The sequence below is a fragment of the Paenibacillus sp. JT22N12 genome, assembly GCF_056269365.1.
The window spans coordinates 1-57671 of record NZ_JBWDNU010000020.1 but is presented as its reverse complement, the minus strand read 5'-3'; the positions used below and the strand labels follow the sequence as shown (position 1 = coordinate 57671).

Below are 57671 nucleotides of genomic sequence, written 5' to 3'. Positions count from 1 at the left end.
GAGCTCTGGAGATCGGGCCGGGCATCGGAGCCTTGACCCAGCAGCTTGCCGAGCAAGCCGGGCGCGTTGCCGCAGTGGAAATCGACAACAGGCTTATTCCGATTCTAAGGGATGTGCTCGCTGATCGCCCTAATGTTCATGTTGTGCATGGAGATGTGCTGAAGCTGAACCTGGGCGAGCTGATTGAGAAGCATTTTGCGGGGTTAAGCGGAGTCAGCGTAGTGGCAAATCTGCCCTATTATGTGACAACGCCGATTCTTATGAAGCTGCTTGAGGAAAAGCTGCCGCTTGAGCATATTGTGGTTATGATTCAGAAGGAAGTGGCGGAGCGGATGGCTGCAAAGCCTGGCGGCAAAGAGTACGGCAGTCTCAGTGTGGCGGTTCAGTATTACTGCGAGCCGGAGCTTGTCTGCATCGTGCCGCATACGGTATTCATCCCGCAGCCCAATGTGGATTCCGCTGTTATCAAGCTGACGGTGCGCAAGCAGCCTCCTGTTGATGTGAAGGATGAAGCCCACTTCTTCCGAACTGTCCAGGGCAGTTTCGCTCAGCGGCGCAAGACAATCTATAATAACCTGACAGCCTTGGTGGGCAAAGAGAACAGGGAGCTTCTGGGACCTCTTCTGGAGAGCTGCGGCATTGCTCCTGCACGCCGCGGCGAGACGCTGTCGCTGGATGAGTTTGCCCGCCTTAGCCACGCTTTGCTGGAAGCCGGACTGCCAAGCTAAAGATCTTCGGACGGCTTAAAAACGCACCATTGACGTTGCTGGCCCATAGGATAGACGAAGAGGTGATTTGCCCATGAAGCAAGGGGACCTGGTCGTCCGCAAATCGTATGGCGGGGACGTCCTTTTTCGCGTTGCCATTCTAGACTCAGAAATAGCAATACTGAAGGGTACGGACTACCGGCTGCTTGCAGACGCTCCGATTCGCGACTTGACAGTTGTTTCCCATCCGGAATCCACCGGTGCGGCCAAAGAGGTTCGCGTTAAGGTAAATGAGTCGATGCGGCGCATGAAAGAGCAGCGGGAGAAGCTGGTCATTCATAATGCAAGCGAGCTGAGGAGGGCGACAAACGAAAGCCAGCCCTACTTTGAAGTGCCCGGCAAAGTGCTCCATCTTGATGGAGACGGCAATTACATGAAGAAAAGCATGCAGCTATACACGCAGATGAAGGTTCCTGCACATGGCCTGCATGTGCATGAGTCGCAGATGCCTGAGCTGGTACAGCGTCTGCTGCCGCAGCTTAATCCGGATGTTATTGTAATTACCGGCCATGACGGGGTTTTTAAAAATACGCCGCAGCATGAGCTGATGAGCATCAACAGCTACAAAAACTCCCAGAACTTCTGCAATGCGGTGCGCATTGCGCGGGAGTACGAGAAAAGCCGTGACGGCTTGATTATCGTTGCCGGCGCCTGCCAGTCCCATTATGAGGCTCTGCTGCAGTCCGGTGCCAATTTTGCAAGCTCACCAGGCCGGATCCTTATTCACGCCCTGGATCCTGTTTATGTTGCCATCAAAGCGAGCTATACGTCCATCAGGGAGACGGTCAATCTTGCTGATGTGATTCACGGCACAATCAGCGGGATCGATGGCGTGGGGGGGATTGAAACGTTAGGAAAATACCGCGTCGGACTTCCCAAGCCCAAAACATTGACGGGTATCAAGCCAACCGTATAATATTCCACTTCGCAAAATATATTATGCATCCGGCCCAAAATTAGACTTTTCATTATTGACAATTTGTTTGCCGCACTGTTATAATTATAATTTTTTGACAAACCACCTCTTTTTAGTTATAATGGACAAGGAAAGAGGTGGTAGTGGACAATGGCTAAAAATGCACTGATGGAGATCAAACGCAGTTTGGAAATCCATGTCGGCTCCAAAATACGTCTTCGCGCAAACGGTGGTCGACGAAAGACCATTGAACGAACCGGAGTGTTGGAAGAAATCTACCCTTCTGTATTCATTGTCAAACTTGACGAGGAGCAGCATGCGTTCAAGCGGGTCTCCTACAGCTACGCAGATATTTTGACTGAATCGGTTGAAGTGACTGTAGATAGCGATGATGGCCAAGTTCGCATTACGTATATGCAATAAAAGAATAACAAGCCTGATCGAGTACGGAGACCCTTCAAAAGTCCGTACTCTTTTTTCTGTCCATCAAGCGTCATACCCCAAGCGAATCTCCAAAAACAGCCTGTTTGCCCGCGTGCATGAAGAATTTAAATTCAAGCATACTAACGGTAACTTACAGGTCGAAGGAGGATTCTATTGGGATGAGCCGCAAACGCCGAAGCTTTATGAGCGAGCAGTTGAAGAATGAACTGGCGAAGGACCTTGGATTTTACGATACGGTGCAGCGCGAAGGCTGGGGCGGCATTAAAGCCAAGGATGCCGGGAATATGGTGAAACGGGCAATTCAATTGGCTGAGGAGGCTGCCGCCAAACAATTCACCGCGCTCCAAGCCGCGCCAAACGTGCAGCAGCGCTTCTCAGCATCCACGCCGCCAGTCGCCGTTTATGTGCCGCAGGGACAACCGGAAAGAAGCGCAGGCAGTTCTTTCTCGCCGGCTTTGGTGCAGACCATGCAGTCGCGGCAGCCATATCAACCACGCCATTAGCCGATTGGATTTCGGGAGATGAACTCCCGGGATGACCGGATATATTTTATCCAGGAGCTAAGATGCCTGAGCGGACATAAACGCCGCGTAAAGGACATCTTAGCTTTTCTTATGGCCTTTTGTTAGAATATAAAAAAAGATTCTATTTTTCTATATATAACGAACGGGTGACACAAATGAAGATTTATGAAAAAGCGCCGGCTAAAATCAATCTGATGCTCGATGTATTGCGTAAACGGGACGATGGCTTCCATGAAGTGGAAATGATTATGACGATGGTGGATCTGGCAGATCGTCTGGAGATGGAAGAGCTTCCCAGGGATACGATTATTATTTCGAGCCAGGCTGGCTACATACCGCTGGACGAGAAGAACCTTGCATTCCAGGCGGCTAAATTGATCAAGGACCGGTATGACGTCTCAAGAGGGGTTTATATCCATTTGGACAAGAAGATCCCTGTTGCTGCGGGGCTTGCAGGGGGCAGCAGTGACGCTGCGGCTGCGCTCAGGGGCTTGAACAGGCTATGGGAGCTCGGAATCTCTGAGGACGAGCTGTGCACGCTTGGCGCGGAGCTGGGCTCGGACGTACCGTTCTGTGTGACGGGAGGAACCGCGGTTGCGCGCGGCCGTGGCGAGAAGCTGGAGCCGATCGGCAATCCGCCGCAATGCTGGGTCGTGCTTGCCAAGCCGCCGATCAACGTGTCTACGGCTGACGTATACGGAAAGCTGCGGGCGTCGGAGCTCAAGCAGCATCCTTCAACCTCGGCGATGTTATCTGCTATTGAGCGGGGTTCCTTTTCCGATATATGCGCAAATCTCGGCAATGTACTGGAGTCGGTTACGCTTCATGCCTATCCGGAAGTGCTTCAGCTCAAGGAAATCATGTACCGGTTGGGTGCCGACGGGGTCTTGATGTCGGGCAGCGGTCCTACAGTCTTTGGCCTGGTCAGCAAAGAAGCCAAAGTATCACGGATATATAATGGTCTGCGTGGTTTCTGCAAAGAAGTTTACGTGGTAAGAATGCTGACATGATAAAGACGTTTTTCTTGATTAAATCCGTATAAAAATGATATATTATCATTATAATATTCGGATTTAGCGAGGGGGACGATGCTGTGAAGAAATTAAAACGAAGTGCTAGGTTAGTTGAAATGACGCAGTACCTTCTTACCCGGCCCCATACGTTAATTTCTTTGACAGCTTTTGCTGATCGTTACCAGTCTGCCAAGTCCTCCATCAGTGAAGACCTTGCCATTATTAAAGAGGTATTCGAGGAAGAAGGACTCGGTGAACTGCAAACGCTGGCAGGTGCTGCGGGCGGAGTCAGATATACACCCAAAATGGGCAAGGCAGAAGCATTATCCATTATGAATCATATTTGCCGCCAGCTGGAACAGCCCGAGAGGGTGCTTCCAGGCGGTTACTTATATATGACAGATATGCTGGGCTTGCCTGGTCTCTTGGCCGATGTGGGCCGGATGTTTGCAACCGCATTCGCATCCGCCGATATCGATGTAATCATGACTGTAGAAACAAAGGGCATTCCGCTTGCCTATGCAACAGCATCCTGCATGAACCTTCCCGTTGTGATTGTAAGACGCGACAACAAGGTAACGGAGGGTTCGGCCGTGAGCATTAACTATGTGTCGGGCTCCAACAAACGGATTCAGACGATGTCTCTTACCCGCCGGGCGCTCAAGGAGCAGTCCCGGGTGCTCATTATTGATGATTTCATGAAAGCGGGCGGCACGGTGCAGGGAATGATGGATCTGCTGCATGAGTTTAATGCCAAGGTCGCCGGTGTCGGCGTCTTCGTGGAATCAGGGGAGCTTGGCACGGAAGAGAGGCTGCTGGAGGATTATGTATCGCTTGCCAAGCTGACGGCGGTGGATATGAAGACCAAGCATACGACGATTGTTCCGGGTAATTTTTTTGATGCCAAATAGATCAGAGCTGCACCAAGGCCAATTAAATTCACAAACACCTTCAGGAGGTACCTTTCAAAAATGAAGCATATTCCAAACATTGTATCTACAGACAAGGCGCCGGCCGCAATCGGACCTTATTCGCAAGCCATTACACTGGGCAATTTATTGTTTACGTCCGGACAAATTCCACTGGATGCAGACGGTCAGCTGGTGGAAGGCGGAATCGAAGAACAAACCCATCAGGTATTCCGCAATTTGCAGGCGGTCCTTGCGGAAGCGGGAGCGACCTTTTCCGATGTGGCGAAAGCGACGGTTTTTATCAAAGATATGAACCAGTTCGCCGCCCTCAATACGATTTACGCCTCTTATTTTGGTGGTCACAAACCTGCCCGCTCCACGGTTGAAGTGGCCAGACTGCCCAAAGACGTACTTGTCGAAATTGAGCTTATTGTATCGATAAAAGTCGAATAAAAGTCGAATTAAATCGAAACAATGGAATTGGAAATATTTATTTTAAAATAAGGCATTAATTTTCCAAAAACATGAAGGATTTTGCATTGCAGTGTGGAATTATACACCAAGTCTTTGATAGGCAAAGGTGGTGAACACAAGTGCAAATTACCGATGTCAGACTCCGCCGTGTAAATTCCGAAGGTCGCATGAAGGCTATCGCTTCCATCACCATTGACAACGAATTTGTCGTTCACGATATTCGTGTGATCGACGGCAACAATGGGATGTTTGTGGCAATGCCAAGCAAACGGACTCCGGATGGAGAATTCCGCGATATCGCTCATCCGATTTCTTCTACTACCCGTGAGAAGATCCAGGCTGCAGTTCTTGCTGAGTATGAGCGTGCCGCTACGGAGGAAGAAGAAGTGATTGAAGAAGGAGCGTAATTGACGAAATTGGGGAGAGTGCAAATCAGGGTGCAGGATACTGAAGCCCTTTTATCAACCCGATTTGCGAAGAAAAGGGAGCCTTTTGGGCTCTCTTTTCTTTTTGCCTTGAATACGCTATATTCATTAGAGAAATTTACAAGAACAAGAATAAACAAAAAAGTTCATAGAGGATCCAGATAGACATCATAAAGCCGGGAGGAATTTACATTGGGAAAAATAATGGCAGTCATACTCGCCGCGGGACAAGGCAAACGAATGAAATCGAAATTATATAAAGTGCTTCATCCGGTATGCGGCAAACCAATGGTCGGCCATGTGCTGCAAACGGTGAGGGAAGCGGATTGTCAGCGCACCGTTGTTGTTGTGGGACACGGGGCGGAAGCGGTGCAGAGCTACGTCGGCGACGGCGCGGAATTCGTGCTGCAGGAGCAGCAGCTTGGCACCGGTCATGCGGTCCTGCAAACAGAGGGGCTGCTTGGCGCTGAAGAAGGCACAACTGTGATTCTGTATGGGGACACGCCTCTGGTCACGGCAGAGACCATTACAGCGCTGTTGGAGCTGCATACGCGTACGCAGTCGGCTGCAACTGTGCTGACGGCTGTAGTGCCCAATCCGCAGGGTCTGGGACGGATTATCAGGAATGAAGCGGGAGCGGTCCAGCGGATCGTCGAGCAGAAGGACTGCACGCCCGAGCAGGCTGCCATTAACGAGATCAATACCGGCATGTACTGCTTTGACAACCGCAAGCTGTTTGAGGCGTTGAAGCTGGTTACAAACAACAACGCGCAGGGTGAATACTATTTGACGGACGTCATGGAGATTATCCGAAAATCAGGCGAGGTTGTGGAGGCTTACTGTGCGGCGGATTATGCCGAAGGAGTCGGCGTGAATGACCGTGTCGGCCTCGCAGAGGCTGAGCAGCTCATGCGCGCGCGCATTGTCCGCAAGCATCAGCTTGCGGGTGTGAGCATTATCGATCCCGCCGCCACTTATATAGAAGCGGATGTCGTCATCGGCCCCGACACCGTTCTTTTGCCCGGTACGATTCTGCGGGGCAGCACGGTAATCGGGGAGGACTGCATCATCGGGCCGCAGGCGGATATCACGGATACGGAAGTTGGCAACGGAGTCACAGTCAAGCATTCCGTAACGACGGAAGCTGTCATCGCCGATGAATGCTCGGTGGGTCCATACGCTTACCTGCGTCCGGGTACCAAGCTTGGAATCGGCTGCAAGATCGGGGATTTCGTTGAAATCAAGAACGCCGAGCTTGGAGCCGGCAGCAAGGTTTCCCACCTAAGCTATATCGGGGACGCCAAAGTAGGCACAGACGTCAATATCGGCTGCGGAGCGATTACCGCCAACTATGACGGGTATAATAAATCGCTCACGGAGATCGGCGACAATGCTTTTATAGGAAGCAATGTGAATTTGATCGCACCGGTCAAAGTCGGCAACGGCGCCTATGTTGTCGCAGGGTCTACAATTACACATGATGTGCCTGATGGAGATCTTGCGATTGCCCGCGAGCGTCAAGTCAACAAACCCGGTTATGCGGATAAACTCCGTGCCCGGGCAAAAGCGAAGAAGGCAAACAAATAACTCTTGGTCCAATCAATGGGCAAGCAGCATGTGGATGTCGGCGGTTATTCGTTAATTGGGTGCCGTTGCACTCCTCAATTGCAAGCAGTATGCTTCGGTTCTCAAAGGACCGAAGCATACTGCTTGTTTAATTTTTTGGCGGAGTGGGTAATATGAATATACTATGTACGAATATGAATAAAGCACGAATAAGTACAAACCCAGGAGGTTCCAATTTATGGCTATAACATTCAAGGCAGAGGAACGTGCGTCAGGATCACAGGGACAACTGCGAAAGCTGCGTCATACGGGCAAGATCCCCGGAGTCGTATACGGCAAAAAGCTGGAGAACCCCATCAGCATTTCGGTCGATGAGAAGGAACTGCTTGCCATTTTGCGCTATCATCCCAATGCACTGCTCGAAGTGGATGTACCAGGTGCCGGCAAGCAGCCGGTCATGATGGCCGAGGTTCAACGGGATGCCTTATCTCGCAGCGTTATGCATATTGATTTTCATCAGGTGAATATGAATGAAGAGATTAAGGCGCAGGTCCGCATCGATTTGGCGGGCGAGGCTCAGGGCGTGAAGGAAGGCGGTATCCTGCAGGTGCTGCTGCATGAAATCGAGGTTCATTGCCTGCCGAATGCGATTCCGGATGCTATCGAGCTTGATGTTTCCGCACTGCTTGTAGGGGAGAATCTGCTGGTGAGCGACCTGAAGCTGCCTAAGGATGTTTCTACCCGCGTCGATAGCGATCAGGTAGTGGTTGCCATTCTTGCACCACAGAAAGCAGAAGAAGGTGATTCCGAAGCTGCCGAGGGTGAAAGTGCCGAAGCTTCCGAGGAGAAGAAGGACAGCGATAACGAGTAAAACCATAGCGGTGGCAAGGGGAGAAGATCTTTGTCATCGGGGAGAAAATATAGTAAGGTGGAGAGGGCTGCGCCACTGCAGCCCTCTTTCCTGTGTGGCATAACCCTACTTCCTGCTCACAGGCTGGCGATCGGTTTAACTTGTCCTGAATTTTTTCAATATCCGGGACGGGAAACAAAGGTAAACTGCCTTCTGTTGTAGAACACATTATTAACCTTGATATACTGCGGACTGCACTGTTCGACGAAGCCGATGTCACTATGCTCGTTGCCCCAATAGATCTGGACTGGAACCTGATGCTCCGAGTGATCCAAGAAATGAGAATCATCATAAATCAGCTGACCGTTCAAATACATCAAAGTCGCTCCTTTGTGTTCAATTTCGCATTGCCTCGGCAGTCTGCCGCTTATATAGATATGACAATTTACAAGGATGATTCGTTGCATCATTACAAAAACTTTACAGCAAACATTTTTCGCCTATGTAACAATGTCTGAGTAAAAACGTTTAGGAGTTGAAGGCACGCACATGAAATGGATTGTCGGATTAGGAAACCCCGGCACGGCTTATCAGGGGACGCGGCATAATATCGGATTTATGGCGGTCGATGCGCTGGCCAAGCGGTGGGGAATCAGTGTAACGCAAAGCAAATGCAAAGGGCTGCTCGGTGAAGGGAATGTGTCCGGCACGAAGGTGGTGCTGGTCAAGCCGATGACGTATATGAATTTGTCCGGGGAGACGGTGCGCGGGTTCATGGATTATTTTAAAGCCGATCTGGAGGATGCGATTATCGTCTACGATGATCTGGATACGGAAATCGGTAAAATCCGGCTCCGTTATCAGGGCAGCGCGGGCGGTCATAACGGGATCAAGTCCATTATTGGACATACCGGCACCCAGATATTCAATCGGGTAAGGATGGGGATTTCCAGACCGCAGCCGGGTATGAATATTGCAGACTATGTGCTGGCCAATTTCCCAAAAAGCGATGGAGACAAAGTGTCTACCATGATAGAGGACACCTGCGATGCGGTCGAATTTGCGCTCAAGCATCCTTTTGATCAGACCATGGCCAAATTCAACCGTTAAATATTGGCCCGTCCGGGCATACTGAGGGTATAACAAACCTTCAGGAGGCATAATATGGCTGTACATTACATTTGTCGTCACTGCAAGTCCGCTATCGGGACCATACACAACAGCTCCGTATCGGAAATGCAGCTCGGGTTCCATTTCTTGACCACCGAAGAGCGCAGCGATATAATAGCGTATAATCCAAACGGCGATGTGACGGTCAAAGTCGTTTGCGACTACTGCCGCGAGGCGATTGAGAATAATCCGGAACTCGTGCTTATGAATAGTCCCCTGCAGTAGGGGGCTCCCACTCGGATCAGGATTTGAAGAGCCTTGGCGCACGGCTGAGGCTCCTTTTGTGAACTGATTTTTAAAATTTCAGGTTCAGCGGCAGGGACTGTTCTTCTTTTGGCATCTCTTGCGCAAAAGAAGGCAGGGTGTTTCCGTTATGGATGCTATTTTCCTGAATTTTGATTTGTAACAGTTGGTATTCCCTATTTTATCTATATCGTTCCGCTAGGATAACGCTTGACGCTCGCCCAGGAAACAGGGGTCATGGTGCATATTATGGAACCCGGGTCTCACATCGGGGCAGAGCAGCAAGTCATTATCTTTGGTGGAATGAAACGAGGTGCAGTAAACGTTGAAAGCATTACTAGAGGCTTACGCCGCGGATATGGATTTTCAGTCAGTCGTGTCCGGATTGCGAAAAGGGATGCGGGAACAGTTGATATCCGGCCTGGCCGGATCGTCGCGGCAGGTCATGATTGCTGCTCTCTCCAAGGAAATGAACCAGCCGATGCTGGTGGTTACGCACAATATGTTCGCCGCGCAGAAGATCGCGGAGGATCTGGTGGAATGTCTCTCGCCAAATGAAGTGCTGCTGTACCCCGCCAACGAGCTGGTCGCAGCGGAAGCAGCCATATCGAGCCCGGAAACGCTTGCCCAGCGGATGGATGTTCTGATCCGTTTGTCGCAAGGCTTTCGCGGGATTGTTGTCGTGCCCTTCTCCGGTGTGCGCCGCTACCTGCCGATCAGCAGTGTGATGGCTAAGGCGCGGATTGAGATAAAAGTAGGCGATACACTGCCTATGGAAGCGTTTTTACGGCAAATGGTAGAGCTTGGTTATGTCCGGGCCGATAAGGTAGAGGCAAAGGGCGAAATGAGCGTGCGCGGCGGAATTGTCGATTTTTACCCGCTGACTACCGCGAACCCGTACCGGATCGAGTGGTTTGACGATGATATCGATTCAATCCGCACCTTCGATATTGCCGATCAACGATCGGTAGAGAAGCTGGAGCAGTATATGGTTCCTCCCTGCCAGGAGCTTCTTGCCGAGGCCGGCCGCTTCGATAATGCGGCTCAGCATGCCTCGGAGCTGTTGGAGCAGCAGCTTCAGAAGATGAATGACCGTTCGGCCAAGGACCGGCTGCGCTCGGAGATGGGCGCTGAGATCGAAAAGCTGCGCGAGCATCAGTATTTTACGGAAATTTATAAATATATCTCGCTGCTCTATCCGGAGAGGCAAACGCTGTTCGACTATATGCCCGAGGATACGCTGCTTATCTATGACGAACCGACCCGTCTCATTGAGACGGGCCGTCAGCTCGAACGGGATGAGTCCGAATGGGAACTGCATCTGCTGCAAAGCGGAAAATCTATTCCTGGGCTTGTGCTGGCCCGCCCCTCTGACGAGATTCTGTATCATCGTCCGTTCCCGACCTTGTTTCTCTCTCTTTTCTTAAGGCAAATTCCGCATACACAGCCGCAAAATATCCTTAATGTCGTCTGCCGCTCAATGCAAAATTTCCACGGTCAAATGAATGTGTTGAAGGCGGAGATGGAGCGTTGGCGCAAATCCGGCGCGAGTGTCATGATGCTGGCCGGCAGCACGGAGCGTATGGACCGCATCAGGCGGATCCTACACGATTACGGCATTGAGCCGCCGACGCTGATCGAAGGCAATTTGCAATCCGGATTTGAGCTGCCATCCATCCACCTGATTGTAATTACCGAGGGCGAGATGTTTTCACAGAAGCAGCGCAAGGCGCGGCGGGTGGACAAAAAAATCGACAATGCCGAACGGATTAAAAACTATTCCGAGCTGAAGGTTGGCGATCACGTCGTCCACCAGAACCACGGAATCGGCAAATACATCGGGATCGGTACGCTTGAGATTGCCGGCATCCATAAAGACTATATTCATATTTTGTACGCAGGCGGTGACAAGCTGTCTGTTCCGATCGAGCAAATCGACCTGATCCAGAAGTATGTCGGTTCCGAGGAGAAGGAGCCGAAGGTCTATAAACTGGGCGGCAGCGAATGGACGCGTGTCAAAACAAAGGTCCGCTCCTCCGTCCAGGATATCGCCGATGAGCTTATCAAGCTGTATGCAGAGCGGCAGGCTACCAGCGGATTTGCCTTTGGAGGCGACACTTCCTATCAGCAGGAATTTGAAGCGATGTTCCCTTATGACGAGACGCGGGATCAACTGCGTGCGATTGAAGAGATCAAGAAAGACATGCAGACACCGCGTCCGATGGACCGTCTACTGTGCGGCGATGTCGGCTACGGCAAAACCGAGGTTGCGGTGCGCGCGGCCTTCAAGTCGGCGATTGAGGGAAAACAGGTCGCCATTCTTGTTCCTACGACGATACTTGCCCAGCAGCATTATGAAACGTTCCGCGAGCGCTTCTCGGGGTTTCCTTTCAATGTGCAGGTGCTGAGCCGTTTCCGCTCCAAGAAGGAGCAGACTGATACGATGAAAGGTCTCAAGGCTGGAACGGTGGATGTCGTTATCGGTACGCATCGGCTGCTTTCGCAGGATATTATCTTTAAGGATCTGGGCCTGCTTATTGTGGATGAGGAGCAGCGCTTCGGCGTCTCCCACAAGGAGAAGCTGAAGCGGCTCAAAACCAACGTGGATGTGCTTACGCTGACGGCAACGCCAATTCCGCGCACCCTGCACATGTCCATGCTCGGAGTCCGGGACTTGTCGGTTATCGAAACACCGCCGGAGAACCGCTTCCCGGTGCAAACCTATGTGGTGGAATACAGTCCGTCGCTTGTACGCGAGTCCATCGAACGGGAGCTGGCGCGGGGCGGTCAGGTCTATTACCTGTTTAACCGTGTGCAGGGCATCCATCAAATGGCGGAACAGATTCATGCGCTGGTTCCGGATGCCCGCGTTGCGGTCGGGCACGGCCAGATGTCCGAGCAGGAGCTGGAGAAGACGATACTCGATTTCCTCGACGGGGAGTCCGATGTGCTTGTCAGCACCAGCATTATTGAGACGGGTGTGGACATCCCCAATGTCAATACGCTGATTGTTCATGATGCGGATAAAATGGGGCTTTCCCAGCTCTACCAGCTGCGCGGACGCGTGGGGCGTTCCAATCGCATCGCTTACGCTTATTTCACCTACCAGCGGGATAAAGTGCTGACCGAGGTTGCGGAGAAGCGTCTGCAATCCATTAAAGAATTCACGGAGCTCGGCTCAGGCTTCAAGATCGCCATGCGCGACCTGGCTATACGCGGAGCGGGAAACCTGCTTGGAGCGGAGCAGCATGGCTTCATCGCCTCCGTTGGCTTTGATCTGTATTCCCAAATGCTTGCGGATGAAATAGCCCAGCGCAAGCTTGATATGGGCGGAGAAGCCGTCGAGCCGGTGAAGGAAGTCAGTACGGTGATTGATATGAGTATAGATGCGTACTTGCCCTCGGCTTATATTTACGATAGCATACAGAAGATAGAGATATATAAGAAGGTGGCAGCTTTGCGCTCCCTTGAGGAAGCGGAAGATCTGCGCGAGGAGTTGGTGGACCGGTTCGGCGATTTGCCGCAATCGGTGGACAATCTGCTTTCCGTAGCCAGGCTCAAAGTGCTCGGCGCAGCATGCGGGATTGAGCAGATAAGCGGCAAGGGCGATGATATCAGCTTGCGGTTCGCCGAACAGGAGAAGCGGCGGTTTGACACGAAGAAAGTCGACCGGTTGTGTCTGCAGTTCGAGAACCGGATCAAGCGTTCAGCCGGCAACGAGCCTTATCCGCTTGTACAGCTGAGAGGCAAAGGGCTTGAAATGGATCAAAGGCTCGAAGTACTGGAACGTTTTTTGCTTCACTATAAAGAAACCATACAATCGAAAGGGGAACTACAGGATGTTGCGCACTAATTATTGGAAGAAGGGGGTCTTGCTTGCATTGGCGGCCATGTTGGTCGTTGTTTTGGCAGCAGGATGCGGCAAGAAGAATGACTCCGAGGGGACAGCGCCCGGAGCAGGGGAAGGCAAAGCCGTTGCGACGTATAAGGACGGAACGGTAACGGAGACGGAGTTTGCCAAATATTCGACCTTCTTTGGCATCGTACAGCCGCAAACGGAAATGTATTTGAGCATTCCGCAGCTTCAGGAACAATTTCTGCGTGAGTATGTGGGATACAAGATTCTGAAAACCCGTCTTGGGGACAAAGAGGACAAGGCGATGGAAGAAGAAGTAAACAACTTCTATACCCAAATCAAGCAGCAAATTGATGCAACCCCGGAAGTGAAGGCAAAAGTGGACAAAGTCGGCCTTACCGAGGCGGATATCAAATATTTCTATACAATGATTACCTCTATCATGAAGGATGAGGAAAGCAAAGTTAAAGATGCTGATGTACAAGCCCAATACGATAAAACCAAAGACGACTACAACATGATCACGGTTCGTCATATTCTGGTCGGAACCGTCAACCCCGAGACAGGCGAAGAGACGCGCAAGGACGAAGACGCGCTCAAGATTGCCCAGGAAGTGAAGAAGAAGCTGGATGCCGGCGGCGACTGGACAGCACTGGCCAAACAATATTCAGACGATGCCGGCTCCAAGGAGACGGGCGGCTTGTATGAGAATCAACAGGCAAAAGTCTGGGTGGCGGAATTTAAAGATGCCGCAAACAAGCAGGAGGTCGGCAAAGTCGGCGATCCCGTCAAATCCTCTTACGGCTATCATGTCATGAAGGTGGAAAAGCGTGAGCCTACGGCTTTTGACAAGCTGTCCGCCGAGGACAAAGAAGGTCTGAAGCAGGCTGCAGCTTCCGAGATCCTCAATACGTTTATGACCAAAGAGCTCCCGGGTCTGATTACGAAAGTTGATCTGCCTGCACCTCCAGCTGATCCTAACGCTGCTGGCGGAGCAACGAATGGTGCGGCTGGTGGCGCAACGAACGGAGCAGCCAATGGTGCTGCCGCTCCGGATTCGACATCGACTGATAAAAAAGAAGAACCTGCAACGAAGTAAGCAGCGGTTTTTGCCATCAACGCCCGAGGATTGCGGCAGCTTGAAGAAGCTGATCCGCCGCCAAAAGTCGAAGCAGCCGTTTCAGCTATACGGACAAGCTCGGCTGTAAAGCCGGGCTTGTTTTATGCCGGGAGCCGGTAATGTAAAGGCCTAGTATGAGTTGTACGCAGTGGGAAGAGGAGATCGGGGAGGGATTGGCTTTGGGGAAAATGCAGGTGGTTGTCGGATCCTATTCGAGCAAGGAAGCAGAAGGAATTGCTGTCATTGAATTAAATACCGGGAGCGGGGAGATGAGAAGGGTCTCTGGTGTCACAGGACTGGTTAATCCTTCCTATCTGACAATGAATGCAGCACGGACGCGCTTGTACGTGGTCAGCGAGACAGGGGATCAGCCCGGGAAAGTAATTAGCCTTGCTGTTGACCCGGCTGATGGGTCCATGTCTGTGATGAACGAGCGCTCGACACTGGGTAATGCGGCTTGTCATATCACGCTGGATCGGGATGAGCAATTTATTACGGTTGTCAATTACAGCGGCGGCAATGTATGCCTGTTTCCCGTGGAGGATGACGGCTCCATAGGCCCAATGGCCGATAATGTGCAGCATGAGGGAACGGGACCGCGCGAGGACCGCCAGGAAGCGCCGCATCCGCACTCTTCCATCATCGACCCGACGAATGAATATGTGACGATCGCGGATTTGGGAACGGATGAGCTAGTGCAGTACCGGATTGACAGGGAAGCAGGGAAGCTTGTGCGCGTACGGCAGACTGCGGCAGTCCCCGGTTCGGGTCCAAGACATATGGCTTACCACCCGAACGGGCAGCAGCTGTATGTTGTAAACGAGCTGGACAGCACGGTCTCGGTGTATCAGGTTCACCAGGAGGATTTGCGGCTGGAATTGCTGCAAACGATCGGGACGCTTCCGGACTCCTTTACCGGAAACAGCACCTGCGCCCATATCCTGGTCAAAGGCTGCGGGCGTTTCTTATATGCCTCCAACCGAGGGCATGACAGCATTGCCATTTTCCGGATCGCGGAAGACGGCAAGCTTGAGCTCGTGGATGTTGCCACAAGCGGCGGACGTGAGCCGCGGAATTTTACGATCACGCCGGATGAGCAATATCTGCTTTCCGCCAATCAATTATCGGATAGTTTGATTAGCTACCGGATTGATCAGGATTCAGGACGTCTGCTTTCCACCGGTCACCAAATTGAGCTGTCTACACCGGTTTGTGTGTTCGTAAAATAGACTTTTTCCATCGAAAAACGAAAAGCGTCAGGATCTCACCTCGTAAAGGGGAAGAGACCTGACGCTTTTTTCGTTGACCGGATCTATTTCATGTTAGGTATAAGAAGGGAATCGACAAAATCATCTTCCTTTACATAACATTAACATAACATTAAAGTGACTTTTTTATCATATAATGCAGGAAAAAGGAACCAATTATGTGTGATTAAAACTTTTATGGAAACTATATTGACATGAAAGCTGACATGAATCTATAATGAATTCACGAACGATACAACGTTTAGAGAGCGGATCGTTCGGATTATAGGAGAAAATGGTTAGGGGAGTGGGAAAATGAGGGGAAAAGCATGGAAAAGCACAATTTTTATGCTGGTTGCGCTCTGCCTGGTATTAGCGGGCTGCGGGAACAATGGAGGAAGCACAGAAACAACTGCCAACGGGGAAGCCAATACAAGTAATGCTGCAGGAAACAGCGGAGGTGACAGCGGAGAAATAAAAGTCGGCATCCTTCATTCGCTCAGCGGCACTATGGCCATCAGTGAAGTATCGGTTAAAGATTCGGAGATGATGGCCATTGACGAGATCAACGCCAAAGGGGGCGTGTTAGGGAAGAAGCTTGTGCCTGTCGTTGAAGACGGTGCTTCCGATTGGCCTACATTCGCAGAGAAAGCGCGTAAGCTGATATCCGAGGATAAAGTCGCAACCGTGTTCGGCGGATGGACATCCGCAAGCCGGAAAGCGATGCTGCCTGTATTTGAAGAATTAAACGGGCTTTTATGGTATCCCGTACAATACGAGGGTTTGGAATCCTCCCCGAATATTTTTTATACCGGAGCAACAACCAATCAGCAGATTGTACCGGCGGTAAGCTGGCTGCTGGAGAACCGCGGCAAGAAATTTTATCTTCTGGGCTCCGATTATGTATTTCCGCGTACCGCCAACAAAATCATTAAAGAACAGCTGAAAGCCGAAGGCGGCGAGCTGGTAGGCGAGGAATATACACCGCTGGGTCATACGGATTACGCAACGATTATCAGCAAAATCAAGGAGGCGAAGCCGGAGGTCGTGTTCAATACGCTCAACGGAGACAGCAACGTAGCCTTCTTCAAGCAGCTTAAGGATGCGGGAATTACCGCGCAGGATATGACGACACTCTCGGTTTCGGTGGCGGAAGAGGAAATCCGCGGCATCGGCGTGGATGTGCTGGAAGGGCATCTCGCAGCATGGAACTACTATCAGACGACAGATACGCCCGCCAATAAAACGTTCGTTGAAAACTACAAAAAGAAATATGGCGATGACCGTGTAACGGCAGATCCGATTGAAGCGGGTTATGATGCGGTTTATCTGTGGGCTGCTGCTGTAGAGAAAGCGGGATCCACAGATGTGGCCAAGGTCAAGGAAGCGGCCAAAGGTCTGGAATGGGATGCGCCAGAGGGTAAAATCACAATCGACGGCGAGAATCAGCATATATACAAAACCGTTCGAATCGGTGAAGTGCAGTCCGACGGGCAATTCAAGGAAGTATGGAATTCCGGCGAACCGGTGAAGCCGGACCCTTATCTCAAGGGCTATGAGTGGGCGAGCAGCTTGAGCTCCGGAAGTTAAATTAACGAAAAACGTCATAACAACCTCGTATGAAACGCGGCAAAGGAAGTATTCGCCGAGCGTCAGCGCTTCTTTGGATACTTCCTTTGCCGACTGCAAGAAGTCTGACGCATGAGGGGTGAAATAATGGATGTTATTGTGCTTCAGCTGTTTAACGGAATCAGTATCAGCTCGATTCTGCTGATGATCGCGCTTGGGCTTTCCATTACATTCGGACTTATGAAAGTCATCAATATGGCGCATGGGGAACTGATTATGATCGGGGCTTACACCGCCTATGTCGTCCAGAATATGTTCACCTCTTATTTTCCCGCATCGGCGTTCGGCTGGTATTTTGTGCTGGCCATTCCGGTCGGCTTCGCCGTGGCTTTCGTGTTCGGTCTTGTGCTGGAGATGACGTTGATCCGGTTTCTGTACGGAAGGCCGCTCGACAGTCTGCTTGCGACCTGGGGCGTCGGTCTGATGCTGCAGCAGCTGGCACGCACCATATTCGGAGCTCCGAACGTCGGGGTAACCAGCCCTTCCTGGCTCAATGGCGGGATGACGGTTATGGGAGATGTTGTACTGCCGTACAAACGGCTGTTTATTATTGCGCTTGTGCTGGTTTGCTTGTTCGCTATGTATCTATACATTTACCGCAGCCACTCGGGACGCAGAATGAGGGCCGTTATGCAAAATCGGGAGATGGCGGCATGTGTGGGCATCTCCACGCGCCGCGTGGATGCCACGACGTTCGCCATCGGATCGGGGATTGCGGGAATTGCCGGCTGTGCGCTGACCTTGATTGGTCCGATCGGTCCTTCCATCGGCACCTACTATATCGTTGACGCATTCATGGTGGTTGTGCTAGGCGGCGTGGGCAAGCTCGTGGGCACTGTATTTGGCGCATTCGGGATCGGCATGTCCAATACATTGTTTGAGTACTGGACGACAGCTTCGCTGGGCAAAGTACTTGTTTTCTTGTGTATCGTTGCTTTTCTGCAGTGGAAACCGATGGGGCTCGTCGCCATGCGGACGCGTTCGCTGGATTAACGTTAAAGGGTGGGATTGGCATGCAAAGGCGAATGATGACATCCAGGCAGTGGTGGCTGCTGGCGGGTTATGCGGCTTGCGCAACCGCGCTCTTCTGCGCGCCGCTTGTGCTCAGCGACTTCCGGCTTAACCTTCTTGCCAAATTTCTGGCTTATGCCATAGTTGCGCTCGGGCTGGATTTAATTTGGGGGTATACCGGAATTCTGAGTCTGGGGCATGGCGTGTTCTTCGGTCTGGGCGGATATGCCATGGCGATGTATCTTAAGCTCGATGCCGGCGGCGGCAGGCTGCCGGACTTTATGGATTGGAGCGGCTTGACCGCGCTGCCGTGGTTTTGGAAGCCCTTCGGGAATTTCGGGTTCGCCGTGGCGGCGGGGATTCTACTGCCTGCGCTGATCGCGCTTATACTTGGCTATTTTACCTTCCGCAACCGGATTCGCGGTGTTTATTTTACGATTCTGACGCAGGCGCTTGTTATCATTACGACTACACTGTTCATCGGCCAGCAGGCTTTTACGGGCGGAACCAACGGGGTGACCGGATACAGCCAGCTTTTCGGCAGTTCGCTGGCATCGCCGGACACGAAGCGGACGCTGTACTTCGTGACCGTTGTGGCGCTTATCGCGGCGTACGCGCTATGCCGTTTCCTGGTGAAGAGCCGCTTCGGGAAGGTGCTTCGGGCAATCCGGGACGGGGAGAACCGGGTTCGGTTTATCGGCTATAACCCGGCGCTTTACCAGATGGTGGCCTTCAGCATCTCGGCGGGCCTTGCCGGGCTTGCCGGCATGCTGTTCGTTCTCCATGTCGGCATTATTTCGCCGTCGATGATGGGTATTGTGCCATCGATTGAGATGGTGCTGTGGGTGGCGATAGGCGGCCGCGGCACGCTCTATGGAGCGGCGCTGGGCGCGATTTTGCTCAATTCAGCCAAGAGCGCATTCAGTGAATCATATCCGACAATCTGGCTGTTCTTTATGGGTGCTCTGTTCGTTGTCGTTGTGGTCTTCCTGCCGAAGGGAGCAGCAGGTCTGTTTGGCCAATTCAAACGGTTGATAAGAAGGAGGACGAAGCATGAAGGGGCAGATGGAGTCCGTCATCCTGCAGTGTGATGAGGTGACCGTGGATTTTGACGGTTTCAAAGCAATCCAGGGCATGAACCTGAGTCTGGAGCGCGGTGAGCTCCGATTTCTGATCGGGCCTAATGGAGCGGGAAAAACGACAATGCTGGATGTGATCTGCGGGAAAGTGAAGCCGACGGCAGGAAAAGTGGTGTTCAGCAAAACCATCGATATTACGAGAAAAAAAGAACATCAGATTGCGGAGCTTGGCATTGGGCGCAAGTTTCAAACCCCTTCGATTTTCCCGACGCTTACCGTCTATGAGAATCTGGAAATCGCCATGAAGCAAAAGCGTGGGGTATTTGCTGCCATGCGGGCCAGGATGCGAATGGAGGATCATGACCGGATTGAAGCGCAGCTTGAGATGATCGGTCTGGAAACCAAGGCAGACTGGCGGGCCGGAGGCCTCTCTCACGGAGAGAAGCAGTGGCTGGAGATCGGCATGATGCTGCTGCAGGAGCCGGAAATATTGCTGCTTGATGAACCGGTAGCGGGTATGACGGATAATGAAACGGAGAAGACCGGCGAGCTGCTGAAGCAGATCAGCAGGACGCAGTCGATTGTTGTCGTGGAGCATGATATGGAGTTTGTCCGTAATTTCGCAAGCAAAGTGACTGTGATGCATGAAGGAAAGCTGCTAAAGGAAGGCTCCATGGAGGACGTGCAGCGGGATGACCGGGTGGCGGAAGTGTATTTGGGGAAAAGGCGGGATGCCGATGCTAGCCGTTCAACAGCTTGAAGCAGGATATGGCGAGAGTGTGATCCTGCGCGATGTGACGCTGAAGGTGAAGCCGGGGCAGGTGGTTTGCCTGCTGGGGCGCAATGGGGTTGGCAAGACCACGCTGATGAAGAGCATCATGGGGGTGCTCAAGGCGCGTAAGGGCAAAGTCTCCTACAAGGAGATGGATATGACCAGACGTTCCCCGGGAGACCGGGCGAAGCAGGGGATTGGTTATGTGCCGCAAGGGCGCGAGATCTTTGCGCAGCTGTCGGTTTTTGAGAATGTGCTGCTTGGCTTGGAGGCTTCACGGGAGAAAAAACGGGAGATTCCCGCATCGGCTATCGCCAAATTCCCTGTGCTTCCCACTATGTACAGCCGCAGGGGCGGAGATTTAAGCGGCGGGCAGCAGCAGCAGCTGGCTTTCGCCAGAGCGTTGGCATCGGAGCCGGATATGCTGCTCCTGGATGAGCCCTGCGAAGGCATCCAACCGTCGATCGTCGATGATATCCGCGATGTGATCCGGTCGATTAAAGCGGACGGCAGGACGGCCATACTGCTGGCTGAGCAAAGTCTGGAGTTTGTGAAGAGTGTGGGCGATTATTTTTATATTTTGGAGAAGGGGTCCGTCGCCTGGGAAGGCGGTCTGGAATCGCTTGATGACGAGGTCATTCGCCATTATTTAACTGTATAATTAAATGTAATAAAACCTAACATCGACATTGACAAGAGAGTGTCGGACCTTATAGAATACTATTAGATGTTAGATAATTTGACAAATTCATAAAGGTTCCCAGCCACGGCAGGTGGGGACACAAAGCTGTCTAGGGTTCCGTGATCTCTCTCGCTATAACCGAGGAAGAAATCAGCCTGGTCCAAGAGGCGGCGTATGGCAGGGGTTGCTCTATTGATGGGAGTAATGGTGCCATATAACACGGAAGGACAAAAGCCTGGGAGATAATCCCAAGGCTTTTTCTTTTTTTTACACTAAATTTTGCTGCGATAAGACGGCAAGCTCCGTTTTTTCTTCAGCCTCATGCAAAAGGTTCAAGATTTCAATCGTTACAATCGTTTATTTGCACTTGTTGTATATAAAAATAGAGGGAGCTGGAGTTGGATGAACAAAATCAAACGTACGGTTACGATTCTGATGTTGGCGGCGATTATTGCCGCGCTTGCCGGATGCGGAGGACCCAAGGAGGAATCCTCCTCGGGCGGAGGCTCGGATAAGCCGATCACGATTGCGCTCAGTCCTTGGCCGGGCTGGTTCTTCTGGTATTTGGTGGAGGAGAAAGGCTTTTTCGAAAAGCATGACGTGAATGTCAAGCTGGAATGGTTCCCTGTTTACAGCGACTCTCTGCAGGCATTGGCAACGGGCAAGGTGGACGCCAACAGCCAGACGCTGAGCGATACACTTGCTCCCGTGTCCAAAGGCATTGGACTGAAAGCCGTGCTTGTCAATGATAACTCCTTCGGCGGCGATGCCATCGTGAGCAAGCCGGAATTTAGCTCCATTGCGGATTTGAAAGGCAAAACAATAGCCACCGAGCTGGGTACGGTTGACCATCTGCTGCTGCTGACGGCATTAGACAAGAACGGGCTGAAGGAAAGCGACGTCAATTACGTCAACATGACGGTCAACGATGCGGGGCCAGCTTTTATTTCCGGAAAAACAGACGCCTCCGTGCTGTGGGAGCCGTTCCAGACGACTGCAGTCAAGGAAGGCAAGGGCAAGGTTCTATTCTCCTCCAAGGATACGCCGGGGCTGATTCCGGATTTGCTGGTTTTCCGCGATTCCGTGATCAAGGACCGGCCGGCGGATATTCAGAAGGTGGTTGACGCCTGGTTCGATGCGCTTGACTACTTCCAGGATCATCAGGATGAAGCGATTGAGCTGATGGCGAAGCATGCTGAAACATCACCGGAAGACTTCAAGCTGGGGCTCGACAGCATCAAGCTGTTTACCGTAGAAGACAATATTAATGCATTCGGCAAGCGTGATGACTATACATCGCTGCGCTACACGGCGGAGAAAACAGCTGATTTCCTCAAGAACCTGGACATGGTGGACGACATAGACGATTTCGACGCTATTCTGGATTCCCAATTTATTGAAGCAACTGTGAAGAGGTGAGCAGTCAATGAAGACAAAAAAACGACTCAGACCCCATAGATTGCAAATCTTCAAAGATATCGGCGGCAGGCTGTTCGCGTTTACAGCAGGAGCTTCATTCGCGCTGCTGCTGCTCGTCTGGTCCCTGCTCAGTTATACCGAAGCGGTGAACCCGGTCTTTCTGCCCAAGCCGCATGAGGTGCTGCTGGAGCTGATTCATCAGCTGGGGACCGCCACTTACTGGCATCATATTGGCATAAGCTTGTTCCGGGTTACCTCGGGCTTCGTGCTCGCCTGTATCATCGGGATCCCGATCGGTATCTTCGCGGGAACCTTCAAATTGGGGGAAGCGTTCGTCGAGCCTCCAATGGAATTTATCCGTTATATGCCGGCAGTCGCTTTCATTCCGCTAATTATGGTTTGGGCGGGTATCGGCGAATGGGCCAAGATCCTGCTGATTTTTATCGGCTGCTTCTTCCAGCTTGTGCTTATGGTGGCGGACAACACGCGCCGCGTCTCCCATGATCTGCTGCAGGCCTCCTTCACTTTAGGGGCGGGGCGCTGGAAAGCGATCGAAACCGTATTGATCCCGGCTATACAGCCGCAGCTGATGAACACGCTCCGTCTGGTTCTGGGCTGGGCGTGGACCTATCTGGTCGTCGCGGAGCTGGTGGCGGTGAACAGCGGTCTCGGTTTTGCCATCATGAAGGCGCAGCGGTTCCTGAATACGGATCAGATTTTTGTGGGGATTATCGTTATTGGGCTGCTTGGTCTGATCAGCGACCGGATTTTTGCTTTCCTAAACCGCAGATTATATCCATGGGCATAAACGGAAGATTTTGCTACATCCTTAAAGGAAAGCTTGGAAGCAGGAGAGGAGTGGGAGTGTGGAAGCGGCGATTCGGAAGCAGAAGGAAGGCAGCCTTGAGGAAGCGGGCGGCAGCGGGTCAGCTGGTCGCGGTCCAGCGGTTGTGCCGGCCATCGGTGAAATTGTCATAAGCGGGCTGCAGAAGGTGTATGAAACAAAAACAGGCCGGTTCGAGGCGCTTAAGGGAATAGATTTGACGGTTGGAAGCAATGAATTCGTGACAATACTTGGCCCCTCGGGCTGCGGAAAATCAACCCTGCTGCGCATTGTCGCAGGCCTCGATGAGCTGACGGAGGGCACAGTCACCGTCGATGGCGGCGAAGTGATTGGTCCGGGAGCCGACAGGGGCATGGTGTTCCAGGGCTACACCCTGTTCCCATGGCTGACCGTGCAGGAGAACATTGAATACGGTCCGAAGCTTAAGGGAGTGGCAACTATGGACCGCCGTGCAATCAGCAGCTATTGGTTGAAGGTGACCCGGCTGGAGGAATTCCGTAAAGCCTATCCCAAGCAGCTCTCCGGCGGGATGAAGCAGCGGGTCGCAATCGCCAGAGCTTTGGCCAACCGGCCGAAGGTGCTGTTGATGGATGAGCCGTTCGGCGCGCTTGATGCCCAAACGAAGCTGGAAATGCAGGAAATGCTGCTTGAGGTATGGGAGAGGGAAAAAACAACGGTTTTGTTCATTACTCATGACATCGATGAAGCGATATTCTTGTCCCAGCGTATTGTGGTTATGGGTGCCGGACCCGGGCGGATATTGAAGACCTATGAGGTGAAGCTTCCTGTCCGGCGATCGCCGGAAGTGCGCGAGCATCCCGAATTTCTGGCTCTGAAGCGGGAGATTGCCCAGCTTCTCAAGCATTGATCTCATCACCTGCGGAAGCAGCAAAATGCTATGTAATGTGTGCGGCGGCGGCTCGATTTCGGGCCGTCGTTTGATGCTGGGCCAGCATTTTATTGAGGGGTTCCCCGGCCTGCGGATATTTTAAAGACTGTGATCGTTTACCACGTGCATAAGAATATGGGAGCGGATGAATACTATGGTCAGATTCGAAAAGCACCTTTATTACAAGTTCTCTCCTCTTGTGCAATAGACAAGCATCAGGTATCCAGTCGAATTCAAAACCTTCAATGAAAGTGGGGCAACCAGAACATGAAAGCAACTGGAATTGTTCGTCGAATTGACGATTTGGGCCGGGTCGTCATTCCTAAGGAAATCCGCCGTACGCTGCGTATACGCGAGGGCGATCCGCTTGAAATATTCGTTGACCGCGATGGGGAAGTGATTTTGAAGAAATACTCCCCGATCGGGGAGCTTGGTGAATTCGCCAAGGAATACGCCGAATCCCTCTCGGAAAGCACGAGCCACATTACGCTGATTACGGATCGTGACAATATTATAGCCGTAGCGGGGACATCGAAGAAGGAATATATGGAGAAGCAAATCGGATCCATTCTGGAGTCCTGCATGGAGAACCGCAAAACGGTTGTTGAGACCGGCAGCGGCTCGTATGAAGTAGTCAAGGATCTCGGTGAAGCTTTCAGCTCGTTTGTAGCGGCGCCGATTGTAGCGGGCGGAGACCCCATTGGTACGGTTGTGCTGCTCAGCAAGGATGAAAACGTCAAGATGGCGCAGATGGAAACCAAAATGGCCGAAACAGCCGCCGGATTTCTGGCCAAACAAATGGAGCAATAAAGGGCAAGCTGCCTGCACAGTGACGTTAAAACACTGGCAGCAGCTTGTTTTTTGTTTTGGGGTTGTGTGCCGCCGGAATCAGCCTCTGCTCATGTGGAGGTTAAGAAGCCGATAAGGAGCGCCATTCACATTGGGATGCTTTCGGGTATAATGAGGGGAGGAGTACAGACAGGCAGGTGCCGGGCTTGGAACAAGTGAAACGACATAAGGCCAGTGCTTCCGGGCTTGCCGGCAGCGGCAGGTCCGGATTGATGGATAAGGATAAGGTTTTGACCCCTGACGGGGATACATACAGCGGCGGGCAGGGGGACGATCCCACGCCTGAAATGGACGTCCGCCGCTCCCGCGGGCCGCAGATGCTCGGGGGAGCGGCATTGATGGGAACCGCGATGCTGATCAGCAAGGCGCTCGGAACCCTGCAGAAGATTCCGCTGCAAAATATCGCGGGTGATCGGGTATTCGGCATTTACAATGCGGTATATCCGTTGTATCAGCTGCTGCTTGTCATGGTTACGGCGGGCTTCCCCGTTGCCGTATCACTGCTTGTTGCGGAGCGGATGGCCGGCGGAGACCGGGACGGCGCGCGGCTTGTGCTGAGGGCGAGCGTGATGCTGCTCAGCCTCAGCGGAGCTGCCGGTTTTGCGCTCATGTGGGTGGGGGCCCGTCACATTGCGGGATGGATCGGCGATCCGGATACCGTATCCGCTGTTCGCGCCGTTTCGCTGGCGCTGTGGGTTGGGCCTGTTACGGCTGCGCTTCGCGGGTATTATCAAGGACTTGGGAGCATGCTGCCCTCGGCTGTTTCCCAGCTGTCCGAACAGACCATCCGTGTGGGTGCCATGCTTGCGCTGCTGGCCATCGGATGGCACTTGGGTTGGAACGACGGATCATTGGCAGCCGGAGCCACGGCAGGCTCCGCTTTCGGCGGCGCCGCAGGCCTTATGGTCATTGCCGGGTATTGGCTGCGTAATCGGGCAATTAACCGTCCTGAAGCCGCGATTAGGAGTCCTGGTGACGGTGGAATGGCACCTTCCGGGCAGGCAATGAAGCCTCCTGATAGCGGTGTAATAATGCCGCTGATGCGCAGACTCGCCGGACTTGCCGTACCTGTTACACTCGGCGCACTGGCTGTTCCCGCGCTCAGCGTAGTCGATGCGTTCACGGTGCCGCGCCTATTGGGCGCTGCGGGCGCAGACCCGGCGGCGGCTATGGCGCAGTTCGGCCTGTACAGCCGCGGGCAGCCGCTTGTGCAGCTGGTTGTGATGGTGGCAGGCACGATGGGCGCCGCGCTTGTTCCGGCGCTTGCGACTGCGCGGCTTCAGGGCGACCTGGCCGGCGTGAAACGGCAGTCGGCCCTGGTGATGCGCGCCGCGTGGGCGGTGGGCGGCGCGGCAGCGGTCGGGCTCGTGCTGCTGGCTGAGCCCATCAATGTCATGCTGTACGCGGACGCCGCCGGCACGCGTACCTTTGCCCTTGTGGGCTGCACAGCGCTCGCGGGCACGGTCGCCGCGATCGCGGCAGCCGCGCTGCAGGGGCTGGGGAGCGCCCGCGCCCCTGCGCTGTTCATGCTGGCGGCCGCCGTGCTCAAGGCGGCGCTCAATGCTCTGCTCGTGCCGGCGCTTGGCATCGCCGGCGCGGCCTGCGCGGGTATCGCCGCGCTCATGGCGGCCGCCCTGCTGAGCGCGGGCGCCGTCCGCCGCGCCACGGGCGCGGGAGTGCCCGCTCGCCGTGCCGCGGGCACCCTGCTTGCGCTCGCGGTCATGGCCGCGGCGCTGGTCCTGGCCGAGCGCTGCGGAGCGCCGCTGCTCGGGCTGGCGCTGCCGCCCAGAGCGGCCGCCGCCGTGCTGGCGCTCGGCGGCACAGCCATCGGCGGCGCGCTGTTCGCCGCCGCCGCGCTCCGCTTCGGCGGCGTAACCGCGGCCGAGCTGCGCGCACTGCCGGGCGGCCCAAGTCTGGCCGCCCGCCTGATCCGCTGGCGGCTGCTTCCTCCAGCCGAGTAACAAGAGGCAGAATGCCTCATATATAGCCAGCCAGGCACGTACCACCCGGCTTGCCGTACATGAACTCGGCCTTGATCAGCCTCACTCGGGTACAGCCCACCCGGCTTGCCATATCTGATATCGGCATTGGTCAGCCTTACTCGCGTATAGCCCGCGAGGCACATAACACCTAGCTTGCCGTACATGAACTCAGCCTTGATCACATCACTCACGTACAGCCCCCAAGGCACGTACGCCATTAGCTCTCCAAGAGCAGCTCATGCACGCTTGGCAGCCTTACAAGAAAAGACCTACCTGCCTACCACTTATTAAGCAAAGGAGGGTTCATTCATGCAACCAACCATTACCGTTGTAGGGCTGGGGTCTGGCGATGCCGACCAGCTGACGCTCGGCGTCTGGCGCAGGCTTCAGAAGGCGGAGCGCCGCTTTGTACGGACGGAGAAGCATCCGATGATGAAGATCTTCGGCGACAATGATTTAACCTATACGTCGTTTGACAGCCTGTATGAACAGCTTGATTCCTTCCCTGATGTCTATGCCGCTATTACGGAGGCGCTGATCGGGCAGGCCAAATCGCTGCCAGCCGCGTCTGAGCTGATTTACGCCGTTCCCGGGCACCCGATGGTAGCGGAACGTACCGTGCAGCTGCTGCGCGAACGCTGTCCACAGGAGGGGATCGAGCTGGTTATTCTGGGCGGAGAGAGCTTCCTCGATCAGGCCTTCACCCGGCTTGGCTTCGATCCCATCGAAGGCTTCGTGCTGCTGGATGCAGCGGAACTAAAGCCGTCACAGCTGCGGCCGGAGCTGCACACCCTGATCGGTCAGGTCTATGATGAATTTACGGCTTCGGATGTGAAATTAAGCTTGATGGAGCAGTTGCCCGACGACTATCCGGTCATTGTCGGCCACGCGCTCGGAATCGCGGGAGAAGAACAGATATTGACGATCCCGCTCTATGAGCTGGACCGGACTCCGGGATTTGGGAATTTGTCACTTGTCTATGTGCCGCGCTCCACCGATGACAAGCTGCGCAACCGATCCTTTGAAAGGCTGCACGAGATTGTGGGGATCCTCCGCAGCCCTGAAGGCTGCCCTTGGGACCGGGAGCAGACGCATACCTCCATCCGCAAAAACTTCATCGAGGAAACCTACGAAGCGATCGAAGCGCTGGATGCGGACGATCCGGACGGAATGCGCGAGGAATTCGGCGATGTGATCCTTCAGGTTATGCTGCACAGCCAGATGGAAGAGGAGGTTGGCTCCTTCTCCGTCTACGATGTCATCGAGTCCCTCAATGAGAAGCTGCTGTTTCGCCATCCGCATGTTTTTGGCGACCAGGTTGCCAATGATTCCGGGGAAGCCCTGCAGAATTGGGAGCAGATGAAAGCGGAGGAGAAACGGCGCAAAGGCATAAATCCCGGGGAACTGTCGCAGCTGGACGGGATTCCGCCGGATTTGCCCGGGCTTATGAAGGCTTATAAGCTTCAGAAGAAAGCGGCCAAGGTCGGCTTTGACTGGGATGATATTCAGCCGGTGCTCGGCAAGATCGAAGAGGAACTGGGTGAGCTGCGGGAGGCCATAGCAGCCGGGAATCCGGAAGAGCAGGCCGATGAGCTGGGCGATCTGTTGTTTGCCGTGGTGAATGCTTCCCGGTTCATCCATGCTGATCCCGAAGAAGCGCTTGCCCGGACGAACCGGAAGTTCAAGAAACGATTTTCATATATTGAAGAGCAGCTTCGTATAAGTGGACGAACCTTTGACCAAACTGATTTAATAGAGATGGACCGGTATTGGGAGGAAGCCAAGCTGCTCCCCTGAAAGCGCGATTGACGCCGGATGCTCTTCCTTACGATAAGCCCGGGGACAGAATAAGGATGCCAGCTTATCCTAGGGAAGGGTTGAAGCTGATAGACTGCTGAAGATGAGAGGGCCGTTCTTCCAACCCGGCTAAAGGTTCATCGGAAATTCGTCTCCAGTCGCCAGAAATTGCAAAAAAAATTTACAAATGGGCAGGATTTATTTAGAATCAAGCAGAATAGGTACAAGCGGGCAAGTAAACTCAAAGTGGAAGTATAGTGACTATCTGCTATGATAATTAAAAATTTAGGAGGCTATGTTCATGAACAAAACAGATCTTATCAACAGCATTGCAGCTAAAAGCGGGCTTACCAAGCGTGATGTCGAGTCGGTTCTCAATGGTTTTATGGGAGAAGTAACCGATGCGCTGGCAGGCGGCGAGAAAGTGCAATTGATCGGTTTCGGCACATTCGAAACCCGCAAGCGCTCAGGCCGTACGGGCCGCAACCCGCAAACGGGCAATCCGATCACTATCGCGGAATCCAAAGTTCCTGCATTCAAAGCCGGCAATAAATTAAAAGAAGCTATCAAGTAGTTCATGCGTCTTGACAAGTTTCTCAAAGTCTCCCGGCTGATCAAGCGGCGCACTGTCGCCAAGGATGTATCCGATCAAGGACGCGTCTGGATCAACGGCCGGGAAGCCAAAGCGAGCAGCACCGTCAAAGCCGGCGACGAGCTCATGATTCAATTCGGCCAGAAAGTTGTCACCGTGCGCATTGAGCGGCTTGCGGAGACGACCAGGAAGGACGAGGCGAGCGGCTTATACACTTTGTTGAAGGAAGAATCGCGCCAAGCCGAGAACAAAATGGAATGGCAATAAAGGAAATGACGGCCTTCACCGGGGTATTCGGTGGGGCCGTCTTTTTTTTAGAAGCAAGCGAATACGCCTTTATCTGCTGCGGCTGCCGTACCGGCATGCAGCTTTTCCTTTTCCGGCAGAACGGTAGAAGGATGAATTGTTCTAAAACCTGTCCCACCCCCATAGGCTAGTCTTAAAGGAGGGGACGAGGCGATGATTGATCAAGGAAAAGGGCAAAAACGTCAGGAAATCAAAATGCTTAATCGTAAAATACTCGAAATTACGGGTGTCATGAATGTGGAAAGCTTCGATGTTGAAGAGTTTCTACTGGAAACGGAGCTTGGCTTCCTGGCCATTCGCGGGCAGAACCTACATATGAAGCATCTGAGCCTGGAGCAGGGTCTTGTTGCCATTGAGGGGCTCGTCCATTCGCTGACTTATCTGGACGGGAATACCGCAGCCAAATCCAAAAGCTTGTTCGGGAAGATATTTAAGTGAGTCTCAGCGTACAGTGGTGGACGATGGCGACGATGCTGCTGTCCGGGATTGGAATGGGCATAGTTTTTGACGGGTACCGTGTTGTGTCGGACGAGCTGCGGATCGGACGATTATGGGTTCCGGTGCTTGATTTGCTATATTGGATTGCCGCGACGATTGTTGTTTTCCAGGTCCTCTCGGCAAGCAATGAGGGCGAGGTGCGGGCATACGTCTTTCTCGGGCTCCTGCTCGGAATCGCCAGCTATTACTGGCTTTTCAGCAAAATAGTGGTGAAGCTCGTACATTTTTTTATCCGCGCCGTCCGTACTCTGATTCAAATCATAGTCAAGATGTTTATATATATTGTCGTACGTCCTTTACAGCTGCTCTACCGGCTATGCAAGCTGATTATTTCCTTTTTGATTGCGCTTGCTTTGTTCCTCTTGAAAATTGTGATACAATTAACCCGTCCACTCTGGATTCTGGTTCGCTGGATGATGAGCCCGATCACCAAACCGGTCTCGCGATGGGTGGTTGGCTGGTGGGTTCCGCTTATGGCCAGGTGGCGGGTTGCTGAACGCTGGAAGTCCGCGGCCGGCAAGGCGGCAGGGGTTTGGCAGCGATTGACAAACTGGAAGAAGAAGGACAGTGATGAATAGATAATGTTATGAGTGGAGGTCAACGAATTGATGATGACGGCTACCGGGAGTACTCCTACACCTTCATACACAGGAACGAAACGTCGGCTGAAACTATGGTTTATCGTCATTGCTTTATTCTTGGGCTGGGCATCCTATACGTTTATATCCCAGTTGGAGCGGCAAGGTCAGTCCGAGCTCAAGCTCGCCGAGACAAAGCAGATGATCGATACGGCGAACACTCAGATCAATGATCTCAAGCAAGAAGTCGCCAAACTGAATGATAAAGAATACATTGGTCAATTGGCTACGAAAGAACAGGGTATGGTAAAAAAAGGCGAGCAGCAGATACAGGTCATTGAGGATTGATTCGGCCTGAAATCGGGTACACGTCTGTTGCCTTGCACCTCTCGTTCGGTTATAATCACCTTAGTAGCAGCATTTATTGTTGGTTGTAAGGCCATCAGAAGCTAGCAGCTTCACATAACGGTTAGGGAGGAACATTTTTACCTATGGCAATTGAAGTGGGCGCCAAGTTAGAGGGCAAAGTGACAGGTATTACGCATTTCGGGGCATTCGTCGATTTGTCGGGAGGTGTCACGGGGCTCGTTCACATCTCAGAGATTGCCGATAATTACGTCAAGGATGTTAAAGACCATCTTAAACTGGAAGATGTTGTAACAGTTAAGGTCATTAATGTAGATAAAGACGGGAAAATCGGACTTTCGATAAAACAGGCAATCGACCGTCCTGAGGGTTCTGTTCCACCTCAACGCGAACGCAGTGCCAGCCCTGGCGGAGGGTTCAACCGTACAGGTGGTGGCGGAAGCGCAGGCGGCGGAGGCGGTTTTAGTCGTCCTGGCGGAGGCGGCGGCGGAGGCGGCTTCAATCGTACTGGAGGCGGTGGAGGAGGCGGCGGACGTCCTTTCAATAAAGCAGCAGGCGGGAAACCTTCCTTTGGCAAACCAACCTTCGAGGATAAAGTATCGCGCTTTCTTAAGGATAGCGAGGAACGCATTTCTTCGATCAAGAAGAATACGGAATCCAAACGCGGCGGACGCGGAGCGAAGCGCGTTTAATTGTATATGACTCTTTGCAGGCAGAACCTTTACAGGTTCTGCCTTTTTTGGCTTTCCAGAGATTGTGAGGGGTGCAGCGCTTTTTACGCATATTGCGCCAGAAGTTTGTCATATATGTAATCTTTTCTGATATTTTCGATCCCAGAAACTGCGTCAAGCTATGAAGGCGGTTCTGCCAATGCCGATTCATCACCCGATTACCCCGATTCTTCCGGTTTAAATCCGCGAATTTGAAGAATATGCCTCTTTTTCAAAAAAACTTTTCCCTTCTTCTCATCTATTCCCGACAGGTTCGGACGGCGTTTCACCGATTGAGGCTTCCCGTCAGACAATGTTTTTTGTTGAACGGTGGGTCGCCGGCGGCGCGTGCTGCACGTCCAATGCCGCGTAATCCGTGCAACCGCGCTCAGCGCGCGCGCCGTTTCCAATTCACGCATTTTTGTCGGAAAAAACTTTGAGAGTGACAACGCTTTATGACAAACTTTTATATGGACATGCTCCTATACTGAGAACACACAAATCGGGAATGGGTGGTGTCCTTGAAATGAGAGACAAGCAAAATGTCGTGTTGTTTCCTAATGTTAAACGGACGAGCATTATACAGACGGCGATTCAAAAGGGAGTGAATGGTTCCTTTATGCGCAGGCTGGGAGCGATGATCTCCTCGAAGAAATGGGCATTTGTTCTGATGGTCGTTGGTTTTCTTCTCGGTCGCGCTGTTATTCTTGAGTCGCTTACCCCCTTTGCGGTTGCTTACTTCACGGTTGTTTATTTTCTAAGAAGGGATTCTTATCTCTCAGTAGGGTTTTCCATTGTTCTTGGCAGCTGCTTCGCCATTTCGCCTGAACCGATGTGGATTGCCATGGAGCTGGCTGTTGTCTATCTGTTGATGAGAGGGCTTGAAGCTTACGAACGGGCGGAATTATCCTACGCCCCGCTCCTTGTCTTCATCTCCACCCTTATTGTAAGGCTGTTCAGCGTCGTCATTGTCGATACGCTTGGCTGGTATCAGCTGATGATGGTGGGTGTAGAGGCTGCGCTGGCCTTCGTTCTGACGCTGGTGTTTGTACAGGCCATACCTGTTCTGACGATGACGAGGAAGACCTCATCGCTGAAGAACGAAGAAATTATATGTCTGATGATACTGCTTGCTTCCGTGATGACGGGTGCCGTCGGCTGGGCGGTATACGGTCTGTCTGTTGAACATATGATGTCCCGTTACATGCTTCTTCTCTTTGCCCTGGTAGGCGGGGCGCCGCTTGGCGCATCCGTGGGCGTGATAGCCGGATTGATTTTAAGTCTCGCGGACTTGAATGCCATCGTGCAGATGAGTTTGCTCGCTTTTGCGGGACTGCTCGCGGGGCTGCTGCGGGAGGGCGGGAGAATGGCAGTCGCCTTCGGCATGCTGCTCGGATCATGTATTCTCTCTATTTATATAGGCAATCAGCAGGATGTGCTGGCCTCCACCTGGGAATCGGTCATCGCTGCCGCATTGTTTCTGGTTACGCCCCGTTCCATTATGCGCACCATTGCCAAATATGTGCCGGGGACACAGGAGCATGTCAAATCACAGCATGAATATGCCAGGCGGGTGCGCGATGTGACGGCTCAGCGCGTCACGCAGTTCTCTGAAGTTTTCAAGCAACTGTCGCGAAGCTTCGGACAGGTCAACCTTGTTGATGAGAGTGTGAAGCGTGAGGAGACTGTCGGCCACTTTATGAATGCGGCTGCGGAGAAAACATGCGCTTCCTGTCACCGCAAGGAATTATGCTGGGAGGGGAGATTCTATGATACGTACAGGGTAATGACGGGAATGATGACGGCTGTTGAAGAAGGGAGGAAGGTCGGACCCAAGGATATACCTAAGGAATGGAGCAATCATTGTATACGTTCGCCACAGGTACTGAGTGTTATGCAGCAGCAATATGAAATGTACAAGCATGATCAAATGTGGAGAAAGCAGCTCAGCGACTCAAGACAGCTCGTCGCCGAGCAGCTATCCGGTGTGTCGCAGATCATGGAAGATCTGGCGCATGAGATCAAGCGGGAAGGCCAACAACTGCATTTACAGGAAGAACAGATCCGAGAAGCGCTGGAAGGGCTCGGTTTATCCATACATGGCATTGATGTCGTTAATTTGGAGGAGGGGAATGTCGAAATTGAAGTTTACCATACCTTTGCCAGGGGCTATGATGAATGCCGCAAGATCATCGCCCCGCTGCTTTCAGATATTCTGGGTGAGCCGATCGCCGTGATCTCGGAGCGTTACCCCGAGAAGAGCGGCGAACCGGCGCTGGTTGTGTTCGGGACGGCCAAAGCGTTCGAGGTGGAGACCGGTATAGCCGGCGTCGCCAAAGGAGGAGATTTGTTATCCGGGGACAGCTTCAGCACAGTGGAGCTGGGTAACGGAAAATTCGCCGTCGCCATCAGCGATGGGATGGGCAACGGGGAGCGGGCGAAGCTGGAGAGCAGCACCGCCCTGACCATCCTGCAGCAGCTCCTGCAGTCCGGTATGGATGAGAAGCTGGCCATCAAGTCGGTTAATTCGGTTCTGCTGCTTAGGTCGTCCGAGGAAATTTTCGCCACTGTGGACGTGGCCCTTATCGATATGTATACCGCGAAGACGACCTTCATGAAGATTGGCTCGACGCCAAGCTTCATCAAGCGCGGCAGTGAAGTCATTCCGATATCCGCAAACAATCTGCCCGTGGGCATTTTGCAGGAAATCGATGTCGATTTGATCCGGGTGCAGCTGATGGCGGGCGATACCCTCATTATGATGACCGATGGCATCTACGATGCTCCGGGCCATGCTGTCAATAAAGAATTGTGGATGAAGCGGGTTATTCAGGAAATCGCCTCAGACAATCCGCAGGAAATCGCCGACTCGCTCCTGGAGACAGTCGTGCGTTATCATAAAGGCGAAATCTTGGACGACATGACAGTCGTCGTCGCCAGAATAGACAAGCATCAGCCCGAGTGGGCAACCTTCCGCTGGCCGGGTCTGTCCAAGGTCGAGCGTCCAAGGACGGTGAGCTAGAGAATGCTATAGTATGATGAAGCCTGCCGGAGGGCGGGCTTTTTTGCTATGGCGATTTCTATCGATTCGCAAGTGGCGCAAAATGGTTAATGTCCAAGCAGGACATACGATTACATAGGGTTAAAGCCTCTTAAAACTGGGAACGCTGATAGAGATACTTCAAACGTTTGCTATCAGTAGATTCTGAAGTTTGTGGAGGTTTGTGAGAAATGAAGCAGATTCTATTAATTACCGATGGATGCTCGAATGTAGGCATAAGTCCGGTTGTGGCAGCGGCACAGGCATATGCGCAGGGGGTCACGGTCAATGTTGTGGGTGTAGTGGATGAAGGGGATCTGGGTGAGTTCGGGACCTCTGAAATCGAGGAGATTGCCCGCGCAGGCGGAGGTCTTAGCCGATTGGCACAGACCAGGCAGCTGTCGCAAACGGTTCAGATGCTTACGCGCAAGACCGTAGTGCAGACGATCCAGCATGCCGTTCAACGTGAACTGAAGCAGGTTCTCGGCTCGTCTTCGATTGAATCGCTGCCGCCGGAAAAACGCGGCGAAGTGGTGCATGTTATCGATGAGCTCAGCGAGACCAGCAAGCTGCGTGTAGCTCTGCTTATTGACGCAAGCGCGAGCATGAAGCCGAAGCTTGCGGCGGTTGAGGATGCGATTCGCGATCTTTCGCTCAGTCTTCAAGCCCGTCAGGGAAGCAGCGAAATCGCGGTATTTCATTTTCCGGGATCAGCCTATGGCGAGGATTGCAAGCTTGATCTGGACTGGACCGGCAATGTCAGCGGAGCCGCGTCTTTGTTCCCCCGGCTGCAGATGCGCGGAACGACGCCTACAGGTCCCGCTTTGCTGCATGTCATTGATTTTTACCGAGAATCCGATTATGGTAATAGGAACAATGATGAAACGGACGGGATGATGAGTGACTACGTCGTTTGAATGGAGTTTGTCCCGGGGAACAATTATCAAGGGCAAATGGAAGCAGGGAAGCTACCGCGTGGAACGGCTGTTGGGTGAAGGCGCCAACGGCAAGGTTTTTCTTGTCGAGAGCCAGCGCAACTGGTATGCGCTCAAGATTGGCGCGGATGCAGTGGACCTGCAATCCGAGGTTAATGTGCTGCAGTCCATCGCGGAGCAGAGGCGCAGCTCAAAGGCAGAGTCCTATCTTGTCGATGTTGATGACTTGCGCACGGCTAACGGCAAGGAATATCCGTTTTATGTGATGCGCTATGTCCGCGGCGTAACATTGGCCGACTATTTGTCGAAGCAGGGAGCGGAATGGTTTCCGGTGACACTGTACAGCCTTCTCGGTAAACTGGCTCAGCTGCATGAAGCGGGCTGGGCCTTTGGCGATCTGAAGGTGGAGAATGTGCTCGTGGCTGATTACGGCCGTGTCGAGCTCGTCGATTATGGCGGAGTTACCGCCTTCGGCAAAGGGGTCAGGCAGTTCACCGAAATCTACGACCGCGGTTATTGGAATGCGGGAACGCGCAGCGCGGATGCGGGGTATGATCTGTTTTCGTTCGCTGTTCTTTGTCTGCAATTGTACGAAAGCAAACGGCTGGCCCAGCTCACTGCTTCCATGCTGCCGCAGAACCGCGTTCCCGAAGAGCTGCTGCGGCTGGCTTACGCGAATCCGGTGCTCAAGCCGCTTTGCGGATGGCTGCGCAAGGCGATGGGCGGAGAATTCAAGAACGCCCGCGAAGCCGCGGCTGCTTGGCAGCAGTGGATGCACCGGCCCGGCGGACGCTCGTCCCCTCCGGTTTCCCGCTGGATCAAAGGATTGTTCGTTGCATCTGCGGCTGTGCTCGCCACAACGATATATTGGCTTTTGCGGACAGGATCGTAAATAGAGCTCGGTCTTTAACTTACAAGGAATGAAAGATAACGCGGCTGTAAACGCTATGGAGGTGGTAGGTATGAACGAGTTGCTCGCCGAGATGTCAGAGCTTGCTTCAAGCGAGCAGCTATGGCTCCCTGGAGAGACCATCATCGTGGCCGTGTCTGGCGGACCTGACTCAACAGCTCTGCTGCACATGCTTCACCGGCTTGCCCCTTCAGAAGGCTTGACCTTGATTGCCGCGCATATGAACCATGGGTTCCGCGGCGGGGAATCCGACCAGGAGGAGCAATCGGTGAAAAAATTTGCCGCCGAGCTCGGCCTGCACTGTGAATCCGTCTATATCGATATGCCGGCTTATATAGAAGAAACAAAGATGAATTCACAGGCGGCTTCACGCAAGCGTCGGTACGCCTTTCTCCATGAGGTGGCCCGCAAGCATGGCGCATCCCGTATCGCGCTGGCCCATCATGCCGATGATCAGGCGGAGACCGTGCTCATGCGTATTCTCCGGGGGACGAGCCCCGGCGGCCTTGCGGGCATCCCGATCAAGCGTTCCGAAAAAAACGTGGAACTTATTCGGCCTCTTTTGCGTACATACAAGGCAGACATCCTCCACTATTGCAATCAATGGGGACTCGCGTACAGCCAAGACAGCAGCAACGGGAAAAGGACCTATGTCCGCAACGCCATCCGCCTCGATGCGCTGCCCTATTTGGCACAATTTAATCCACAGTTATCGGATGCGCTCGTTCGGCTTTCCGAACTTGCGGCAAGTGAAGACGACTGGATGGAACGGGAGACACAAGCGGCTTTTAAACGCTGCATCATGATAGGCCGTGAAGGATGCCAAATGACCCGCAAAGCGCTGCTAGAGTTGCATGTCGCTTTACAAAGGAGATTGATTAAACTAATATTAAACCATGTTGGAATGGAAACTGCGACCATCTCATTCGACAGCGTTGAGACTATTCGACAAGCGGTCTCGGACCGTGCATCGACGACCTGGAGCTATGATGCGGGAAGTGGCGTGAAGTTCGTACGCGAATACGAGAGCTTGCATTTTATCCGGGCAGATTGGACGTCGGGCGGCAAACAAGCAGAGGCCGAATACTCTTATATGGTCACGGAAAGCATGGAGCTGCAGGAAATGCCTCTTGCGCATGCTCAGCTCAGGCTGGATATGATGCTTCCTCCAGGCGAAGATAAGCCCGTTGACCGGCAGGAATCATGGTTCGATGCTGACCTGATTCATTGGCCGTTGACAATCCGCAACCGGCGCCCGGGAGACCGAATGCAGGTGCTTGGTTTAAACGGCACCAAAAAAGTACAAGATATGTTCGTTGACGACCGAATCGCACCTTCGCAGCGCAATAAGCTGCCGCTGCTTGTCGATGCCGAAGATTGCATCCTCTGGATCCCGGGCGTAAGACGTTCGCGGTTTGCGCAGGTTACAGGGCAAACCAAGCGGATCCTGCGCATCAGGGTGAATTTTAGAGACGAATGGTAGGGTCTTGAATAAGTTGCACTGATCCATTCATAAGTATAGGTGAAAAAGTAGGAGGTCCCGGCATTGCTGAATGACATTCAAGAAGTATTGTATGACGCCGACCAGATTCAGCAGAAAGTAAGTGAGCTCGGAGCTATCATCAGCCGGGAGTTCGAAGGACGCAATCCACTTGTCATTTGCGTTTTGAAAGGTGCATTTATCTTTATGTCTGATTTGGTCAAAACGATTGATATTCCGCTCGAAATCGACTTTATGGCGGTTTCCAGCTATGGACAGTCCACCAAAACCTCCGGCGTTGTCAAAATCATCAAGGATCTCGATTCACCCGTTCAGGGACGCGACATTGTGATCGTTGAAGATATCATTGACAGCGGATTGACACTCAGCTATTTAATCGATGTACTGGAAAGGCGCAATGCCAAATCAGTCACACTCGTTGCGCTTTTTGACAAGCCGACCGGCCGCAAGGTGGAACTGGAGGCTGATTATAAAGGCTTTGTCCTGCCGGATGCATTCGTGGTCGGCTACGGGCTTGATTATGCGGAGAAATACCGTAATCTGCCGATTATCGGCATTCTCAAGCCGGAAATATATGAGAAGTAAAGCTTGTGGATTGACCCTGTTGTCAGGAAGCGGCTCGAAGTGGTACGATTCACCAGCAATCATGTCCCTCCCACGACCTACTCTGGTTTGTGACGGAAATCATGCTGTGGTAAAATATTTGGAACGTCTTGAGAGGAGGTAGGGGATGAATCGGATCATCCGGAACACTGGATTTTATTTGATTATTTTTTTGGTGACTGTCGGGATATTCCAATTTATCAGCAGCCAGAACGATACCACCGTCGAAATTCGATACGACCAATTGAGACAAGCGTTGAACGATAACAATGTCGCCAGCGTCGATCTTCAATTTGACGGCTATTCCTATTTGGTTACAGGTAAATATAAGACAAAACCAGCTGGCGCGGAGTCGGACCAATTTTATGCCCACTCCAATGTAGAGGAATTTGCAGTCAAGGAAATTTATGACGCACAGGCCAAGAATGGATTCGAAATCGATGTCAAACCAACCGAAGGCCCTAGCATCTGGCTGACGTTCTTAACATCGATCATCCCATTCGTGATTATTTTCATCTTGTTCTTCTTCCTTATCAATCAAGCGCAGGGCGGCGGCGGCAAAGTGATGAACTTTGGCAAAAGCAAAGCGCGCTTATATAACGAAGAGAAGAAGCGCGTCACGTTCGAGGACGTGGCAGGCGCGGACGAAGAGAAGCAGGAGCTTGTGGAAGTTGTGGAATTCCTGAAGGATCCCCGTAAATTCGCGGCGGTCGGAGCGCGTATTCCTAAAGGGGTTCTCCTTGTAGGACCTCCGGGTACAGGTAAAACGTTGCTGGCCCGTGCCGTTGCAGGGGAAGCCGGCGTACCGTTCTTCAGTATATCGGGTTCCGATTTCGTCGAAATGTTCGTCGGTGTCGGCGCGTCGCGTGTGCGTGACCTGTTTGAAAATGCGAAGAAAAACGCGCCTTGTATCATCTTCATCGATGAAATTGACGCCGTAGGGCGTCAGCGTGGTGCGGGGCTTGGCGGCGGGCATGACGAGCGTGAGCAAACGCTCAACCAATTGCTCGTTGAGATGGATGGATTCGGCGCCAATGAAGGCATCATTATCGTGGCAGCTACCAACCGTCCGGATATTCTTGACCCGGCGCTTCTTCGTCCAGGCCGGTTTGACCGTCAAATTACCGTTGACCGTCCGGATGTTAAGGGACGTGAAGCGGTGCTCAAAGTACATTCACGCAATAAACCGCTGACCAAGGATGTGAAGCTTGACATCATCGCGAAGCGGACAACAGGCTTTACAGGCGCGGATTTGGAGAACCTGCTCAATGAAGCGGCGCTTCTTGCGGCCAGACGCAACAAGAAGGATATTGCGATGACTGAGGTGGACGAAGCGATTGACCGCGTGCTGGTCGGAACTGAGAAACGCAGCCGCGTCATCAGTGACCGCGAGAAACGGATAGTCGCTTATCACGAAGCCGGTCATACCATTGCCGGTTACTTCCTGGAGCATGCGGATGTGGTGCATAAAGTTACCATCATCCCGCGCGGTAAAGCAGGCGGTTATGTTATCATGCTTCCTAAGGAAGGCGACCGCATGCTGTCAACCAAGAAGGAGCTGCTCGATAAAGTGACGGGACTCCTTGGAGGACGTGTTGCCGAAGAGCTGTTCATTGGCGAAATCGGCACAGGCGCTTACAGTGACTTCAAACAAGCGACCAGCATTGTTCGTGCCATGATTATGGAATACGGGATGAGCGACAAGCTCGGACCGATGCAGTTCGGCAGCTCGCAGGGTCAGGTATTCCTGGGTCGTGATATCGGACATGAACAGAATTATTCCGATGCCATCGCCTATGAAATTGACCAGGAAATGCAGAGCTTTATTCAATCCTGCTACGATCGTGCCAAAGCGCTGCTTACGGAGAAAAGCAAAGAGATGCATCTCATTGCATCAACTCTGCTGGAAGTGGAAACGCTGGAGCTTGATCAAATCAAGCGTCTGATCGAGACGGGCTCGATCGATGGAACAGGTACAGGAACTCCATCCGAAGGCACCTCTGAAGAACCTCACGGGGAGCCAATCATTGATAACATCGGTGGTGTGAAGGTTCGCATTCAATCCAAGGAAACAGAAGATCTGTCGCCTCCGGACGATCCGGATAGCGGCAACGACAACGGAACCAAATAAAGACCAGATCAAAGCCATCGAAGGCTGTTCGCAAGCAGACAACTGCGCGGGCAGCCTTTTTTGCCCCGGTAAGAATGATTATTGATTTTTTTAATATATTGTGTAAAAAGTTTACTTTGCCGTACCAAAGTTGATGCAGCCGTTTCTTCTTGAAAACAAGCCTCTGTAGAAGGGTGGATAAGATTTGCAGCCCCTATGTGTTCAATGAAGCGCATTGTCTTCGCAGATGGCTTAAAACGGTCCCTTTTGTCGGTTGACAGCAGGAAGCACACTGTGTAAATTAAATGTTAAACAATCGAAAACGCTTTGTCATGATTGTGCGGCAGATTGAACATCTATAAGTCATGTAGGGGTTTGTGCATCTGTTCACAAAGTCAGTGAAAAGAGGAGACTTAAGACTATGGAAGCATTGGCTCTCGAGCGCAAAGCGGAACAAAACCGCGAGCTGCGGGAACGTTTAATGCAGCTTAAGAAAGAACGCAACGCTATTATATTGGCGCATTATTATCAGCGTGACGAAATACAGGAGGTGGCTGACTTCCGCGGGGACTCGTTCCTGCTCGCACAGAAGGCCGCTCAGACCGACGCAGATGTTATTGTTTTCTGCGGCGTCCATTTTATGGGGGAAAGCGCCAAGATTTTGGCTCCAAACAAGACGGTCATTATTCCTGATGAACGTGCCGGTTGCCCAATGGCCGATATGGTCAATGTGGATGGTTTGCGCAAACTGAAGGCGCAGCATCCCAATGCGAAAGTCGTGACTTATATTAACTCCTCTGCTGAGATCAAAGCGGAAACGGATATTTGCTGTACCTCGGCCAACGCTGTGCGTGTGGTGAACTCGGTGGATTCGGATGAGATCATCTGGGTGCCGGACAAGAACCTCGGTCATTATGTTCAGCAGCACACGGACAAAAAAATGATCATTTGGGAAGGCTACTGCAACACCCACGATATGCTGACCGTCAAAGATGTAGAAGAGATGAAAGCCAAGTATCCGAATGCACAATTTGTCGTTCATCCGGAATGCCGCCCGGAAGTCGTTCAACTTGGCGATTTTGTAGGAAGCACGACGGCGATCCTGAAATACTGCAAAGAGTCGGACAACAAAGAATTTATTGTAGGCACGGAGGATGGCACCGGTTACCAACTGCGTTTGGACAGCCCGGACAAAACCTTCCATTTTGCTTCCAAGTATCTGGTTTGCCCGAATATGAAAGTGAACAACCTCAAGAAGCTTGTAAAAAGCCTTGAAACCATGCAGCCGCAAATATATGTTCCCGACCATATTGCCGATCAGGCACGACTATCACTGGAGCGCATGCTGCTGGTGAAATAAGGAATGAACTTTAGAGAGGAAAATCTATTACGATGATCCCACGATATTTAGTAGATGTATCGCTCGCAGATCTTCCTGTTATCGACAAGGATGTTATCGTCATCGGGGCCGGCATTGCCGGCCTTTTTACCGCTATTAAGTCCAGCAGCGATAATGATGTGCTGATGATAACGAAGAAGTCTCTTCTGGACAGCAACACACGATATGCCCAAGGCGGCATTGCTGCCGTCATATCGGAGGATGATTCTCCGGAATATCACAGGCAGGATACGCTCATCGCAGGTGCCGGACTCTGTTCCCATGCGGCAGTTGATGTACTGGTTCATGAAGGAACGAAGGGCGTTCAGGATCTGGTACGGATGGGCACGAAGTTCGATCAGGAGAACGGTGAATTTGCGCTTACCAAAGAAGGCGCTCACAGCCAGCGGCGTATTCTGCATGCCAATGGGGATGCGACTGGCTTTGAAATTGTTCGCGCCCTCTCGCTGAAAGCGATTGAGAACCCGCGTATCGAGGTTTGGGACGATCATTTTGTCATTGATCTGATTATTGATGACGGTCAATGCATTGGAGCGGTTGTTCAGAAACCGGAGGGCGGAAGGGTATTTGTGCGCGGTAAAGCAACGATTCTCTGCTCAGGCGGGACGGGTCAGCTGTACCGGTACACAACAAATCCGGATGTAGCGACCGGCGACGGGATTGCGATGGCTTACCGGGCGGGAGCCAATATTCAAGATATGGAATTCGTTCAATTCCATCCCACATCACTCTGCTACCCGGGAGCACCGCGATTCCTCATTTCGGAAGCAGTACGCGGAGAAGGCGGTATCCTTCGCAATATTAGAGGCGAGCGGTTTATGGAGAAATATCATGAGCAGCTTGAGCTTGCTCCCCGGGACGTTGTTGCCCGTGCGATCGTCACCGAGATGGAGGAAACCAAATCGACGTTCGTTTATATTGATGTCACCCATGAGTCGCCGGATATGGTGAAACATCGCTTTCCTAATATTTATGAATTTTGTTTGAGTTTTGGGCTGGATTTGACAACCGACTGGATCCCAGTCGCTCCTGCGGCGCATTATATGATGGGGGGCGTCAAGACGGATCTGAACGGGGAGACTAATATCGGCCGTCTGTTCGCCTGCGGCGAATGCTCGTCAACCGGTGTACATGGAGCAAATCGTTTAGCCAGCAACTCCTTGTCGGAAGCCATTGTATTCGGCCGGCGTATTGTGGAGCGGATTAACAGTCTGGAGCCGTTGAAACCGGGACTGACCATAGAAACCCCTGCCATTCCGCGAAGCGGAACATCGATGCAGGCCGTAGTGGAAAAGCGGTTGAAGCTGCAGAAAATTATGGTCCGGTATGCAGGATTGCGGCGCGACGGCAAAGGCCTGGACAAAGGGCTGGAGGAGCTGCGCAGGCAGCTGCCGATTTTTCAGGCTGTATTAACTAAACGTGAAGAATTTGAATTTGCCAATTTGCTCACCTGTGCCATGCTGACCGCTGAGGCTGCTCTGGTACGGGAAGAAAGCCGCGGCGCACACTCACGCGAGGATTTTCCGGAACGTGACGATCTGTTTTGGCGCAAACATATGGTGCTGCATCGCGAGCATGGCTTGACCGAGGAGCGGATCGAAGATGTATGATGCGAAGGCGGGACTTTTTGCCGTTGGTGGGACAGAACACGCCCTGCGGGAGCAGATTCGCGCATGGCTTGATGAGGACGTTGGGGCGGGAGATGTGTCCAGTTGGTCAACGATTCCCGCAGGCAGCCAGTCCAGAGCTGTTATTCATGTGAAGGAAAACGGTATATTGGCCGGTATGCCAATAGCCCAGCTTGTATTTCATGCTGTGGACCCGTCGCTGACCTTTCATGCGCTTGCCGCTGATGGGGACAAGGTGCAGAAGGGGACTGTGATTGCCGAGGTGGAAGGCAATACGCACAGTCTGCTGACGGGAGAGCGTCTGGCGCTCAACCTGCTGCAGCGGCTGTCGGGCATCGCAACAAAGACAAGCTCCTTTATTGAAGCGCTGGACGGGCTCCCGGTTCGTCTTACGGATACCCGCAAGACAACGCCGGGTCATCGTTTGCTGGAGAAATACGCGGTTCGAATCGGAGGCGGCTCCAATCACCGCTTTGGTCTCTATGATGCAGTCATGATTAAGGATAATCATATTAAAGGCTCCGGCGGTATTACTGCTGCCGTAAGTGCAGCCCGTCGACAGATCCCGCACACGATGAAAATCGAAGTGGAAACCGAGTCGCTTGCGCAGGTGGAAGAAGCGCTCGCCTGCGGAGCCGATATCATTATGCTCGACAATATGTCCTATGACCTGATGAAGGAAGCGCGGCTGCGGATCAAAACGCACTCGCCGCATGTTATAATAGAAGCCTCAGGAGGCGTCAACCTTAGCACTGTGAGAGCCATCGCTGAATGCGGCGTCGATGTGATTTCCGTCGGCGGTCTGACTTACTCGTTTCAATCTCTTGATATCAGTCTTGATCTAAACGGGAAAAAAGGAGGACCGCAGGCGTGATTCTAGTCATTGATGTAGGGAATACCAATATTGTACTTGGTGTCTTTAACGAAAAGAAGCTGGTGCAGCATTGGCGCTTGAGCACCAACCGTTCGGCAACCGTGGATGAGTACGGTATAATGATTCATAATCTTTTCCAATTCGCCGGATTCAAGCTGGAGCAAATGGAAGGCGTCATTATTTCCTCGGTTGTCCCTCCGCTTATGCGAACGCTTGAACAGCTTTGCGCCAAATACTTGCGCAAGGTGCCGCATATTGTAGGTCCGGGCGTGAAGACGGGACTGAATATCCGGTATGAGAACCCGCGCGAGGTTGGAGCCGACCGTATTGTCAATGCGGTAGGCGGTATTGAGAAATATGGCTCCCCCCTGATCATCGTTGATTTTGGAACGGCAACGACTTTCGATTATATCGACGCCGCGGGCGATTATCTGGGCGGGGCCATTGTGCCGGGCATCGGCATTTCAACGGAGGCTTTGTACCAGCGGGCGGCGAAGCTGCCGCGCATTGAGCTGGTCAAGCCGAAGAGCGTTATTGGCCGCAATCCGATTACATCGATGCAGGCAGGGATTATTTTCGGCTATGCCGGTCAGGTGGACGGTATTGTCCGGCGTATTCGAACGGAATTTAATGTGAATCCGCGCGTCATTGCTACAGGAGGATTGGCGGAGCTGATCTCATCCGAATCGGAAACGATTGAGGAAGTCGATCCGCTGCTGACGCTGGAGGGACTGCGTATCATTTATGAACGAAATCAGGAGCACTAACTGCGTAAGGAATAGCCGTTAAAGCTCGCCGCATATACGGATATAAGGAGGGGGAGAAATAGTGGAGGCAGAACAAATGAAGGATTTCTTGGTGCGGGGTACGGCATGGGGCGGGAAGCTGCGCGTATTTGCCGCAAGCACCACGAATTTGGTCAATGAGCTGCGCAGGCGGCACGGTACACTTCCCACAGCAACAGCGGCCCTTGGACGAACCGCAACGGCTGGCGCTATCATGGGAGCTATGCTCAAGGGAGAGGAAAAGCTGACCATCCAGGTGAAGGGTGACGGTCCAATCGGGCAAATTGTTATTGATGCGAATGCCCTTGGAGAGGTCCGCGGTTATGTGGATAATCCCGAGACGCAGCTTCCGAGCAACGCTCTTGGCAAGCTGGATGTTGCGGGTGCTGTAGGGCGCGAAGGCCATATCCATATCATCAAGGATCTGGGGCTCAAAGAGCCATACCGCGGCAGTACACCGATTGTATCGGGCGAGCTTGCAGAGGATTTCACTTATTATTTCGCCACATCGGAGCAAACGCCTTCGGTTGTTGGTTTGAGTGTTCTAGTGGATGAGTACGGTCAGGTGATGAACGCAGGCGGGTTCATTGTGCAATTGATGCCTGGTGTTACAGAGGAAGAAATCGCCAAGCTGGAGCAGGCTGTTACCGCACTGCCGCCGATTTCGGCTCTGCTGGATCAAGGTGAGACTCCTGAAGGGCTGCTGCGCTGGGTGGTGGGTGACGATATTCAGATTTTGGACACGCTTGACCTTGCATTTGCTTGCAAATGCTCCCACGAAAGAGTGGAACGCACCCTTATCAGCATGGGCGAGCACGAGCTGCAACAGCTGATTGAAGAAGATGGAAGAGCGGAAATCATCTGTCATTTCTGCAATGAGACCTACTTGTTTGAGAGGCCGCAGCTGGAAACGCTGCTTGACCTGGCGAAGCCGAAACCGATTCAATAATCGAAAGGCCGAGGCGATAATGAAGAAAGATCAGGTTTTGAAGAGCGTGGTGCTGCTTCAAGCCGTATGTATGATCATTTTGGCCGCAGTGGTCATCACTCGGGTGCTCTCACCAGGAGACCATGCCCCTTTGCCCAGTGATGAATCAGATGACGTCAATCAGGATCCGCCTTCTGTTATGGATCATGTTGCAGCAACTGTGGGGGAGGAACAGATCGCTTCTTCTGAGCTTGCCGATCAACTGCAGAGCCAATATGGCGACACGGTACTGCACACCTTGATGGTCAGAGCTGCAATCCGTCAGGAAGCGAAAACGTATGATTTGAAAGTTTCAAACTCGGAGCTTGAGAATGAAATACAGAGCATGATGGCAGGTTATGAGAGTGAAGAGCAGTATTACGAGTCAATGAAGGAGCAGCTTGGCTTGACGCCGGAGGCCATTAAGACCGACACAGAATACCGGCTGCTGCTTGAGAAAATCGCCACACGAGCCATTGCGGTGAGTGATGAAGAAATTGACGCTTTTTTGGAAGAGAACAAGGATCAGTTTGCCCCGCACACGCAATACCGGCTTTCCTGGATTGTGACGGAGAACAAGAAGGATGCGCAGGACCTGCTGGACCGGTTGTCAGATGGGGAGGATTTTGCGCTGATGGCGAAGACCTATTCCATTGACACGGACACTTCGGATAGCGGTGGAGACCTGGGTCTGATTGATGAGGACGATCCGTTTATGGACAGCGGGGTTCTGGATGAAGCCGCCAAGCTTGAGGTTGGGGAGATCACCGGGCCGATTGCAGTAGAAAAAGGGCAGGCGGTCATTCAACTGACGGAAAAGCATACGACAGAGCAGCTGGATGAGAAGACGCAGCGGGATAACGCGCGAAGACAGCTTGAGCTTTCCAAGGCAGATCCCCTGGATCAGGTTGAGGACGAGCTTCTGGTCAAATACAACGCCAAAATCATGCCTTAAGTGCATGTTCATGAATAGCAGGCAGAGAATGTCTGATTTCCCAAATTGGACAAAAAGCAACGCTTGACAATGGGTAGTTTTGACTGATAAGATGTAGGTAAAACCAACTGAATTAGTCGGAATAAGGAGGAGCACTTATCATGGCTAGAATTGTACAAAATATAACCGATCTTATTGGTGACACGCCCTTGGTGCGTTTGAACCGCCTGGTGCCTGAAGGCAGTGCAGAAATCTACGTGAAGCTTGAATATCAAAATCCGGGAGCGAGCGTTAAGGACCGTATTGCCATCAGCATGATAGAAGTAGCGGAGCAGCAGGGCTTAATTAAGCCGGGCGATACGATTATTGAGCCGACAAGCGGCAACACCGGTATTGGTCTTGCGCTTGTAGCAGCAGCCAAAGGCTATAAAGCAATTCTTGTTATGCCTGAAACGATGAGCCTTGAGCGCCGCAACCTGCTTCGCGCTTACGGTGCAGAGATTATTCTGACGCCAGGATCTGAGGGCATGAACGGTTCGGTACGCAAAGCCGAAGAGCTTCAGAAGGAGAATCCTTCCTACTTCCTGCCTCAGCAGTTCAAGAACCAGGCGAACGTGAAGATTCACCGTGAAACTACAGGTCCTGAAATCGTTGAAGCGATTAACTCGTTTGACGGTAAGCTGGATGCTTTCGTTGCGGGTATCGGTACAGGTGGCACGATCACAGGTGCTGGCGAAGTGTTGAAGCAAAATTTCCCTAATATTAAAATTTATGCCGTTGAGCCTGAGGCGTCACCGCTGCTTTCCGGCGGTAATCCCGGCCCACACAAAATTCAAGGTATCGGCGCCAATTTCATCCCTGAAATCTTGAACCGCGATATCTATGATGAAGTCATCACCGTTGGCAATGAAGAGTCCTTCGAAACGGCGCGCCGCGCTGCCAAAGAAGAAGGGATTCTCTGCGGAATTTCTTCCGGTGCAGCGATTTTCGCCGCATTGAAAGTGGCCAAAGAACTGGGCGAAGGCAAGCGTGTTATCGCTGTTGTGCCTTCCAACGGCGAGCGGTACCTGTCCACACCGCTGTTCAATTTCGAAAACTAATACGACTTAACGTGGCACTGGCCCGCTATAGTGCCGGTATCGATTGGATCTCCATCACAAATGGGGGTCCAATTTTTCTTTTCTTTTGGCCGCTGATTAGGTATACTAGCTTCCAAATGAAAGACCGGATTGATGCAAAATGATGAGCGGAGGACAGCCTATGAAGCTGACGACCTTTTCCCAGTGGCAGGATTGGAAGGAACAACAATATACAACGCTCCCGCTGCTGGTCCAGCGGGCGCTGCCTCATGACATAGACAAACCCCTTTCATGGGAGAGGGCCTGGGAAGCGGCGTCTCCTTATTCCTTTGTACTGGAGAGCGGCAAGGATGGAAGGTTCACCTATCTGGGACTTCAGCCCACATCCATTATCCGCGGCAAAGACAACAGGGCAGAGGCAACTGACTTCAGGAACGGACAACAGACCACCTATAACGGGCAGCCGCTGGAAACGGTCCGCAACTGGATGAGCGGCTTCAAAGCGCCTCGTATGAAGGATGCACCGAAATGGACAGGCGGGTGTGTCGGTTACTGGAGCTACGATGTTATCCGTTCCATTGAGAAGCTTCCCATGTTGGCGTCGGATGACCTGGGTCTGCCTGATTATTTGTTTCTTCGGATCGATGAGCTGTGGATTGTGGATCATGTGGAGAAGAAACTTTACTGCTCCATTCATACGCCGATTACGGGGAAGGAATCCTCTGAACAGCTTGGAGAGCTCTATGAGGGCGCCTCTGCCCGGGCGGAAGCAATGACGCTGGAGTGGAACGGGATGATGACTGAAGAGTCAACTGGCCTGAAGCATGGGGAGAATATACAGGACGGCCAGGTAACATCCGGTAAGCCCGCATCAGGAAATTCAGCAGCGGCGGTTTCCGGGTCTGAGGCTGCCAGGCTGCGCCAAAGCCGTCTGGAGCTGATGGATAAGGAGTCCCTTCATATTGATGTTGAGGCCATTGGAGGGAGAACGTCGCCTTTTTCCAAAGCTGCCTATATGGAAGCGGTCGAGCGCATTCGTTCTTATATTTCTCAAGGGGATGTTTTTCAGGTGAACCTCTCGCTGCGGCAGAGCCGAGAAACAACGGCATCGCCTGAGGAATTATATGAATGGCTCCGTTTATTCAATCCCTCTCCTTATATGGGCATGCTGCGCTGTCCGGATTTTCAATTGGTCTCGGCGTCACCCGAGCTGCTGGTGGAGCTGAGCAGCGGAAGGCTGGTCACGCGGCCGATTGCCGGAACGCGCAGGCGCGGGCATACCGAAGACGACGATCAGGCTATGGCTGAAGAATTGATGATCAGCGAGAAGGAACGGGCGGAGCATATTATGCTCGTCGATCTGGAGCGCAATGATTTAGGGCGGATTTCCGCCTATGGTTCTGTGCAAGTGAAAGAACTCATGGGTATTGAGCGATACAGCCATGTGATGCATCTGGTTTCGCAGGTTGAGGGAACGCTCGCTGCAGGGAAAGATGCCTACGATGTCATTGCTGCGACTTTTCCGGGCGGGACGATCACCGGCGCTCCCAAGATCCGCACAATGGAAATCATTGAAGAGCTTGAGCCCGTAAGAAGAGGCCCCTATACGGGATCGTTTGGTTGGATTGACTATAATGGAGATATGGAATTTAATATAATAATAAGAACGATGACGATGAAGGACCGGATGGTCCATATTCAAGCCGGAGCGGGAATTGTTATTGATTCCGACCCGGAGCGGGAATACTACGAGTCATTGAACAAAGCCAAAGCGCTCTGGAAGGCCATTCAATACAGCGAGCTTTGGGCGGCGCAACTTATAAGGGGGTAATGCAAATGATTTTGGTTATCGATAATTACGATTCGTTCACGTATAATTTGGTTCAATATTTGGGAGAATTGGGCGAAAACATTGTCGTGAAGAGGAATGATGAAATCGATCTTGACGGTATCGCGGCGCTTGCCCCGGACCACATCCTGATTTCACCAGGTCCCTGCAGTCCCAATGAAGCCGGGATCTCTCTGGCGCTGATCGACCGGTTCAAGGGCGAAATTCCCATATTCGGCGTCTGCCTGGGCCATCAGGCCATTGGACAAGCCTTTGGCGGCGATGTGGTGCGTGCCGAGAAATTGATGCACGGCAAAACATCGCCGATCCTGCATGACGGAAAGTCGATTTTTGCAGGTGTACCATCCCCTTTCACAGCTACACGTTACCATTCCCTTATTGTAAAGCGGGAGACGCTGCCGGATTGTCTGGAGATTAGCGCCGAAACAGCGGAGGGCGAAATCATGGGCTTGCGCCATAAGGAGTACCCGATTGAAGGTGTCCAGTTCCATCCGGAATCCATTATAACCGAGAACGGTCTTGCTTTGCTTCGCAATTTCTTAGGCATGCGGACAGGGGCAGCGAGATGAATATAGGCTGGAACGGAGCGGTTAAGCCAGCGGAGGAAGCCGTGATCTCGGTCTATGATCACGGTTTTTTGTATGGGATGGGCCTGTTCGAGACGTTCCGTACCTACAAGGGTAGTCCTTTTTTACTGGAGCGTCATCTGGATAGGCTGACCGATGGCTGCCGGTCGCTGGGCATCCGGTACCAGGCAGACGCGGATGCTGTACGGTCCTGGCTTCGTGAACTGATGCGCGCTAACGAGCTGGAGGAAGCATATGTGCGGCTGACCGTAACGGCAGGCGCGGGCGAGCTGGGTCTTCCTCTGGAGGATTATACAAAGCCTGACGCATTACTGCTTGTGAAGGCATTGCCAGCGGTGGATAAACGGTTGTATGAACAGGGTCGGGAGCTTGCGCTGCTGCAGACCAGGCGCAATACGCCGGAGGGCGATGTCCGTTTGAAGTCGCTGCATTATATGAATAACATCATTGCCAAGCGCGAATTGCTGTCTCTGGGAGCGTCTCCAGGAGCGGAGGGGCTGATGCTGACAAGCGAAGGCTGGATGGCAGAGGGAATTGTCAGCAATCTGTTTTTTGCCAAGCGGCAGGTGATCTATACTCCGTCCATTGCGACCGGCATATTGCCCGGCATTACGAGGCAGCGGGTAATGGAGCTGGCTAGGGCAGCGGGATACGAAGTGGTAGAGGGCCTATTTGGCTGGGAACAGCTTATTGAAGCGGATGAAGTGTGGGTGACCAATTCCATACAAGAGCTGGTGCCGGTCACAAGGCTGCGCGATCAGCAAGGCCTTGCTCATACCGTTAACCATGCCGGTGCGGGACCTTTCTATAAGCTGCTGCTTGCAGCCTACCGCCAGGAGACCGCAAGCTCACAGATATGACGGAATTGAATGGGAGGTTACGATGCAGCAGAAGGAATTCAATGCGGTTGTCAGCTGGCCATATTTTCGTACTTATGATTTGAATGAGGGTAACAAGCTGCAGCTGGGCTCACGAACGCTGATTATGGGAATTCTGAATACAACGCCGGATTCCTTCTCGGATGGCGGCAACTTCCATACCGTAGAGGCTGCGGTCAAGCATGCGGCGGCGATGGCGGCGGAGGGGGCCGATATTATTGATATCGGTGGCGAGTCAACGCGCCCGGGAAATACGCCGGTACCCCTTGCTGAGGAGCTGGAGCGGGTAATTCCGATTATCCGTGCTGTGCGTGAAGCGCTGCCGCAGATCCCCATTTCGATAGACACGTATAAAGCAGAAACTGCGCGCCAGGCCCTGATGGCAGGCGCTGCTATCATTAACGATATATGGGGACTAAAAGGCGATCCGCGTATGGCTGAAGTAGCAGCCGAGTTTGGTTGTCCTGTTATACTGAGTCATAACCGCCATCAAATGGATTATACCGATCTTGTGCAGGACGTTATCGCCGATCTTCAGGAAAGTATTGGAATTGGGACTGCAGCGGGTATACGGCAGAGGAATATTTGGCTGGACCCGGGAATTGGTTTTGCCAAAGGCTATGAGGAGAATTTGTTATTGATGGGCAATCTGGAAAAGCTGGCCGCTTTGGGCTATCCTGTCCTTTTGGGCACATCGCGCAAACGTTTTATCTCGCATACACTGAAGCTGCCAACCGATCAGCTCGTGATGGGAACTGCGGCTACAATCACAATCGGTATTGCGAAGGGCTGCCAGATTGTGCGTGTTCACGATGTGCAGGATATGAAGCGCAATGCTTTGATGGCTGACGCAATTATATACAGGACTTAACTACAGGAGGAGAAACGGATGGACCGAATGATATTGAATGGAATGCGCTTCTTTGGTTTTCATGGCGTAATTCCTGAAGAGAACAAGCTGGGACAGCAGTATATCGTCGACGTGGAGCTGAAACTCGACCTCACGCAAGCGGAAAAAACCGATGATCTGGCCCATACAGTGAATTATGCAGAGACCCATGCGCTGGTGAAATTTATTGTAGAAGGACCGCCTTTCAAATTAATTGAAGCTTTAGCCGGTCACATTGCATCGAGGCTTCTCGACGCTTATACTAGTGTAAATGAAGTGACGGTCCGCGTGATCAAGCCTCATCCACCGTTTGATATTCATTTTGATGGCGTCACTGTCGAACTCTGTAGAAAGCGGGATGACTATGAACAACAACCACCCGTTGAATAATAATGCAGCAAGCGCTGATCTGAACAAGACTTCTCAAGCTTATCTGGCGCTGGGCTCCAACATTGGAGATCGCGAGCAGCTGCTTCGCCAGGCGCTTCACCTGCTTGATAGTCATCCTGGCATTCAGGTCAAGCGCATATCCGGTATATATGAGACGGCACCGGTAGGGTATACCGACCAACCGGCTTTTCTGAACATGGCGGCATCTGTTTGTACGACGCTGGAGCCGCTGGAACTATTACGCACGATGCTGGATATTGAGAACCGGTTGGGCAGAACGCGCGATATCCGTTTTGGTCCGCGCACGATCGATCTTGATTTATTGCTGATGGACGATGTTCAAATGTCGGAGGATGAACTGACCCTGCCCCATCCGAGAATGATGGAACGCGCTTTTGTGTTGGTTCCGCTGAGCGATGTGCTGAGCAGCCATCATCCGCTGAAGGAGCAGGCAGATCAAACGGCATCACGGGCGTTAGAGGATGGAGGGGAAGGCATCACGTTATGGAATACGATCAATTGGCACAGCGCGTCCGCGCTTTCCGAAAGCTGAAGGGATTTACACAACAGGAGCTTGCGGAGCGGCTCGAAGTATCGGTTGCTGTCCTGGGTTCACTGGAGAGGGGTACACGCAAGCCCGATCCGAAGCTGCTGGAGCGTATTTCCGAGACCCTGGGAATCTCTTACAATGAATTGACGGCTGACAACAGCCGGTAATGGAGCAGTACATTTGAAGTGCGGCACTAAGCCGTTCTTCTAAATATAAATCAGAAGGGAGTGAGCAGCATCATGCTCAAAATCGGTCATATTGAAATGAAGAACAAGGTTGTACTGGCGCCGATGGCCGGCGTGTGCAATCCGGCTTTTCGGCTGATCGCCAAAGAGTTCGGCTGCGGCCTGGTGTGTGCCGAGATGGTCAGTGACAAAGCGATTGTTCACGGAAACAAACGCACGCTGGATATGTTGTTTGTCGATGAGCGGGAGAAGCCTCTTAGTTTGCAAATCTTTGGAGGAGACCGGGAATCGCTTGTGGAAGCAGCAAAAATTGTCGACAAACAGACCAATGCCGATATTATCGACATTAACATGGGCTGTCCGGTTCCCAAAGTTACAAAATGCGACGCAGGAGCACGCTGGCTGCTTGATCCGAACAAAATCTATGAAATGGTTTCGTCTGTAGTGGATGCTGTAGACAAGCCGGTTACCGTGAAAATGCGGATCGGCTGGGACAGCGAGCATATTTATGCCGTGCAGAATGCCCAGGCGGTTGAGCGGGCGGGCGGCAAGGCGGTAAGCGTTCATGGACGAACAAGGGAACAATTGTATACCGGCAAGGCGGATTGGGATATTATAAGGGATGTTAAAGAGGCGGTAAGCATTCCCGTTATTGGAAACGGCGACGTATTTTCACCGGAAGATGCGAAGCGTATGCTGGACCATACGGGATGTGACGGCGTGATGATCGGCCGCGGCGCACTCGGCAACCCATGGATGCTCTACCGGACCATTCATTACTTGACAGAGGGAGAACTGCTCCCGGATCCAAGTCCGCGTGAGAAAATGGAGATTGCCATCGTTCATATGGACCGTTTGGTGAATCTCAAAGGTGAGTCGGTTGCCGTGCGCGAGATGCGCAAGCATTTGGCTTGGTACCTGAAGGGACTTCCCGGCGCCGCTCGCGTCAAGGATGTCATTATGGAAGAGACGAGCAGAGACGTCATGGCTCAGATTTTGGGGAACTACATTGAATCGCTGGGTGCGGAGGGCGAGCTTCCAAGTCTTTCCCAGCATGCTTCAGGTGAAGTTGTCTACCAATAGCAGATTTAAGGCCAGACCGTTTTACGCTTGTTACGCTGGCCTTCGGCTATAAAATATAAGCAGTTGCTGTTATTTTCCTCATGTTGGAAGCTTTGTTGATGGGTGGGACTTTAAATGTTCATATCCTGTAAATGGCTTTCGTTGACATTCGGGGCAAATTTGAAATATAATTTCTCAATAATCAGTTTCGCGCGATGAAAATCAACCAGATTAAGTAAGTAGGGCAACATGCTTCCATACGCTGTCATCAAGGGGATGATGCGTAATATATTAAGTAAACGGTGAATTCATACAGGGTATGAAAAAAAGTCACTCGACAGGAGAATCAGTAGCATGAGCGATAAAGAGATCATTTTGACTCAGGACGGACTGAAGAAGCTCGAGGAAGAACTGGAGACGTTAAAATCTGTCAAGCGCCGTGAGGTAGCCGAGCGGATTAAAGTGGCTATCGGGTATGGCGATATCAGCGAGAACTCCGAGTACGAAGACGCGAAGAACGAGCAGGCTTTTATCGAAGGTCGCGTCATCACGCTGGAGAAGATGCTGCGCAATGCGCGGATCATCAATAATGACGACATTAACATTGATTCGGTAAGCATCGGTTCAATTGTTACGGTTGAGGATATGGAGTTCGGCGATACGATGGAATATACGATCGTGGGTACGGCTGAAGCGGATCCGCTGCAAAACAAAATATCCAATGAAAGTCCGGTCGGGAAGGCCATTCTCGGCAAAAATAAAGGGACTGTTGTTGAAGTGAACGTGCCAGCCGGCGTTATTCAATATAAAATCGTTGATATCAAAAAGTAACCGGGCACCTTTTGGAAAAGCTTCCGACTGGAAGCTTTTTTCACAAGTTTAGTGAGTTTGGTGTTTTCCAATAAGGGAAGAAGCATGCACAGCCCCGTTTGGGGCTTAGCTTGTTTGTTCTTGATATTTGGGGCAAACGCCAAGATGAGCTGCTTGGAAATGAACAAGGAGATGAATGGTAGTGGAGCATCAAACGCAAGAGCAGGAATTAAGCGAGCTCCTGCAGATTCGCAGAGACAAACTGGACGAATTACGCGGACTCGGCATTGATCCGTTCGGCGGTAAATTCGAGAGATCTCACCGTGCCATGGGAATTGTAGAGTCTTACAATGAAGTGAGCAAAGAGGATCTGGAAGGACAAGCTGTTGAAGTCAGTGTGGCGGGACGAATCATGCAAAAACGCGGCATGGGTAAAGCAGCATTTGCGCATATTCAGGATTTAAGCGGAAAAATTCAAATTTATGCCCGCAAGGATACCGTTAATGAAGCGGAATACGAAGCCTTCAATTTGCTGGATATCGGAGATATTATCGGAGTTCGCGGCGTTGTGTTCAAGACCAACACTGGAGAGGTATCGGTCAAGGCAAAAGAGATCACCGTATTATCCAAATCTCTGCTGCCGCTTCCCGAGAAATTCCATGGTCTGAAAGATGTCGAACTGCGTTATCGTCAGCGGTATGTCGATCTGATCGTCAATCCTGAGGTGCAGCAGACGTTTATTACCCGCTCGCGTATTATTCAATCGATGCGCCGTTATCTGGATTCCCGTGATTATTTGGAAGTCGAAACGCCAACCCTTCATTCCATAGCAGGTGGAGCCTCCGCGCGTCCCTTCATTACCCATCACAATACACTCGATATGCAGTTATACATGCGAATTGCCATTGAACTTCATCTGAAGCGTCTTATTGTCGGCGGTATGGAGAAGGTCTATGAAATTGGCCGTGTCTACCGCAACGAGGGGATGTCAACACGCCATAATCCGGAATTTACAATGATTGAGCTGTACGAGGCGTATGCCGACTACAAAGACATCATGGCTTTAACGGAATCCCTTATTGCCCATATCGCACAAGAAGTTCTGGGTACAACCAAGATTACCTACCAGGGACAGGAAGTGGATTTGACGCCATCATGGCGGCGTGTGTCCATGGTTGAACTGGTCAAAGAAGCGACAGGCGTCGATTTCGCCGTTGAAATGACAGATGAAGAGGCACATGACCACGCAAGGAACCATAAAGTAAAAGTCGAGCCGCATATGACATTCGGTCATATCCTCAATGCATTCTTTGAGGAATTTGTGGAGCATACGCTTATTCAGCCGACCTTCGTAACCGGACATCCGGTGGCGATCTCTCCGTTGGCTAAGAAAAGCAACAGCGATCCACGGTTCACGGACCGTTTTGAGCTGTTTATCGTTGCACGCGAGCACGCAAATGCCTTTACAGAGCTGAACGACCCTATCGATCAACGTCAACGTTTTGAGTCTCAACTGGTTGAGCGTGAGCAGGGCAACGATGAGGCGCATGAAATGGACGATGATTTCATACGTGCGTTGGAGTACGGCATGCCGCCGACAGGCGGGCTGGGGATCGGGATTGACCGGTTAGTAATGCTGTTGACGGATGCTCCGTCCATTCGTGATGTCCTGTTGTTCCCTCAGATGCGCTAACGCATATACCGGCATTGCTTCCATATTGACATGAACCGCTGAGGGCTTTCATAGTCCACAGCGGTTTTTATGTTTTTGGGGAAGCTGAGTATTCACAATTGTTTCTTTAACTGGGGACCGTCTATCTTCTAATGATGTAGTTAGACGTCACTTCCTATGAGTAATAAGGGGCACTAAACGGCGCAAATTGATTGTTATTCAAGCAGACATAAGCGTAGCCATTAGGTATAGATACTTGGTAATGATTAACGGGAATAAAAAAATGAAAATAAGTGTTGCATTTAGATATAGGCCTATGATATATTAATCAAGTCGCCGCTGAGGCAGCCGACATAAGCTTACTAAAGAGGGCCAAGTTACATAGTGCCTAACTGAAGAAGCATTTGTTCTTTGAAAACTGAACAATGAGCGACCTGTCAAACAGGTTTTAAAGAATGAGCTGTTTTAGCTTATCTGTAAGTTATGAGGTCTTCGGATCTCTTTT

The 57671-nt window shown here is 52.2% G+C and carries 55 protein-coding genes, 1 pseudogene and 1 riboswitch (1 of these 57 running past the window's edge); of the genes and pseudogenes, 55 read left to right on the top strand and 1 reads right to left on the bottom strand.

The features are described 5' to 3' along the window. The 10 genes and pseudogenes from rsmA to AC0YOA_RS35650 form a co-directional block, all read left to right on the top strand. On the top strand, positions 1–728 hold the 3' portion of the coding sequence (gene rsmA / locus AC0YOA_RS35695) for a 16S rRNA (adenine(1518)-N(6)/adenine(1519)-N(6))-dimethyltransferase RsmA (RefSeq protein ID WP_475790605.1). It extends 166 nt beyond the left edge of the window; the window shows 728 of its 894 coding nt (coding positions 167–894); the start codon falls outside the window, past its left edge; the stop codon is at positions 726–728. 73 nt (positions 729–801) lie between these two features. Beyond that, positions 802–1683, top strand: a complete 882-nt coding sequence (yabG, locus tag AC0YOA_RS35690; protein ID WP_210046353.1) for a sporulation peptidase YabG — start codon at positions 802–804, stop codon at positions 1681–1683. Between the two features lie 150 nt (positions 1684–1833). After that, positions 1834–2106: a biofilm formation stimulator Veg gene (veg, locus tag AC0YOA_RS35685; protein WP_189000010.1), complete on the top strand. Its 273-nt coding sequence runs from the start codon at positions 1834–1836 to the stop codon at positions 2104–2106. Between the two features lie 179 nt (positions 2107–2285). Next, positions 2286–2459, top strand: a pseudogene (locus AC0YOA_RS35680) (small, acid-soluble spore protein, alpha/beta type); the annotation flags it as partial. 347 nt (positions 2460–2806) lie between these two features. Continuing rightward, on the top strand, positions 2807–3661 hold the full coding sequence (gene ispE, locus AC0YOA_RS35675; RefSeq protein WP_210046354.1) for a 4-(cytidine 5'-diphospho)-2-C-methyl-D-erythritol kinase: 855 nt from the start codon (positions 2807–2809) through the stop codon (positions 3659–3661). Between the two features lie 83 nt (positions 3662–3744). Then, a complete protein-coding gene (purR, locus tag AC0YOA_RS35670; RefSeq protein ID WP_210046355.1) occupies positions 3745–4575 on the top strand; it encodes a pur operon repressor in 831 nt (276 codons plus the stop codon). A gap of 60 nt (positions 4576–4635) precedes the next feature. Then, positions 4636–5028: a RidA family protein gene (locus AC0YOA_RS35665; protein WP_475790604.1), complete on the top strand. Its 393-nt coding sequence runs from the start codon at positions 4636–4638 to the stop codon at positions 5026–5028. Positions 5029–5168: 140 nt separating this feature from the next. Beyond that, positions 5169–5456 (top strand): septation regulator SpoVG, encoded by a 288-nt coding sequence (gene spoVG, locus AC0YOA_RS35660; protein ID WP_189000021.1) that lies wholly within the window; start codon positions 5169–5171, stop codon positions 5454–5456. A gap of 222 nt (positions 5457–5678) precedes the next feature. Then, a complete protein-coding gene (glmU, locus tag AC0YOA_RS35655) occupies positions 5679–7061 on the top strand; it encodes a bifunctional UDP-N-acetylglucosamine diphosphorylase/glucosamine-1-phosphate N-acetyltransferase GlmU (protein WP_475790617.1) in 1383 nt (460 codons plus the stop codon). Between the two features lie 217 nt (positions 7062–7278). After that, positions 7279–7911: a 50S ribosomal protein L25/general stress protein Ctc gene (locus AC0YOA_RS35650; RefSeq protein ID WP_475790603.1), complete on the top strand. Its 633-nt coding sequence runs from the start codon at positions 7279–7281 to the stop codon at positions 7909–7911. Between the two features lie 155 nt (positions 7912–8066). Here AC0YOA_RS35650 and AC0YOA_RS35645 read toward each other — a convergent pair whose 3' ends face one another. Next, entirely contained in the window at positions 8067–8267 is a 201-nt protein-coding gene (locus tag AC0YOA_RS35645; protein WP_210046358.1) for a hypothetical protein, read from the bottom strand. A 172-nt stretch (positions 8268–8439) separates the two neighbouring features. Here AC0YOA_RS35645 and pth point away from each other — a divergent pair, with 172 nt between their 5' ends. The 45 genes from pth (at position 8440) to lysS (ending at position 57187) form a co-directional block, all read left to right on the top strand. Beyond that, on the top strand, positions 8440–9000 hold the full coding sequence (gene pth / locus AC0YOA_RS35640; RefSeq protein ID WP_210046359.1) for an aminoacyl-tRNA hydrolase: 561 nt from the start codon (positions 8440–8442) through the stop codon (positions 8998–9000). Positions 9001–9054: 54 nt separating this feature from the next. After that, positions 9055–9285, top strand: a complete 231-nt coding sequence (locus AC0YOA_RS35635; RefSeq protein WP_210046360.1) for an anti-sigma-F factor Fin — start codon at positions 9055–9057, stop codon at positions 9283–9285. Positions 9286–9628: 343 nt separating this feature from the next. Beyond that, positions 9629–13156 (top strand): transcription-repair coupling factor, encoded by a 3528-nt coding sequence (gene mfd / locus AC0YOA_RS35630; protein WP_475790602.1) that lies wholly within the window; start codon positions 9629–9631, stop codon positions 13154–13156. Positions 13157–13193: 37 nt separating this feature from the next. Next, the gene (locus tag AC0YOA_RS35625; protein ID WP_379114261.1) at positions 13194–14258 is read left to right on the top strand and encodes a peptidylprolyl isomerase; all 1065 of its coding nucleotides are present in this window, start codon (positions 13194–13196) and stop codon (positions 14256–14258) included. Between the two features lie 209 nt (positions 14259–14467). Continuing rightward, complete coding sequence (locus tag AC0YOA_RS35620; RefSeq protein ID WP_475790616.1) at positions 14468–15508, top strand: lactonase family protein; 1041 nt, start codon at positions 14468–14470, stop codon at positions 15506–15508. A 333-nt stretch (positions 15509–15841) separates the two neighbouring features. Further along, positions 15842–17116, top strand: coding sequence for an urea ABC transporter substrate-binding protein (urtA, locus tag AC0YOA_RS35615; protein WP_475790601.1), 1275 nt, complete (start codon positions 15842–15844; stop codon positions 17114–17116). Positions 17117–17242: 126 nt separating this feature from the next. Continuing rightward, the gene (gene urtB / locus AC0YOA_RS35610; protein WP_475790600.1) at positions 17243–18148 is read left to right on the top strand and encodes an urea ABC transporter permease subunit UrtB; all 906 of its coding nucleotides are present in this window, start codon (positions 17243–17245) and stop codon (positions 18146–18148) included. Between the two features lie 20 nt (positions 18149–18168). Then, positions 18169–19257 (top strand): urea ABC transporter permease subunit UrtC, encoded by a 1089-nt coding sequence (urtC, locus tag AC0YOA_RS35605; RefSeq protein WP_475772593.1) that lies wholly within the window; start codon positions 18169–18171, stop codon positions 19255–19257. Continuing rightward, positions 19220–20005, top strand: coding sequence for an urea ABC transporter ATP-binding protein UrtD (gene urtD, locus AC0YOA_RS35600; protein WP_379114256.1), 786 nt, complete (start codon positions 19220–19222; stop codon positions 20003–20005). The genes urtC and urtD overlap by 38 nt, the downstream gene beginning before the upstream one ends. After that, the gene (gene urtE, locus AC0YOA_RS35595; protein WP_475790599.1) at positions 19983–20678 is read left to right on the top strand and encodes an urea ABC transporter ATP-binding subunit UrtE; all 696 of its coding nucleotides are present in this window, start codon (positions 19983–19985) and stop codon (positions 20676–20678) included. The genes urtD and urtE overlap by 23 nt, the downstream gene beginning before the upstream one ends. 119 nt (positions 20679–20797) lie before the next feature. Then, positions 20798–20943: riboswitch (guanidine-I (ykkC/yxkD leader) on the top strand. A 158-nt stretch (positions 20944–21101) separates the two neighbouring features. Further along, the gene (locus AC0YOA_RS35590) at positions 21102–22118 is read left to right on the top strand and encodes an ABC transporter substrate-binding protein (protein WP_475790598.1); all 1017 of its coding nucleotides are present in this window, start codon (positions 21102–21104) and stop codon (positions 22116–22118) included. 7 nt (positions 22119–22125) lie between these two features. Continuing rightward, positions 22126–22926 (top strand): ABC transporter permease, encoded by an 801-nt coding sequence (locus AC0YOA_RS35585; RefSeq protein WP_475790597.1) that lies wholly within the window; start codon positions 22126–22128, stop codon positions 22924–22926. A 142-nt stretch (positions 22927–23068) separates the two neighbouring features. After that, entirely contained in the window at positions 23069–23830 is a 762-nt protein-coding gene (locus AC0YOA_RS35580; protein ID WP_475790615.1) for an ABC transporter ATP-binding protein, read from the top strand. A gap of 288 nt (positions 23831–24118) precedes the next feature. After that, the gene (spoVT, locus tag AC0YOA_RS35575) at positions 24119–24661 is read left to right on the top strand and encodes a stage V sporulation protein T (protein WP_475772596.1); all 543 of its coding nucleotides are present in this window, start codon (positions 24119–24121) and stop codon (positions 24659–24661) included. A gap of 194 nt (positions 24662–24855) precedes the next feature. Beyond that, entirely contained in the window at positions 24856–26661 is a 1806-nt protein-coding gene (locus tag AC0YOA_RS35570; protein WP_475790596.1) for an oligosaccharide flippase family protein, read from the top strand. 330 nt (positions 26662–26991) lie between these two features. Next, positions 26992–28479, top strand: coding sequence for a bifunctional methyltransferase/pyrophosphohydrolase YabN (yabN, locus tag AC0YOA_RS35565; RefSeq protein ID WP_475790595.1), 1488 nt, complete (start codon positions 26992–26994; stop codon positions 28477–28479). Positions 28480–28780: 301 nt separating this feature from the next. Continuing rightward, on the top strand, positions 28781–29053 hold the full coding sequence (locus tag AC0YOA_RS35560; RefSeq protein WP_210046373.1) for an HU family DNA-binding protein: 273 nt from the start codon (positions 28781–28783) through the stop codon (positions 29051–29053). Positions 29054–29056: 3 nt separating this feature from the next. Then, a complete protein-coding gene (locus AC0YOA_RS35555; protein WP_475772599.1) occupies positions 29057–29338 on the top strand; it encodes an RNA-binding S4 domain-containing protein in 282 nt (93 codons plus the stop codon). 192 nt (positions 29339–29530) lie between these two features. Further along, complete coding sequence (gene yabP, locus AC0YOA_RS35550) at positions 29531–29815, top strand: sporulation protein YabP (protein WP_210046375.1); 285 nt, start codon at positions 29531–29533, stop codon at positions 29813–29815. Then, positions 29812–30453, top strand: a complete 642-nt coding sequence (gene yabQ / locus AC0YOA_RS35545; protein WP_475790594.1) for a spore cortex biosynthesis protein YabQ — start codon at positions 29812–29814, stop codon at positions 30451–30453. Before yabP ends, yabQ begins: the two co-directional genes overlap by 4 nt. 30 nt (positions 30454–30483) lie before the next feature. After that, positions 30484–30801, top strand: coding sequence for an FtsB family cell division protein (locus tag AC0YOA_RS35540; protein ID WP_475790593.1), 318 nt, complete (start codon positions 30484–30486; stop codon positions 30799–30801). Between the two features lie 143 nt (positions 30802–30944). Continuing rightward, positions 30945–31511, top strand: a complete 567-nt coding sequence (locus AC0YOA_RS35535) for a S1 domain-containing RNA-binding protein (protein WP_475790592.1) — start codon at positions 30945–30947, stop codon at positions 31509–31511. Positions 31512–32055: 544 nt separating this feature from the next. Continuing rightward, entirely contained in the window at positions 32056–34551 is a 2496-nt protein-coding gene (gene spoIIE / locus AC0YOA_RS35530; protein WP_475790591.1) for a stage II sporulation protein E, read from the top strand. Positions 34552–34760: 209 nt separating this feature from the next. Beyond that, on the top strand, positions 34761–35486 hold the full coding sequence (locus AC0YOA_RS35525; RefSeq protein ID WP_475790590.1) for a vWA domain-containing protein: 726 nt from the start codon (positions 34761–34763) through the stop codon (positions 35484–35486). Beyond that, positions 35470–36396 (top strand): serine/threonine protein kinase, encoded by a 927-nt coding sequence (locus tag AC0YOA_RS35520; protein ID WP_210046381.1) that lies wholly within the window; start codon positions 35470–35472, stop codon positions 36394–36396. The genes AC0YOA_RS35525 and AC0YOA_RS35520 overlap by 17 nt, the downstream gene beginning before the upstream one ends. Before the next feature lie 70 nt (positions 36397–36466). After that, complete coding sequence (gene tilS / locus AC0YOA_RS35515) at positions 36467–37897, top strand: tRNA lysidine(34) synthetase TilS (RefSeq protein WP_475790589.1); 1431 nt, start codon at positions 36467–36469, stop codon at positions 37895–37897. 63 nt (positions 37898–37960) lie between these two features. Then, positions 37961–38500 (top strand): hypoxanthine phosphoribosyltransferase, encoded by a 540-nt coding sequence (gene hpt / locus AC0YOA_RS35510; protein WP_475790588.1) that lies wholly within the window; start codon positions 37961–37963, stop codon positions 38498–38500. A gap of 145 nt (positions 38501–38645) precedes the next feature. After that, a complete protein-coding gene (gene ftsH, locus AC0YOA_RS35505; RefSeq protein WP_475790587.1) occupies positions 38646–40649 on the top strand; it encodes an ATP-dependent zinc metalloprotease FtsH in 2004 nt (667 codons plus the stop codon). A 400-nt stretch (positions 40650–41049) separates the two neighbouring features. Beyond that, positions 41050–41988, top strand: a complete 939-nt coding sequence (nadA, locus tag AC0YOA_RS35500) for a quinolinate synthase NadA (protein WP_210046385.1) — start codon at positions 41050–41052, stop codon at positions 41986–41988. A 32-nt stretch (positions 41989–42020) separates the two neighbouring features. Continuing rightward, on the top strand, positions 42021–43637 hold the full coding sequence (nadB, locus tag AC0YOA_RS35495; RefSeq protein WP_210046386.1) for an L-aspartate oxidase: 1617 nt from the start codon (positions 42021–42023) through the stop codon (positions 43635–43637). Beyond that, positions 43630–44529, top strand: a complete 900-nt coding sequence (gene nadC, locus AC0YOA_RS35490; protein ID WP_475790586.1) for a carboxylating nicotinate-nucleotide diphosphorylase — start codon at positions 43630–43632, stop codon at positions 44527–44529. The genes nadB and nadC overlap by 8 nt, the downstream gene beginning before the upstream one ends. Continuing rightward, positions 44526–45296, top strand: coding sequence for a type III pantothenate kinase (locus AC0YOA_RS35485; protein ID WP_475772606.1), 771 nt, complete (start codon positions 44526–44528; stop codon positions 45294–45296). The genes nadC and AC0YOA_RS35485 overlap by 4 nt, the downstream gene beginning before the upstream one ends. A 76-nt stretch (positions 45297–45372) precedes the next feature. After that, positions 45373–46263 carry an Hsp33 family molecular chaperone HslO gene (hslO, locus tag AC0YOA_RS35480; protein WP_475790614.1) on the top strand — a complete coding sequence of 297 codons (891 nt, stop codon included), beginning with the start codon at positions 45373–45375 and terminating at the stop codon, positions 46261–46263. Between the two features lie 19 nt (positions 46264–46282). Next, positions 46283–47236: a peptidylprolyl isomerase gene (locus AC0YOA_RS35475; RefSeq protein ID WP_475790585.1), complete on the top strand. Its 954-nt coding sequence runs from the start codon at positions 46283–46285 to the stop codon at positions 47234–47236. A 140-nt stretch (positions 47237–47376) separates the two neighbouring features. Continuing rightward, the gene (cysK, locus tag AC0YOA_RS35470; protein WP_210046390.1) at positions 47377–48315 is read left to right on the top strand and encodes a cysteine synthase A; all 939 of its coding nucleotides are present in this window, start codon (positions 47377–47379) and stop codon (positions 48313–48315) included. 160 nt (positions 48316–48475) lie between these two features. After that, positions 48476–50125 carry an anthranilate synthase component I family protein gene (locus tag AC0YOA_RS35465; protein WP_475790584.1) on the top strand — a complete coding sequence of 550 codons (1650 nt, stop codon included), beginning with the start codon at positions 48476–48478 and terminating at the stop codon, positions 50123–50125. Between the two features lie 5 nt (positions 50126–50130). Beyond that, positions 50131–50712, top strand: a complete 582-nt coding sequence (pabA, locus tag AC0YOA_RS35460; protein ID WP_475790583.1) for an aminodeoxychorismate/anthranilate synthase component II — start codon at positions 50131–50133, stop codon at positions 50710–50712. Next, the gene (pabC, locus tag AC0YOA_RS35455) at positions 50709–51590 is read left to right on the top strand and encodes an aminodeoxychorismate lyase (protein WP_475790582.1); all 882 of its coding nucleotides are present in this window, start codon (positions 50709–50711) and stop codon (positions 51588–51590) included. The genes pabA and pabC overlap by 4 nt, the downstream gene beginning before the upstream one ends. 22 nt (positions 51591–51612) lie before the next feature. Then, positions 51613–52479 (top strand): dihydropteroate synthase, encoded by an 867-nt coding sequence (gene folP, locus AC0YOA_RS35450; RefSeq protein WP_475790581.1) that lies wholly within the window; start codon positions 51613–51615, stop codon positions 52477–52479. Between the two features lie 18 nt (positions 52480–52497). After that, positions 52498–52887, top strand: a complete 390-nt coding sequence (gene folB / locus AC0YOA_RS35445) for a dihydroneopterin aldolase (protein ID WP_475790580.1) — start codon at positions 52498–52500, stop codon at positions 52885–52887. Then, positions 52862–53440: a 2-amino-4-hydroxy-6-hydroxymethyldihydropteridine diphosphokinase gene (folK, locus tag AC0YOA_RS35440; RefSeq protein ID WP_475790579.1), complete on the top strand. Its 579-nt coding sequence runs from the start codon at positions 52862–52864 to the stop codon at positions 53438–53440. Before folB ends, folK begins: the two co-directional genes overlap by 26 nt. Next, positions 53392–53604, top strand: coding sequence for a helix-turn-helix domain-containing protein (locus AC0YOA_RS35435; protein WP_210046397.1), 213 nt, complete (start codon positions 53392–53394; stop codon positions 53602–53604). The genes folK and AC0YOA_RS35435 overlap by 49 nt, the downstream gene beginning before the upstream one ends. A 72-nt stretch (positions 53605–53676) precedes the next feature. After that, the gene (gene dusB, locus AC0YOA_RS35430; RefSeq protein ID WP_210046398.1) at positions 53677–54705 is read left to right on the top strand and encodes a tRNA dihydrouridine synthase DusB; all 1029 of its coding nucleotides are present in this window, start codon (positions 53677–53679) and stop codon (positions 54703–54705) included. 333 nt (positions 54706–55038) lie between these two features. Further along, the gene (gene greA, locus AC0YOA_RS35425) at positions 55039–55515 is read left to right on the top strand and encodes a transcription elongation factor GreA (RefSeq protein ID WP_189000131.1); all 477 of its coding nucleotides are present in this window, start codon (positions 55039–55041) and stop codon (positions 55513–55515) included. A 175-nt stretch (positions 55516–55690) separates the two neighbouring features. After that, on the top strand, positions 55691–57187 hold the full coding sequence (gene lysS / locus AC0YOA_RS35420; protein WP_475790578.1) for a lysine--tRNA ligase: 1497 nt from the start codon (positions 55691–55693) through the stop codon (positions 57185–57187). Positions 57188–57671 lie beyond the last annotated feature (484 nt).

Bases quoted from the DNA above. Each gene is read 5' to 3' on its own strand.
- pth (WP_210046359.1), top strand. From the start codon at position 8,440: ATGAAATGGATTGTCGGATTAGGAAACCCCGGCACGGCTTATCAGGGG.
- AC0YOA_RS35645 (WP_210046358.1), bottom strand. From the start codon at position 8,267: ATGTATTTGAACGGTCAGCTGATTTATGATGATTCTCATTTCTTGGAT.
- yabN (WP_475790595.1), top strand. From the start codon at position 26,992: ATGCAACCAACCATTACCGTTGTAGGGCTGGGGTCTGGCGATGCCGAC.
- AC0YOA_RS35435 (WP_210046397.1), top strand. From the start codon at position 53,392: ATGGAATACGATCAATTGGCACAGCGCGTCCGCGCTTTCCGAAAGCTG.
- tilS (WP_475790589.1), top strand. From the start codon at position 36,467: ATGAACGAGTTGCTCGCCGAGATGTCAGAGCTTGCTTCAAGCGAGCAG.
- urtB (WP_475790600.1), top strand. From the start codon at position 17,243: ATGGATGTTATTGTGCTTCAGCTGTTTAACGGAATCAGTATCAGCTCG.
- AC0YOA_RS35635 (WP_210046360.1), top strand. From the start codon at position 9,055: ATGGCTGTACATTACATTTGTCGTCACTGCAAGTCCGCTATCGGGACC.
- urtD (WP_379114256.1), top strand. From the start codon at position 19,220: ATGAAGGGGCAGATGGAGTCCGTCATCCTGCAGTGTGATGAGGTGACC.
- AC0YOA_RS35620 (WP_475790616.1), top strand. From the start codon at position 14,468: ATGCAGGTGGTTGTCGGATCCTATTCGAGCAAGGAAGCAGAAGGAATT.
- ispE (WP_210046354.1), top strand. From the start codon at position 2,807: ATGAAGATTTATGAAAAAGCGCCGGCTAAAATCAATCTGATGCTCGAT.
- AC0YOA_RS35475 (WP_475790585.1), top strand. From the start codon at position 46,283: ATGAAGAAAGATCAGGTTTTGAAGAGCGTGGTGCTGCTTCAAGCCGTA.
- cysK (WP_210046390.1), top strand. From the start codon at position 47,377: ATGGCTAGAATTGTACAAAATATAACCGATCTTATTGGTGACACGCCC.
- hslO (WP_475790614.1), top strand. From the start codon at position 45,373: ATGAAGGATTTCTTGGTGCGGGGTACGGCATGGGGCGGGAAGCTGCGC.
- urtA (WP_475790601.1), top strand. From the start codon at position 15,842: ATGAGGGGAAAAGCATGGAAAAGCACAATTTTTATGCTGGTTGCGCTC.
- yabG (WP_210046353.1), top strand. From the start codon at position 802: ATGAAGCAAGGGGACCTGGTCGTCCGCAAATCGTATGGCGGGGACGTC.
- dusB (WP_210046398.1), top strand. From the start codon at position 53,677: ATGCTCAAAATCGGTCATATTGAAATGAAGAACAAGGTTGTACTGGCG.
- AC0YOA_RS35465 (WP_475790584.1), top strand. From the start codon at position 48,476: ATGAAGCTGACGACCTTTTCCCAGTGGCAGGATTGGAAGGAACAACAA.
- yabP (WP_210046375.1), top strand. From the start codon at position 29,531: ATGATTGATCAAGGAAAAGGGCAAAAACGTCAGGAAATCAAAATGCTT.
- pabC (WP_475790582.1), top strand. From the start codon at position 50,709: ATGAATATAGGCTGGAACGGAGCGGTTAAGCCAGCGGAGGAAGCCGTG.
- lysS (WP_475790578.1), top strand. From the start codon at position 55,691: ATGGTAGTGGAGCATCAAACGCAAGAGCAGGAATTAAGCGAGCTCCTG.
- AC0YOA_RS35650 (WP_475790603.1), top strand. From the start codon at position 7,279: ATGGCTATAACATTCAAGGCAGAGGAACGTGCGTCAGGATCACAGGGA.
- folB (WP_475790580.1), top strand. From the start codon at position 52,498: ATGGACCGAATGATATTGAATGGAATGCGCTTCTTTGGTTTTCATGGC.
- glmU (WP_475790617.1), top strand. From the start codon at position 5,679: ATGGCAGTCATACTCGCCGCGGGACAAGGCAAACGAATGAAATCGAAA.
- nadC (WP_475790586.1), top strand. From the start codon at position 43,630: ATGTATGATGCGAAGGCGGGACTTTTTGCCGTTGGTGGGACAGAACAC.
- nadA (WP_210046385.1), top strand. From the start codon at position 41,050: ATGGAAGCATTGGCTCTCGAGCGCAAAGCGGAACAAAACCGCGAGCTG.
- AC0YOA_RS35535 (WP_475790592.1), top strand. From the start codon at position 30,945: ATGGCAATTGAAGTGGGCGCCAAGTTAGAGGGCAAAGTGACAGGTATT.
- AC0YOA_RS35555 (WP_475772599.1), top strand. From the start codon at position 29,057: ATGCGTCTTGACAAGTTTCTCAAAGTCTCCCGGCTGATCAAGCGGCGC.
- urtE (WP_475790599.1), top strand. From the start codon at position 19,983: ATGCTAGCCGTTCAACAGCTTGAAGCAGGATATGGCGAGAGTGTGATC.
- greA (WP_189000131.1), top strand. From the start codon at position 55,039: ATGAGCGATAAAGAGATCATTTTGACTCAGGACGGACTGAAGAAGCTC.
- AC0YOA_RS35585 (WP_475790597.1), top strand. From the start codon at position 22,126: ATGAAGACAAAAAAACGACTCAGACCCCATAGATTGCAAATCTTCAAA.
- spoIIE (WP_475790591.1), top strand. From the start codon at position 32,056: ATGAGAGACAAGCAAAATGTCGTGTTGTTTCCTAATGTTAAACGGACG.
- AC0YOA_RS35525 (WP_475790590.1), top strand. From the start codon at position 34,761: ATGAAGCAGATTCTATTAATTACCGATGGATGCTCGAATGTAGGCATA.
- nadB (WP_210046386.1), top strand. From the start codon at position 42,021: ATGATCCCACGATATTTAGTAGATGTATCGCTCGCAGATCTTCCTGTT.
- AC0YOA_RS35590 (WP_475790598.1), top strand. From the start codon at position 21,102: ATGAACAAAATCAAACGTACGGTTACGATTCTGATGTTGGCGGCGATT.
- veg (WP_189000010.1), top strand. From the start codon at position 1,834: ATGGCTAAAAATGCACTGATGGAGATCAAACGCAGTTTGGAAATCCAT.
- AC0YOA_RS35625 (WP_379114261.1), top strand. From the start codon at position 13,194: ATGTTGGTCGTTGTTTTGGCAGCAGGATGCGGCAAGAAGAATGACTCC.
- pabA (WP_475790583.1), top strand. From the start codon at position 50,131: ATGATTTTGGTTATCGATAATTACGATTCGTTCACGTATAATTTGGTT.
- urtC (WP_475772593.1), top strand. From the start codon at position 18,169: ATGCAAAGGCGAATGATGACATCCAGGCAGTGGTGGCTGCTGGCGGGT.
- ftsH (WP_475790587.1), top strand. From the start codon at position 38,646: ATGAATCGGATCATCCGGAACACTGGATTTTATTTGATTATTTTTTTG.
- spoVT (WP_475772596.1), top strand. From the start codon at position 24,119: ATGAAAGCAACTGGAATTGTTCGTCGAATTGACGATTTGGGCCGGGTC.
- folK (WP_475790579.1), top strand. From the start codon at position 52,862: ATGAACAACAACCACCCGTTGAATAATAATGCAGCAAGCGCTGATCTG.
- folP (WP_475790581.1), top strand. From the start codon at position 51,613: ATGCAGCAGAAGGAATTCAATGCGGTTGTCAGCTGGCCATATTTTCGT.
- AC0YOA_RS35560 (WP_210046373.1), top strand. From the start codon at position 28,781: ATGAACAAAACAGATCTTATCAACAGCATTGCAGCTAAAAGCGGGCTT.
- AC0YOA_RS35665 (WP_475790604.1), top strand. From the start codon at position 4,636: ATGAAGCATATTCCAAACATTGTATCTACAGACAAGGCGCCGGCCGCA.
- AC0YOA_RS35540 (WP_475790593.1), top strand. From the start codon at position 30,484: ATGATGACGGCTACCGGGAGTACTCCTACACCTTCATACACAGGAACG.